Genomic DNA, 53,506 nt, shown 5'->3' with positions numbered 1-53,506 from the left:
GCCGCCTCGGTTGATCCGCAGGCGGCTCTTTTGACGTTCAGCGTTCTAAAGAAGCGAACTGACTTCCTCAAGGCCGCACGCGCTAAACGGGCCCCCTGCCCGGCGTTTCTTGTGCAAGCCCGTCACCGATCCACCGGTGAGGCCGAGGGGATTCGGGTTGGCTTTACCTGTTCGAAAAAGGTCGGCAATGCCGTGGCCCGCAATCGTGCCAAGCGCCGGCTGCGTGAAATCGCACGCTCCGTTTTGCCCCAATATGGACAAAACGGCTATGATTATGTCCTGATTGGTCGCGCCGAAAGAACCGCCAACCACGATATCGTGGCGATGAAGGCCGATTTGATCCGCGCACTGCGAAAGCTCCACACATGACGCCGCTTGCTCATATCGCGGCCCTACCGGTACGCGCCTATCGGCTGTTGTTTTCTCCTTGGGTTGGTCATGGTTGCCGGTATCACCCGACCTGCTCCGCCTATGCGCTGGAAGCACTAGAGAAACATGGCGGTATCAAAGGAACATGGCTGACGATCCGGCGCATTGGTCGGTGTCATCCCTGGGGCGGAAGCGGGATCGACAATGTCCCCCCCCGCAAAGATGCGCCTTAAATCGGGTCTGTTGACGGTCTAAACACTCTTCCCAGATTGACAGAAGAGGTCGTTTCTCGCGCGCGCCGCTGGTTGGATATCACAACGTGTGCTTTTTCTTTGCGTCACAATGGATTGGCGGAACGCTCGGTATTTTCGTCAGAGTGCATAACCATCGGATCAGACCCAGCCCTCAGAACCGCTTAGTCAGCACTAGAAGTATGATCTAGACCGAACGTGATCTGACCCAATACGCCCAAGAAAACTTGCGCAATCGGCCCAAAGCGCTAAACAGCGCTCATGTTTGACAATGCCGATGATATTCACCCGCTTTTCTACGGTGCGCCCAAAACCACCGAGTTCAAAAAACTGCGCAAGCGGATCGTGCAGAACGTGCGCGAGGCGGTTGACCAATATGGCATGATCGAGGACGGGGCCAAATGGCTAGTTTGTCTGTCGGGTGGCAAGGACAGCTATACCTTGCTGGCCGTTCTGCATGAGTTGAAATGGCGTGGATTGCTGCCAGTTGAACTCGTTGCTTGCAATCTGGACCAGGGCCAACCCGGTTTTCCAGCGACGGTCTTGCCGGCCTTTCTTGAAAAGATGGAAGTGCCGCATCACATTGAATACCAAGACACTTATTCAATTGTGATGGACAAAATCCCGCAGGGTCGTACGTTTTGTGCTCTCTGCTCGCGGTTGCGTCGCGGCAACCTGTATCGAATCGCGCGCGAAGAAGGCTGTTCCGCTGTCGTCTTGGGTCACCATCGCGACGACATTCTTGAAACTTTCTTTATGAATCTCTTTCATGGCGGGCGTCTTGCAACAATGCCGCCCAAGCTTCTGAACGAAGAAGGCGACATCTTTGTATATCGACCACTGGCCCACGTGGCCGAAGTCGACTGCGAGCGATTCGCCAAGGCAATGGATTACCCGATTATCCCCTGCGATCTTTGCGGAAGTCAGGACGGATTGCAGCGCCAGCAGGTCAAGCAAATCCTTGATGGCTGGGAAAAAAATAGCCCCGGCCGCCGCAATGTCATGTTCAAAGCGCTGATGAATATCCGCCCGTCGCACATGCTTGACCCCAAGCTTTTTGATTTCGCAGGGTTGATGCGGGATCAAGAAGAAGAGAATTCGATCGATTAGTTGGGTCGGCGTTAAGAGCCGAGTTACAGATTGCGTCTAGTTTCCCAGTGTAAGACTCGGGAAAGGATACGCAATGAAGGCGGCCATCAACGCCCAAATTGGCAAAATACGTTTGTTTTTGCACCGCGGATTGAACGGACCACAGGCCTTGGCCTTTTTACCAGCGCTGGCTTTGGCCGCGTTCTGGTTGGGTGGTGAAACCTTCCTGATCGCGGTTGCGCTTGGCTTGCCTGCGGTGATCCTTTTGACCGGAAACTTTGCGATCCCCAATAATGGGCAAAGCGAGCCTTCGGGTTATTCCGATGTGGTGAACAATCTGACCGCAAACAAAATGGCTGATGCATCTTTATCTCAGTCTCGAGCGGTCAGTATGGCATCCGCCTGCATTCTTGTCGAAGTTGACGGGTTAGAAGAAATTGCACAACGCGGCGGCGACGCCGCTGCAGAAGCCATGCGCGATTTGACACTCAGCCGACTGCGCAACACGCTTCGTCGTGATGATCGCGCGGTAAGGATGAGCGACAGTCGGTTTTTGATTCTCCTAGCGCCGTCTATTCGCCTGGACCTCGAAGCTCTTCTACAGCTTTCGACCCGGCTCCAAACCTCAGTCGAGGAACCTGCATCGCTAGAAAACTCCATGCGTTATTTGTCTGCCTCAATCGGCTTTTGCGGCAGCCCTCGGTTACCTGATGACGCAACCGGAGCACAAATGCTCGAATCTGCTGTGGTGGCACTGAATGAAGCCATTAAAAACGGCCCTTCTGCCATTCGCGCATGGTCCGAAAACATGCGCGCCGCGCACAAAGAACAGCAAAACCTTCGAACCGAAGTCGACCGCGCTTTGGCAAACGGGCAAATTCAACCATGGTTTCAGCCGCAAATCTGCACATCAACAGGCAGTATTAGTGGTGTCGAAGCCTTGGCACGTTGGATTCATCCGGAACGCGGCATTGTACCGCCGGCGCAATTTCTACGTGTTCTCGAAGACGCGGGTCGCATGGAGCGGCTGGGCGAAGTCATCTTGCAGCATAGCCTCACGGCCCTTCGCAGCTGGGATCAAGCCGGTTTGGATATTCCCCGTGTCAGCGTCAACTTTTCAGATTCAGAGTTGCGAGAACCAAACCTCGTCCAGAAAATCCAATGGGAACTGGACCGCTTTGGCCTAACGCCACCGCGCCTTGGAATTGAAGTGTTGGAAACAGTGATCGCCGGTTCACCAGAGGGGAGTGTCGCGAGAAACATTGTCGAACTGGGCGAACTTGGGTGCCATATCGACCTCGATGATTTTGGAACCGGCCACGCTTCCATTACTGCCCTTCGCAAATTCAAAGTTCACCGCCTCAAAATCGACCGCAGCTTTGTTACCCGCGTTGATCGAGATGAGGATCAACACCGCATGCTTGCCGCAGTGTTGGGGATGGCTGACCGCCTTGGTCTGGAAACATTGGCCGAAGGCGTCGAAAGCGTCGGTGAACATGCGCTTCTGTCTCAACTCGGATGTGACCATGTGCAGGGCTTTGGCATAGCCCGACCTATGCCAGTCGATCAAATGGTTGATTGGGCCAAAGAACACGCAAACCGTATCGAAGGTGCACAACGCTTGGGACGTGGGGCAAAATAGCGCGATGCCACCGTTACCTTCCCAGAATCAGCTAGGCTTTGCTCAGTAACCAGCCTTTCTCCCCGAATCCCCTTGACCTTTGGGCCTTGGGGCGGTTGAACGCTCCGGTGACGTAGAACGGATAAGGCAGCGCCCCCTATGGACGAGCAAAACAAGAACCTGTTTCTTGCAACCGCACTAAGCTTTGTTGTGATCCTGGTCTGGTTCCTTCTCTTTCCCCCTCCAGAAGAACCACCAGTTGACCCCAACGCACCAGTTGCCATTGAAGGCGAAGCTCCTGCAGTGAGTGATGTGGCCGCGGCACCAACCGCAGCCCCCGGCAGCGCACCAGCGCAGGCTGCTGAAAGCACCGAAACCGTCGAAGCCCCACGCGTCACTCTGAACACAGATCGCCTCGAAGGCTCGATCTCTTTGGTCGGCGGTCGCATCGATGACCTACGCCTAAAAGATTATCGCGTCACACTTGATGACGACTCTGAAATTGTCCAGATGCTCAATCCTGCGGGAAGCAAAGACTCCGTCGGCAGCGACAATTCCTACTACGCCTTGTACGGCTGGGCCCCGGGCGCCGGTCTCACCTTGGATGACGTTCCAGGAGCCAACACACTTTGGTCCGTAGAAACCGGTGACACGCTGACCTCATCTTCACCAGTCATCCTGCGTTGGGATAGCCCTGCTGGTCTGACATTCCGGCGCAATATTGCCATCGACGCCAATTACATGTTCTCGATCACACAATCGGTCGAAAACACCGGCGGGGTCGCTGTCTCTCTGGCCCCCTACGGTATTTTGGCACGCAAAGGTGAGCCTGCTGATCTCAAAAACTTCTTCGTCCTCCACGAAGGTGTAGTGGCCATGGCCGACGGCACCCTGTCTGAAATCGACTACGGCGATATGCCCGATTTCAACATCGTCCCAAGCGAAGGTGCCCGCGCCGAGGTGACACAGGTCGCTGAAAACGGCTGGATCGGGTTCACTGATCACTACTGGATGGCCACGCTCATCCCGGAGCCAGGTTCGGCTTACAAACAAGTCGCGAAATACGACGAAAGCCGTGACATTTACCAAACCGAAACCGTGCTGCCGACCATTCAATTGGCCCCCGGCGAATCGAAAAATGCGAACACTCAACTGTTTGCCGGTGCCAAAGAATGGGACACCATTCGCGCCTATGAAAAAGGCGGTGTTCAGGGCTTCCTGGATTCGATCGATTGGGGATGGTTCTTCTTCCTGACCAAACCGATCTTTGCGGTGCTCCACTGGCTCAACGCTGCCATCGGCAATATGGGTTGGGCGATCATCGGCTTGACCTTGGGCATCAAGGCCCTGCTCTTCCCGCTGGCCTATAAATCGTATGTCTCCATGGCCAAGATGAAAGAGCTTCAGCCTGAGATGGAGAAGATCAAAGAGCGCACTGGTGACGATCGTGAAAAGCTCCAGAAAGAAATGATGGCGCTTTACAAAAAGGAAAAGGTGAACCCGGCCGCCGGTTGTTTGCCAATCCTGATGCAGATCCCGATCTTCTTCTCGCTCTACAAAGTTATCTTTGTAACGCTCGAACTGCGTCACGCCGCATTCTTTGGCCCGTTCCAAGACCTATCCGCCCCGGACCCAACCTCGCTTTACAACCTGTTTGGGTTGCTACCTTGGGCGTCCCCAGAGCCAGGTTCGATCATGGCACTGATCTTTATTGGTATCTTGCCGCTCCTCTTGGGTATCTCCATGTGGCTGCAGCAGAAACTGAACCCGGCACCCACCGATCCAACTCAGGCCATGATTTTCGCCTGGATGCCTTGGGTCTTCATGTTCATGCTGGGTAGTTTTGCAAGCGGGCTTGTGGTGTACTGGATCGCGAACAACACGATCACATTCACGCAGCAGTACCTGATCATGCGCAGCCAAGGCTTCAAGCCTGACATTCTGGGCAACATCAAGGGCAGCTTCAAAAAGGCCACCAAGCCCGAGGAAAAATGACGCTAACCCTTGCTGAAATCTGGCGGTTCCCGATCAAAAGCCATGGTCGGGAACCGCTTTCGTTTACGGACCTGTCCATTGACAAGGCGCTGCCGTGGGATCGTGCCTGGGCCGTGGCCCATGACGCGACCCAAGCAGACGGGAGCGAATGGGTGCCCTGCGGGCAGTTCTCGCGCGGTGCCAAGGCCCCGGGCCTCAGCGCGATTTCAGCCAAGCTTGATGAGGCTACACAGACCGTCACCCTGTCCCATCCGTATCGCGATGATCTGACCTTCAACCCTGATACCGAAGGCGACAAGCTCATCGCTTGGGCGGGCGATTTCATTCCCGAAAACCGGGCCCAGTCGTCGCGTGTCATCCGCGGGCAAGGGTTTGGTTTTACCGACTGTCCTTTTCAGTCAATCACACTGGGCAATATGTCCTCTCATCGGGCGGTCGAACAACGCGTTGGGCACCCGCTTTCGATCCATCGTTGGCGCTGCAACCTCTGGGTTGATGGCATGGCTCCTTGGGAAGAGTTCGATTGGGTGGGCCATCAGGTCCAAATCGGCGACGCAATTCTAGAGGTGGTAGAGCGGACCGAACGCTGTCTTGCCACCCATAACAATCCTGACACTGGACGCCGGGATGACAACATTCTTGGGGCTTTGGATAGCTGGGGCCATCGCGACTTCACCGTTCAAACCAAGGTTGTTCACCCCGGCCGCATCCAACAGGGCGATAAGGTACAAAGACTGTGACACAACAACTTCCTTTCCCATTGGTCGATGAGCCAGAGGCCGACGTCATCGAAGCGGCCCGCGTTTTGTTCGCCGGCGAAGTCGAGTTTCTCAAAGGCGTGGTTGCGATGGACGGACTGCCACCCGATGACCGGGCCGAAGTGTGCTTTGCCGGGCGTTCCAACGTTGGTAAATCTAGCTTGATCAATGCGTTGACCGGGCGCAAAGGCTTGGCGCGTGCCTCCAACACCCCTGGCCGCACGCAAGAAATCAACTATTTCACCTTGGCAAACGATCATTACCTCGTCGACCTGCCCGGCTATGGCTTTGCCAACGCCCCGGTCGATGTGGTGGCAAAATGGCAGAACCTTCTGAAGAACTACCTTGCCGGTCGCGCCAGCCTGCGCCGCGCCTTTGTGCTGATCGACTTTCGCCATGGCGTCAAAGCCGTCGACGAAGAGATCATGACGCTGCTCGACAAATCCGCCGTGACCTTTCAGGTTGTTTTGACCAAATCGGACAAGGTGAAAGCCAAGGATCACGACAAGGTTTTGGCACAGGTGCGTGGCGCATTGGCCAAACATCCGGCTGCCTATCCTGAAATGGTCCTCACCAGCAGTGAAAAAGGCGACGGTATCGCCACGCTGCGCGCGATCATTGCCGGACTGGCCTAGCATTTCGGGCCAAGACACGGCAAAACCAGTGCCAGCCTAATGCTTTGGGGACCGACGATGAGAAAGCAGAACATGACCAGCAACTGGATTGAAACCGCCCGCACCCTTTCCGAAGCTTTGCCCTATTTGCAGCGCTACACCGGTGCGATTGTGGTGGTGAAATTCGGCGGGAACGCGATGGGCGATGATGCCGCGATGGCGCAATTTGCCCGTGACATCGTTTTGATGCGTCAAGTTGGGGTGAACCCCGTTGTTGTTCATGGCGGTGGGCCGATGATCAATGACCTGCTTGGTCGTCTGAACATCGAATCGCACTTTGTTCGGGGCAAACGGGTGACCGATGCGGCCACCGTCGAAGTGGTGGAAATGGTTCTGACCGGTCAGGTCAACAAACGCATTGTTCAGGCTATTATGGGCGAAGGCGGACGCGCCGTTGGTCTCTCGGGTAAGGACGACAACCTGATGGTGTGCGAACCCGATGATCCGGAATTGGGTTTTGTCGGTCGCCCGGTCGAGATGAACGCACAGGTCCTTCATGACCTGTTCGCCGCTGGAATCATCCCGGTTGTTGCCCCCGTTGGCACCGGGGCCAATGGCCAAGACACCTATAACGTCAACGGTGACACCGCCGCTGGCGCGATTGCCGGGGCGCTCAAGGCCGATCGTTTGCTGCTTTTGACCGATGTCGAAGGTGTCAAAGATGGCTCTGGTGAGGTGGTGACCGAAATGACCCCCGACGATGTGCGCCGCATGACCGGTGATGGCACCATTGCCGGTGGCATGATCCCCAAGACCGAGACCGCCCTGAAAGCCATCGATCAGGGTGTGCGCGGCGTCGTCATTATTGACGGTCGCGCCGAAAACGCCTGTTTGCTTGAGCTCTTTACCGAACATGGGTCGGGCTCGATGATCCGCCCCGCGGACCTCCCCCCCTTGCCGGAATGATAGACGCGGCGGGCATTGACCATGCGGCGCGGGGTCTTGGCCTCGCGCTACGTGGCGTGCTGCACCCCAAACCGGATGCCACGCTTGACCCGGCGACCCAAACTCTTGCCTTGCTCGGGCCTGACGAACCGGACTTTTGGGGCATTTTCACACAATCACCAGAGTATCTAGATGGCGAACCCGATCCCATGGATCGCTGGTCAAAGCGCATCACCATGCCGCTCGCCGAACGCTGGCAGGGACAGGCGCTTTTTCCATCCGATGGCCCACCCTACCCGCCGTTTCTAGGCTGGGCAACAGCGTCGGGGGCGGCATGGTCCTCACCTGTTGGGCTTTTGGTTCACAAAGACGCCGGACTTTTTGTCAGCTATCGCTGCGCCATTGCCCTGCCCTTTCACGTGTCTTTGCCCGCCCCTTCGGTGATCCCTTGCAAAACCTGCGACGCTCCATGCGAGGGTGCCTGCCCGGTTTCCGCGATCGCCAAAGATCACCCCTATGATGTTGCGCGGTGCAAGGCCCATATGCGCAGCTCTGACGGGGTTGAATGCCGCGAAAACGGCTGTTTGGTGCGGCGCGCCTGCCCGGTTGCGACAAATTTCCGCCGTTTGCCTGCACAGTCCGCTTTCCACATGGCCGCATTTCTGAAAAACTGACGCTATGAAACGTCTTATTTTGATGCGCCACGCCAAATCCGATTGGTCGCTCGGCGAAGAAGATCACACCCGTCCACTCAACCCACGCGGCAAAGCCTCGGCTGTTACCTTGGGAAATTGGTTGCGCGATCAAAAGATTGAGCCTGATGAGGTGTTGTGTTCAAGCGCCACGCGGACGCGCCAAACTCTGGACGGGCTCAACCTTGATGCCAAGACCCGCTTTGAACCGTCCCTATACTTGGCCGATCCGTCGGTGATCTTGGATGTTCTAAGCTCTGCCACCGGTGACACGGTGTTGATCCTCGCCCATAATCCGGGGATCGCCATGTTGGCTCAGGGCATGGTCTCGCACCATCACCCGCATCCCCGGTTTGCCGACTATCCGACCGGGGCGACCCTAGTGGTCGATTTTGAGTGTGAGAGCTGGGACAAAGCAGAACCCGGCACAGGCCGGGCTCATAGCTTTGTTATTCCACGAGAATTAGAAGACGCGCGTTAACGGAAAGGCGGGCTATAGAGCAATCCACCATCTGTCCATTGCGCGTTTAACCCGCGCGACAGGCCAATGGGCGTGTTCTCACCGATGTTCTTTTCAAACAACTCGCCATAGTTTCCGCCGGCGCGAATGGCGTTGACCGCCCAGTCCGATGGCAGCCCAAGCATTTCACCCAACAACCCTTCGGTGCCAAGCAGCCGATTGATTTCCGGGTTGTTTGTGCCTTCCAAAAGCTCATCCACATTGGCCGATGTCACGCCCAGCTCTTCGGCCGCGATAAGCGAATTGAGCGTCCAACGCACCACATCCGCCCATTCGTTATCATCGTGACGGACCGCAGGGCCAAGCGGCTCTTTGGAGATGATTTCGGGCAACAGAACGTGGTCACCGGGGGCCTCAAAGGTGGCGCGAATGGCCGCCAATCCGGATGCATCAGTGGAATATACCTCGCATGCGCCTTCCAAATAAAGGGTCTGCGCCTCGGCGGTCGATTCTATCGGAATCTCATCATAGTCGATATTATTGCGCTCAAAGAACTCCGACAAGTTCGGACCTGTGGTCGTATCCGTTTGAACGCACACGGCTTTTCCGTTCAGCTCTTTGGCCGAGGAAATGCCCGACGCCTTAGGGACCATGAACCCCTGACCGTCGTAATAATTGATACCTGCAAATTCCAGTTTCAGGTCGACATCTGCCGACATGCTCCACGTCGTATTGCGCGCCAGCATGTCGATTTCACCAGACAAGAGCGCTGTGAACCGGGACTTATTGGTGGTCGGGACAAATTGTACCGCCGTCGGATCGCCCAAAACAGCAGCGGCCACCGCGCGGCACAGCCCCACGTCAAACCCATGCCATTCTTCGTTGGCGTCTTGCGACGCAAAGCCGACCAGACCGGAATTTACCCCGCATCTGAGCACGCCATGCGCTTTGACGTCATCCAATGTGCCTGCCTCTGCGGCTCCCGCGGCACCCAAAAGCGCGCTAAGGAGTATAAAATTCCGCATATTTCCCTCTTCTCAGGTTTATGCCTCGAAACAACGAGAAGCCCTTGTACGCGGGCCTTAGCTACCAATATTCGGGCGTCCCTTCCCTGCGACTATGAGTTTGGGCGATTTAGCGCTTCAACGTCAAGGCAAGATACCGCCGAATGACCTGTTTTAAGGGCTTCTATACCTATGGTTCACAGGTCTTTGTTCTCTTATGTCGCGCTTGCCAGCCGATAGAACAATTCCGCAAACACCAACTCGCTTTTCTTACGGTTCGCCAATTCGGTCGCCTCTTCGTCCTCGCCCCATTGCTCCTCCTGCCAGGCCTCATCAAGACGTGACAAATCCCACAAGGTTTCCGCGTCGTGTAGACGATAAGTTGCTGCGAATCCAAGGATCAAAGAACCGGTCATCGACACAAGGTCGTGAAACGCGGCCAATTGGAACGGGGTGAATTGATGCACCTTGGCCGTCAGCCCGGCCAGAACTTCGCCGTCTTGGGGGGCGTGCATGATGCCTGTGCGCGGCTCTAGCCGGGCGTCCAAGGTTTCCGCCGCCCAATCCAGAACCGGATCCCATTTTTCGGCTTGGCGTGTCGCCAATTCCGCCGGGCTTTCGGCGCGATAGCACAAAAGATCAGCATCGCCATAAGCGGCCAACATATCCGCCACTTCGCCGAACTGGGTTGCGACCTTGTCCAAGGCCGAATTTGACATGCGGGTAAAGGGCATGGTCGCCGGGTCGATTTTGTCGTCTTGCGCCTGCCACTCCTGTGCAATCGCGTCCGCCAAAGCGCGCGTCGGCACAATCAATGGCGTCTTGGCCGGCGTTCTGACATTGCGGCCATCCAAGGTCACGGAAAACCCGTTTTCAATCTCGATGGTTTCGGCGGCTGTCCAAAACCGCTTGGGTGCCCATTCGCTCATTCGAAACCTCCCAAAAGCTGTTCGATCGCCTGTTCAAGCGCGCCTGCGTCGTGAACCAATGCATCCGCGTGCGCAAGCGCTTTGTCGTTGTGATAGCCCCAGCCAACGCCAATTGCCTTGAACCCGGCGGCATGGGCCATATCCATGTCGAAACTGGTGTCGCCAATCATCACCGCATGCGCCGCCTCGGCCCCGCTTTCGCGCAGGGTTGCCTGCAACATGGATGGGTGGGGTTTGGATGGATGATCGTCGGCGACCTGAGTCGTGATAAACTGCGCCGGCAAATCCAGCCCTTCAAGCAAGGCCGTCAACCCGCGCCGTGATTTCCCCGTGGCAATCCCGAGCAACAGGTTGTCATGCTTGGCCAACCGACCCAACAGGTCGGATATCCCATCGTAAAGTGGCGAATGCCCGCCTTTGCGACGCAAATCTGCATAGCTGTCCTTATAGGCCTCAACCATCTGATCTCGAATGGATTCCCCGACCTCTGGCACAAGCTGCGCCATGGCTTGGGGCAAGGACAGACCGACAATCGACAACACCTGCGCCTTGGGAGGCAAAGCCACATCCACGCTGGCAAAGGCCGCCTGCATTGACGCCAAAATATCACCCTGACTGTCGACGAGGGTGCCATCGACATCAAATACCGCCAGTTTCAACGTCACGTTTACAGACCCTCAAACGGATCATCATCCGCAAAGCTTTCTTCCCAGCCCAGCGTGTCCCAACTTTGCGCCATGTGATCGGGCAGCGGGGCTTTGATTGTCACAACCTTGCGGGTCACCGGGTGCACAAAGCTCATTGAGCGGGCATGAAGATGCAGCTTTTTCGAGATCATGCCGCCAAGCTGAGCCCCCCAACCATCACCAAGGTTTTCCTGACCCGATCCGCCATATTTGCCGTCGCCAATAATCGGATGGCCAATCTCGGCCATGTGGGCGCGCAATTGGTGGGTCCGTCCGGTGATCGGCTCCATCGCCACCCAAGCGGCGCGTGACGCAACCCGGTACAGTGTTGCATAAAGCGTATGGGCGCGTTTCGCCCCGGGCGTGCTATCCATGTCGCGCGGATGCACAGCGATCATTTTCTCGCCACCGCCCGATGGGCCATGCCCCGGCGCTTTGACCAAACCATAGCGGATTTCGCCGAGGTAAGGCACCGGCACACCGCCCACCAAAGCCCAATAAATCTTGCGGGTTTCCTTGTGGCGGATCGCGTCGGTCAACCCTTTGGCCACTTCACGAGACCGGGCCAACAACAACACACCGGATGTGTCCTTGTCTAACCGGTGCACAAGTCGCGGCTTTTCATCGCTGCCGAACTTTAGCGCTTCGGAGAGGCCGTCCACGTGGCGGGTTTGTTTGCTGCCGCCTTGGGTCGCTAAACCGGGTGGTTTGTTCAAGGCAATCACATGATCGTCTTTCCAGAGCACACAGCTTTGGATCATCTGAGCATCGGCGTCCGACACGCGCGGCTGTGGTTTGGGTTCGGATTTGACCTCACTCGCATCCGGAAGTGGCGGGATGCGCACGGTTTGCCCAACTTCTAATCGGGTCGAGGCTTTGACCCGGCCGCCATCCACCCGAAGCTCGCCTTTGCGGCACATCTTTTCGATACGGCCCTGCCCCACATGCGGGAACATCCGTTTTAGCCAGCGGTCAAGGCGCTGATCCCCTTCGCCCGGGGCAATCGTTAGGGTCTGAACACGGCTCATGAGGCAAAGCTCCGGGCTAAAAGGAGGCCGGCAAACAGCGCGGCAATGGAAAAAACAACAGAGGCCAGCACATAGCCTGCCGCAAGGGTGACGTCACCCCTTTCATACAGGGTCGCCGCATCAAGCGAAAACGCCGAAAAGGTGGTGAACCCGCCCAACACTCCGGTCATCAAGAACGGGGCAAATCGCGTCCCCGACAGATGCGCCAGCACAACCACGATCACCCCCATCATAAACGAGCCGACAATATTGACGACCAACGTCCCCCACGGAAACCCCGCTCCAAGCCAGCGCATCGCGCCAACCCCGGTCAGATAGCGCAAAACAGCACCGATTGCGCCACCAAGCGCCACTTGAACAAGGGTGAAAATCATCAACGTCTGTTGCCTGTACGCGGTCTTAGAGTCAAGATGCCTTGAGGGGTATTACCCCTGCGTAGCACCGGTTTTCACCACGTCTTTGAGCGCGCTTAGAAACCCTGTTACCGCCGACTGAAGCGCTCTTTCGTCAAGCCGCAACAAATCGGGTTCGGTCCAAGCCGTTCCGGGGTCCAACCGCGCGATCAAATCTTGACGTTGCCGTTCTTGATCCGCTCCAAGCGGCAACCGACCCGCCACATCGAGCAACTCGTACAACCGATGCACCTCGCGCAGGATGCGAAACGCCTCGATCATCCGTGGTCCAAGGGTTGGGTCCACCCGCCAATCGGCCCCTTTGAACACATCCTGTGACACCCGTTGCCCGGCCCCAAGGCAGTCAAACTTCAAACACCCGGCAAACCCCTTGGCCAATCGATCCGCATGAATTTTGCAGCCAAATTCAGCATTTAAGTGGGTACATCCAGCCCCAGCAGGTTTGGAAATGGCAAAATCCGGGCTTGGTTCAAACTCAAATGCCATACAGCAAAGCGCCGCACAGCGGCTGCAATCGGCCTTTAGGTCAAGCCCGCTCACGCCTCACCTTCGCGCCGGGCGCGCAGCTTGGCGAAATAGGCAACGCGCTTGCCCAATTCGCGTTCGAATCCACGCTCAACCGGGGTGTAATAGCTCTGCCGCCCCATTTCTTCGGGGAAATAATCCTGACCGGAAAACCCGTCTTCGGCATCGTGGTCATAGGCGTATCCGGCCCCATAGCCCTGATCCTTCATCAACCGGGTTGGGGCGTTCAAAATATGCTTGGGCGGGGTAAGCGACCCAGTTTTCTTCGCCGCCTTGCGCGCCGCCTTATAGGCCACGTAAACCCCGTTCGATTTCGGAGCCAGCGCGATGTAAACCAGCGCCTGCGCCAACGCCAACTCGCCCTCGGGCGAGCCGAGCCTTTCGTAGGTTTCCCAACTTTGAAGGCACACCGATTGCGCCTGTGGATCTGCCAATCCGATATCTTCGACCGCCATCCGAGTGATCCGGCGCGCCAAAAACCGCGGGTCCTCGCCCGCGTCTAACATCCGCGCAAACCAATAGAGCGCCGCGTCCGGGTCGGAACCGCGCACCGATTTATGCAGCGCTGAAATGAGGTTATAATGCCCATCACCGGATTTGTCATATTGCGCCGCGCGTTTCATCAACCGTGAGGTCAGCGCATCGGTGTTTAGCGGCGCATCAACCTTCCACGACATCACTTGCTCAATCAAGTTGAGAAGCGCCCGCCCATCTCCATCGGCCATTTCGATCAACGCCGGGCGCGCGCCATCGTCCAAGGGCAGTTCGCGATCCAATTCGCCCTCGGCCCGTTGCGCCAGTAATTCCAGATCGGTTGGGGCCAATCGCTCCAAAACCAACACCTGTGAGCGGCTCAGCAAAGCGGCGTTAAGCTCAAACGATGGGTTTTCCGTCGTCGCCCCCACCAAAAGAATGGTGCCGTCCTCCATATGCGGCAAAAACCCATCCTGCTGGGCTTTGTTAAAGCGATGAATTTCATCGACAAAGAGCAAGGTCCCCTGCCCGGTTTTGCGCCGCAGCTTAGCGGCCTCAAACACCTTGCGCAGCTCTGGAACCCCGGTGAAAATCGCGCTGATCTGGACAAAATGCATGTCCGTCGCATCCGCCAAAAGCCGCGCAATCGTGGTTTTGCCCACGCCGGGCGGCCCCCAAAAGATGATCGAGCCAAGCGTTCCGGCCTCAAGCATCACGCCCAATGGGGCCTCTGGCCCCAAGACCTGCCTCTGTCCAATCACATCCGACAAAACCTTTGGCCTTAAGCGGTCGGCCAAGGGACGCGGAGCCGTATCGGGAACGACATCGGATGTATCAAACAGGTCAGCCAAAGGTCAGATCCGGAATTTTAGGGTCAGGCGACGGTTACCACGCAACGCGTCGATCCGCACCCGCCTACCGGATTTTCGCAGCAAATCTCCGACATCAGAAGGCGAGGTGATTTCGCGGCCATTCACACCCAGAACAACATCACCTTTCTTTAGGCCGATCTTGGCTCCTGATCGTCCTGGGGTCATCACAATGATCCCCTGGCCATCGCCAGAAAGCCCAAGTTCGGCCAAAACCGCCGGGTTGATCCGGGCAAGGGATAACCCTTCTAAAACCTCACGCCGCCCCAAGGTTACTTGATCACGCGCCGGGACTTCCGGGGGGCTGATCATTGCAACAGCGGCTTGTTTTTCGGTGCCGCGCGACACGTAACTCACCTGCGCCTTATCGCCGATGCGACGCACCGACATCCGAAACAGCATTTCCGCCGGGGTGTTCACCTGCAAACCATCGACGCTCAGAACCACGTCGCCGGGCACCAAACCGGCCACGGCAAAGGGGCTTTGGGGATGCAAATCGGCAATCAACACCCCACCAGGCAGGTTCAGACCCAGACTATCCGACAAATCCGCATCCACCGGTTGGCCGGTCATCCCAGCCCAAGGTCGATTGAACTGATTCTGCCCGGCGCGGGCCTGATCAACAAATGACGCCACCAAGGCCGATGGGATCGCAAAGCCAATGCCGTTTGATCCGCCCGACCGCGTCAGGATCGAGGTGTTCACCCCAATCAAATCACCGTTGATATCAATCAACGCCCCACCGGAATTGCCCGGATTGATCGGCGCATCGGTCTGGATGAAATAGCCGCGCGCATTGCCCGTCGCGGTGCCAGAGCGCGCCAAACCAGAGACAATCCCCGACGACACGGTCTGGCCAACACCAAAGGGGTTGCCGATCGCCAAAACCAATTCGCCGACTTCAACCGTATCGCTATCACGCAATGACAGATGCGGCATGTCCGACGCGTCACGCAATTTCAGGATCGCCAAATCGGCCTCTTCGTCACCCAACATCACATCGGCCACAAATTCGCGGCGGTCATTTAGAACAACGCGAATATCGGTCGCCATGCCAACAACATGGTAGTTCGACACGACAATCCCATCATCGGACAAGATCACCCCAGAGCCGAGCGAGTTTTGCACCCGAGGACGGCTCTGAAAATCACGGAACAGGTTGTTGAAAAACGGATCATCCGCAAAGGGGCTGCGTTGCTGCACCACACGCCGAGCATAGATGTTGACCACGGCTGGGGCGGCTTCTTTGACCAAGGGCACAAAGCTTAGGCTAATTTCAGCGTTGGATTGCGGAACACGGGTTTCGGCCCAAGCCGGGGCGGCAAACATGGTCAGGATCAGAAAAACACGCAGCAACATAGGCTCCCTTTCTTCAAATGCCACTTTGATATGCGGCTGCACCGGGATGATTGCAAGCTGTGACTATGGCTTGGTGATCATACAAGAGATAGTAAAGGGTCATGGCGACAGGGAGTGAACCACCATGACCCGTTGCGCGTTACCCCGCCTTGCGGGTAAGCACGCTGCGGCGCTGGCGGACATCGTCCGACAATTCGCGCAGACAGTTTTGGGTTTGCGACCAATCAATACAGCCGTCGGTGATCGACTGACCGTAGACCAGAGGCGCCGCGCCGAGCTTTTGTGCGCCACCTACAAGGTTGCTTTCGATCATAACGCCCATGATCCGGTGATCTCCACGGGCGATTTGCCCGCCAACATTGGCCAGAACTTCGGGCTGGCGTTCGGGGAGTTTGCCGCTATTGGCGTGGCTGGCATCGATCATCACCTGCGGGCGCACACCGTCAAGTTCCGCCTTGTGACACAAGGTGTCGACCGAAGCCTCGTCATAGTTCGTGCCCTCGCCACCGCGCAGAATCACGTGGCAATCCGGGTTGCCATGGGTGCCAACAATCGCAGCTTGTCCGCTTTCGCTGAGACCCATGAAATGATGCGGTTGCGCCGAGGAGCGCACCGCGTCAAGCGCGATTTGGATATTGCCGCGGGTGCCGTTCTTGAACCCAACGGGGCAGCTCAGGCCCGACGCCATTTCGCGGTGAATCTGGCTTTCGGTGGTGCGCGCACCAATCGCCGCCCAGCTCACCAGATCGGCCACGTATTGCGGAACAGCCGTATCAAGGAACTCGGTCCCAACCGGCAGGCCCATCTCGTTGATCTCTAACAATAGTTCACGCGCGGCTTGCAGGCCTTCGTTGATCGCGAATGACCCGTCGAGATGCGGGTCATTGATCAACCCTTTCCAACCGCCAATGGTGCGCGGTTTTTCGAAGTACACCCGCATGACGATTTCCAGCGTGTCGGCGCATTCCACCCGCAGCGCCTGAAGCTTGCGCGCGTAGTCAAGCGCCGCATCAGGGTCATGGATCGAACAGGGTCCGGTGACGGCGATAACGCGATCATCCTCGCCTTTTAGAATGCGCTGAATGGCATTGCGCCCGCCTTGTACGGTCTGCGACGCCGCATCCGACAAAGGGAGTTGCGCGCGCAGGGCGGCGGGGGTGGTGAGTTCTTGCATCTGGGTGACGCGAAGGTTCTGGGTGGCGATGGGCATGGGCTTCTTCCTGAATGGGATGCCCCCGGAGCTGGATACAAAAAAACCGCCCTCGGGGGCGGTCGGTGGTATCTCGTTTTTGCGTTATGTCAGAACGCGCAAACCCCTCCGTCCGCCTTATGGCTCGGATAATAAAAGTACCAAAATGTTGCGTACGATTGGGTCATGCGCCAAACGTTAGCGCCGGATTGTCGGTCTGTCACCCCGAAAAAGACCAAAAACCGAAAAACGCCTAACCACATATTCTGAAACGATAATCTTGACAGATGCGCCAAATATCGACGCCGGAACGAACGACATTTCAAAGGTTGCGCCCCAAATCAGCTCGGAAAGATCGATCCCGATGCGGGCTGTCGAGACCGATAAGGCAAGCGCATATCCACGAATCATAAAAGCCCGATGCCGGGCGATTTGGCGGGATCGCACGGCAACAATTGCCAACCAAAAACAAGCAAACATCGCCGCCACCACCCCAAATGTGCCGAGTTGCGTCAACAGCCCGCCCACAGCCGGAAACACCAAAACCATCCAAAGAACAGCCAAGCCAGACGCCACGCCAAGGGTCACATAGAGACGCCCCAGAAAGAGATGAAGCGCAGGGTGCCGTGACCGAAGGCGCCCGGAAAACTGTAGCGGGCCAATCAGAAAGAACACCAAGCCGGGCAAAAAAGATGCGCAAGTGTCACCAAGGGTGATCCGCATTTCGCTGATTGACCCAATCCAGTGTCGTCCATGACTGCGTCACAAATATCAGCCGCTCAACCGTACCAATGATAACAGGCAGCGAAACCAAATACAGAAACGGAACAAGCAACAGACGTGACATGCCTAAGCGCTAACAGGTTTGTCACAAATAAAAAGGCCCCACCCAAGCGGGTGAGGCCTTTGAAATTCTCAGTCGAGAAAAGCTTACTCGTCGGCGGCTTCTGCTGCTTCGAGACGGGCTTTGTCCGCTGCGCCTTTGGCGTCAACGTCGCGGTCAACCAGTTCGATGATCGCCATAGGCGCCATGTCACCGTAACGGAAGCCAGCTTTCAGAACACGGCAATAGCCGCCCGAACGCTCGGCGTAACGTGGGCCAAGAACGGCGAACAATTTCGCAACGTCTTTGTCTTCTTTCAGCTGAGCAGCTGCCTGACGACGGGCGTGCAGGTCGCCGCGCTTGCCCAGGGTGATCAGCTTGTCGATGACGCGCTTGAGTTCTTTTGCCTTGGGCAAAGTGGTTTTGATTTGCTCATGTTCGATGAGCGAGCCGGCCATGTTCGAGAACAACGCCTTGCGGTGTTCGTGTGTACGATTAAGGCGGCGGTATCCACGCTTGTGACGCATATGTCTAACTCCAGAATGTGCCCTCTACGGGCTGTTTTGCTTTGTCTGGCTGGCGATGCGTGTCACCAGCTCTCCTTGGGGCCTAGGCCCAGAACCGGGCGACACGGGGCCGCCCAGATGTAGGGTGGGGTTTTACCCCACCAAACTTAAAAGTTGTCTTCGAGCTTCTTGGCCAGATCTTCGATGTTGTCTGGTGGCCAGTCTTCGACGTCCATGCCGAGGTGCAAACCCATACCCGACAGCACTTCTTTGATCTCGTTCAAAGATTTGCGGCCAAAGTTTGGTGTGCGCAGCATTTCTGCTTCGGTCTTCTGAATAAGATCGCCAATATACACTATATTGTCGTTCTTCAGGCAGTTTGCAGACCGGACAGACAGTTCCAGCTCGTCCACTTTCTTGAGCAGAAGTGGGTTGAACTCGAGACCATCATCATCGTCTTGACGCTGAGCCGACTCGGGCTCTTCGAAGTTGACGAAGATCGACAGCTGATCCTGAAGGATACGCGCAGCAAAAGCCACCGCATCTTCTGGGGTGATCGAGCCATCGGTTTCGACCTTCATGGTCAGCTTGTCATAGTCCAGAACCTGACCTTCACGGGTCGGCTGAACGTCATAAGCAACCTTTTTGACCGGCGAATAGATCGCATCGATCGGGATCAGGCCAATAGGCGCATCTTCTGGCTTGTTCTTGTCAGCCGAGACATAGCCTTTGCCAGTGTTCACGGTGAATTCCATGTACACTTCGGCACCTTCGTCCACGTGACACAACACGTGTTCGCGGTTCAGGATCTCGATGCCCGCGCTTTCGGTGATGTCACCAGCGGTTACAACACCTGGGCCTTTGGCGCTTACGGACAAACGCTTGGGGCCTTCGGCCTCCATGCGGATCGAAACACCCTTGAGGTTCAGAATGATGTCGGTGACATCTTCGCGAACACCGTCAACAGACGAGAATTCGTGCAATACGTTGTCGATCTGAACGCTTGTGATGGCCGCGCCCTGAAGGCTCGACATCAAAACACGACGCAGCGCGTTGCCCAATGTGAGACCAAAGCCGCGTTCGAGCGGTTCAGCAACAACAGTGGCTTTGCGTGCGGGATCGTTGCCGGGTTTGATTTCAAGCTGTGTTGGCTTGATCAGTTCGGCCCAATTCTTATGGATCATGCAAGTCCCTCCATACCTGTCCGGTCCCCATGTCCAAAGGTCCAGACGCCCGAGGTTTCAAACGACATATTGGGGCCGGACAAATGCCCAGCCCCAATACGTTAGTAAGTGCTTATACGCGGCGGCGCTTTGGTGGGCGGCAGCCGTTGTGCGCGATTGGGGTCACATCACGGATCGAGGTGATGTTGAAACCAACAGCGGCAAGGGCGCGGAGCGCCGATTCACGACCCGAACCGGGGCCCTGAACTTCAACTTCGAGTGTCTTAACACCGTGCTCTTGAGCTTTTTTGCCTGCATCTTCTGCAGCCAGCTGGGCAGCGTAAGGAGTCGATTTACGCGACCCTTTAAAGCCCATGGTGCCAGCAGAGGACCAAGAGATTGCGTTACCCTGAACGTCAGAGATCAGGATTTTGGTGTTGTTAAAGGTCGAGTTCACATGCGCAACGCCAGCTGCGATGTTCTTGGAGACCTTTTTCTTGCCTGCGCGGCGAGTATCACGTGCCATAGGTCAGTGTCTCCCTTACTTCTTCTTGCCAGCAATGGCCTTTGCGGGGCCTTTGCGGGTACGAGCGTTGGTGTGCGTACGTTGACCACGTACAGGGAGGTTACGACGGTGGCGCAGGCCACGGTAGCAGCCGAGGTCCATCAAACGCTTAACGTTCATGGTCACTTCGCGGCGCAGGTCGCCTTCGACGGTGTAGTTTGCATCGATGTGCTCACGGATCGCCAATACTTCAGCGTCAGAAAGCTCATTTACGCGGCGCGTGGCGTCGATGCCTACCGCTTCGATGATGGCAGCAGCCGAAGTGTGGCCAATACCAGTGATATATGTGAGTGCGATGGGCACCCGCTTGTTGGTCGGGATGTTAACGCCGGCAATACGTGCCAATGTGCATCTTCCTTTTTGTTGCGAGTCCGTAGAACCGGGCCCTTTTTTCACAACATGAGGCCCGAGGCAAAAGCCGCCGGGCCGTAGCTGATCAGGTGATCTGCGCCATGGGTGCGACCCACTTTGCATATATGATTCTCATACTGAGATGTGGGTGGGTATGAAGTTTCAGAGGTCCCGTCAAGAGCGTTTTAATTCTGCGTGCTCCGAGACTTCGCACAAAAGCCTTCTCAAACTTACCGGGAAAATGCCAGACTGTATTCAACCCAATATTTCGGGTCACATTTTTTTGGAGTTTTGATGCTCATTCAAGTGCTTTATATTAGCAGGTCAACCTATCCCCGCGGGGATTTGACCGATCTCGAAATTCTCAAAACTGCCAATCGTAAAAACAAACTTGCCAATGTGACCGGTGCCTTGCTGCGTGATAACCGTCGGTTCCTGCAAATCCTCGAAGGCGAAACAGCTGCCGTTCTTCACACGATCGAAGCCATCCAACAAGACCCGCGTCATTTCGACGTGAACATCCTGTTTCAACGGGCCATTGAAACGCGGTTCTTTGGTGATTGGTCCATGGGCTATAGTGAAATCAACAAAGAAACAGTGGCCCAGTTTGAAAGCCTAAGCAAAACCTTCTCCGAAGCTTTGGACGCGGCGCTGGTTGATCTCAAACCCAGCATTCAAACCCCCGCTCTTTGAGCCCCATCCAGCCACAAAAAAACCCGCCACTGGGGCGGGTTTCTTCAAATCAGCGCTAGATCAGACTTAGGCGTCGAGCTTTTCGGCAATCGCCGCCTTGATTTCGTTGATCTCACCAAGGCCATCCACACGGCAATGCTGACGCAAGGCGTAGTAGTAGCCGATCAATGGCGCGGTCTGCTTGTAGTATTCCATCAAACGGGTGCGCAGGCTGTCTTCGTTGTCGTCAGCCCGGCGTTTGAAATCAGACGCGCCACAGTTGGTGCATTTCTCATCTTCTGGGATCGGCTTAGTGATGTCGTTATAGACTTCACCGCAGCTTCCGCAGGTCGAACGTGCCGTGATCCGCTTGACCAAGGCTTCGTCCTGCACACGCAGTTCAACAACCAGGTCAAGTTTCTGACCAACCTCTTCCAGCAGCTCAGCCAAGGCATCCGCCTGTTTGAGCGTGCGTGGAAAGCCATCAAAGATAAAGCCGTTGGCGTCGACCGTTTGCAGCTTTTCACGAATCAGACCGATCACGATCTCATCTGTAACCAACTGGCCCTTGGCCATCACCTCGGCCACTTTCAGGCCCATCTCGGTTCCGCTGTCCTTGGCTTCCCGCAACATGTCGCCCGTTGAGAGCTGCACCATGCCACGTTCTTCTACCAAAAGACGTGCTTGTGTACCTTTACCTGCCCCTGGGGGCCCCAAAAGAATGATATTCATCGACGCGCCGGCCCTTTCCGCTTGCGAGCCTTACCTTTACCGCGAAGCTGCGACTTCTGAATAAGACCTTCGTACTGATGTGCTAGCAGATGGCTCTGTACTTGCTGAATGGTATCCATTGTCACACTTACGACAATAAGCACCGATGTCCCGCCGAAATAGAATGGAATTGCGAACTGAGCCCGCAGAATTTCCGGCAAAAGACACACAGCCGCCAAATAACCCGACCCAACAACCAACAAGCGATTCACCACATATTCCAGATATTCGGCGGTTTTCTTGCCCGGCTTGATGCCCGGAACAAAACCATTCTGGTTTTTGAGGTTATCCGCCACGTCGTCCGGTTTGAACGACACGTTGAAGGTGTAGAAATAAGCAAAGAACACGATCATCGAAGCAAAGAACAGCAGATAGAGCGGCTGTCCGGGGCCAAAGTAGGCCAAGATCGTCGACATGATCGGACCAGCATCAGACCCTGAGAAGGTCGAGATCGTTACCGGCAGCAAAAGCAAAGAACTTGCGAAGATCGCCGGGATAACGCCCGCTGGGTTCACTTTCAGCGGCAGGTGGCTGTTTTGCGCTTCGGTCATCTTCATGCCCACCTGACGGCGGGGGTATTGGATGGCGATCTTGCGCAAGGCGCGTTCCATGAACACCACAAAGGCGATCACGGCCACGACCATCAGCATCACACCAACGATAACCGCAGGGCTGATGGCACCCGAACGACCTGAGGCAAAGAACTGAGCCAAGGCGGCGGGGACTTCGGCGATGATGCCAACAAAGATGATCAGCGAAATACCGTTGCCGATGCCGCGTGCGGTGATTTGCTCACCCAGCCACATCAGGAACATAGTGCCGCCCACAAGGGTGATCACACAAGCGGCACGGAAGTACCAACCGGGATCGGTTGCCAAATCCCCGGCCTCGAGCGACGCGGCCAAACCATAGGCTTGGAAGGTTGCCAAGATCACCGTCCCGAAACGGGTGTATTGGTTGATCTTTTTGCGGCCCTGTTCGCCCTCTTTCTTCAGCTGTTCAAGCTTGGGCACCATGGCCGTCAGCAACTGAATAATAATCGAGGCGGAAATATAGGGCATGATGCCAAGGGCAAAGATGCCCATGCGGCCCAATGCGCCCCCTGTAAACATCGACACAATGCCAGCAATCCCTTGCCCGGCCTGATCGACGAATTCCTGCAACGCGGCGCCGTCAATCCCTGGAACAGGGATGAACGTGCCGAGGCGGTAAACTATCAATAGGCCAAGGGTAAAGAGAATGCGATTGCGCAGGTCGGTTGCTTTGCCCAGTGCCGCCCAACTTGTGTTTGCGGCCATTTGCTCTGCTGCGGATACCATGCGGGTCTCTCTTGTCAGACAAACGCCGCCCTGAGCGTCTTCCTGCTCGGGCGGCGTTGATGGAAAACTAGATAGGTATGTAAGCGGCCAATGCGCCGCTCACAAGGCGTTTATTCCGCCGCTGCCGCGTTCGTGACTGTCAGCGCGCCGCCTTTTGCCTCAACAGCCGCGATTGCGGACTTGGAAGCACCGGTAACGTTGATGGTCAGAGCAGCAGTGATTTCGCCTTTGGCGAGAACACGGATACCGTCCAGCTTACGACGAACCAGACCCGAAGACACCAATGTATCTTCGTTGATTTCGCCAGCTGTGAGTTTGCCTGCGTCTACGAATTTCTGGATCAGGCCGAGGTTTACAACGGCCCATGCCTTGCGGTTCGGCTTGTTAAAGCCACGCTTAGGCAGACGTTGGTACAAAGGCATCTGGCCGCCTTCGTAGCCATTGATGGCGACACCCGAACGCGATTTTTGACCCTTGATACCACGGCCACCGGTTTTACCCATGCCCGAACCAGCACCACGGCCAATACGCTTGCGGCGTTTGGTTGCGCCTTCGTTGTCGCGAAGTTCATTCAGTTTCATGTCGCTTCTCCTTTGCCGGAAGCGCCCCCGAAGCGATCTTTGGGCGAACACGGCGTTTCTTGTTGATTCTCTTGCGGCCCCAAAGGCCACCGGGGGCGTATAGACGCCCACCGCAATCCTTGCAAGCTTTTGCTTGGGCCCGTTCGCTTAACGCTTGGGCTCTTCGTGAAGGTATTCTGTCCACGCTGGGCAAGGGCCGGCTTTCCATGCGGCTTTGGCGCTGGAATAGAATGATGTGAACGGGGTGAAAACCGTTGCAAGGGTGCGTGTTACGATGGCCATGATCTCGGCTCCGAGTATTTGGGTATAAAAAGCAAAACACCCCCGAATATCGGGGGCGTTCCTATAGATCCGTCAGGGTTTAGACCTTGGCGGCGCTTTCCGCAGCAATTGCGTGGAAATCGGCACGGCTGAGGCCCATGTCGTCCAGCTCGCGGTCGTTGAGCGCAGACAGCTCATTGAAAACGCGGGTATAGGTGGCGCGGCGTGCCAAGTAGTCCTGAGTCACTGCAACCATATTGTTGAACCATGCGACTGGGGCGAATGTTGCTGGGGCGGTGTTGGCGATATGTGCCATGATATTTGTCCTTTCGAGGGGCTCGGGCGTATTCCCGACGCGCTGTTAAATTGTCTTCATGTCCTCTTCCTGCCCTTGATATAGAAGGTGCAGGTGGCGCTAACAATTTCCGTTTTGGACTTTCCGCTATGCAATTGCTGCAATGCAGCGAATTTTAGATTTTCTGAACAGGGCCGTCTTTTGGGCCTTCGATCTTGCAGCTCTTTTGAAAAGCTGTGTCAGTCTGGTCAGTCGCCCAGATCTCGAAAATCCGGGCGTGGCAGTCCGGCCTATAGGTCTCGGACAGGTAATTCAGATCAAAGATCACCACCGTTCTTGTTTCCACAAGTATCGGAAGAACAAGCAAGCGAATGTTTAAACCCTCCCTCTTGCTACTCTGGTGTGCCGAAGGGGTCATGGCCCTAATGTCTTCAATGTTTAGGCCAAGGGCCTTTGTGACCTCGGTTTCTTCGGCAGTGTCATAGCCCTCAAAAGGAATGCGCCACCAAGTCACTTCTGAAAGTTCGCGAGCAGGCGGAGACGCAAAGAAACCATCAAACGTTAGTATTGTGTCATTTACTGATATGCTTTCAAAATACACCCACTCGCCTTGGTGGAAACCCAGTTTGGGTTTGATAACCTTGTTTCTCAACGCCCCTAGCGGTTCAAAAAAACACCGCCGCCAGGGAAAACCCAAAGGCGAAAACGATCACCACCAAATAGGCCAACATTGCTTTGGCCAAAACGCGCTACATAGGCAATCCCTTAGAATAAGAGCACCCCCGTTGTCCGAAGGTGCTTTTGCTTTGTCACTGATTTCCAATCAAAACCAAGGTGATTAGCCGTACCAGTTGCCCATTTTCACTACGGCCTTATCGCCGATCAAGTCCGCAAAGGCCTGCGGGTCTTGGGTGCCATCGTCGCGGCCGCGATAATGGTATGGATAGACGTTTTTGGGCGCGAATTCAGCCACTGCATCCGCCGCCGCCGCCACATCCATTGTGAAAGGAAGGTTCATACAGACAAAGGCCAAGTCGATGTTTTCCAAGGCGCGCATTTCGGGGATGTCTTCGGTGTCGCCGGAAATATAAATCCGGGACCCGTCCCAGCTTAGGACATAGCCATTGTCGCGCCCCTGTGGGTGAAACTTCAGACGCTCTTCTGTTAGGTTATAGGCGGGAATGGCTTCGATCTTTGGGCCAAACGTGTCGTTGCTATCGCCGTTTGCCAGAATCGTGGCATTGCCCTGCTGCGCTGGCGTCATCTTGGCATGCGCCCCGGCATTGGTCACGATGGGCGTTGCCTCACCCGAAATTGCCGTCAGGGTTTCCGCATTCAAGTGATCGCCATGCTCATGGGTCACAAGGATCAAATCCGGTTTCGGCATGTCCGCATAGAGCGAGGCCTCGCCAACGGGATCGACATAGATCACCCCGGTTGGTGTTTCCAAAACGATCGAGGCATGAGCCACCGGGTGGACCTTTATGTCGCCAGCGGCGCTTGAAAACATGTCAACGCTATGCCCGTCTGCGCGACCGGCAAATGGAATGACGCTTATGGCACCAACGGCTGTGGACCGGGCAAGGAATTCTCGGCGGTTCATTTTTCTTCCTCCAATGAATTGTTCATGCCTCAAAGCTAGCGCGACTCCCGCCTTGAACAAACGTTTTTTAATCAATATGCAAGTTTTTGTCGATTTTTATGCGATCGTGCAAAAAAAGGCCCCGGCAAATCTGCCGAGGCCTCTTAAACTTTGGGTTATCGCGAGGCGATTAGCCCTTTTCTTCGATGATTTCTACAAGATGCGAGATCTTGTTGACCATGCCACGAACCGAAGGCGTATCTTCGAGTTCACGGGTGCGGTTCATCTTGTTCAGACCCAAGCCGATCAGCGTCTGACGCTGGATGGCGGGGCGACGGATCGGGGAACCGATCTGTTTTACAACGATGGTCTTGGCCATGGATTAAGCCTCCTCGGTTGCAGGCGCTTCGTCACGCTTGGGCAGGATGTCAGCAACCTTTTTGCCACGACGCTGAGCGACGTTGCGAGGAGACTGTTCTTTGCCCAGACCGTTCAGAGTGGCGCGGATCATGTTGTAAGGGTTCTGCGAACCGATCGACTTAGCGACAACGTCCTGAACACCCAACATTTCGAACACAGCACGCATTGGACCACCGGCAATGATACCAGTACCGGTTGGGGCTGTGCGCATCACAACTTTACCAGCGCCGTGACGGCCCTCGATGTCGTGGTGCAATGTGCGGCCTTCTTTCAGAGGTACGCGGACCATCTGACGTTTGGCTTGCTCAGTCGCCTTGCGGATCGCCTCAGGTACTTCTTTCGCTTTACCTTTGCCAAAACCGACGCGGCCTTTTTGGTCGCCAACAACAACAAGCGCAGCAAAACCAAAGCGCTTACCGCCTTTTACTGTTTTCGATACGCGGTTGATCGCGACTAAGCGATCTGCAAATTCCGGTGCTTCGTCACGGTCGCGACGGTTGCCCCGGCGGTTATCACGTTCTGCCATGTGGCATCCCTTTTATTTCTGGCGCGATGGGCGCCTGTTTGTTCAATTGAAGTGAGCCCGCCCAAGTGGAAGGGAGCCCCCCAATCATCGAGGCGGCGAGAAAACCCGCCGCCTGCAAGCAAGACCAAAAGGTCTTAGATCTTCAAACCACCTTCACGCGCAGCGTCGGCCAAGGCCTTCACTTTGCCGTGGAACAAGAAGCCACCGCGATCGAAATAGGCTTCTTCTACGCCAGCGGCTTTCGCACGCTCGGCGATCAAAGCACCCACTTTGGTTGCGGCTTCGACATTGTTCTTGCCGACAAGACCCAGAGTTGGCTCGAGAGTCGATGCAGCTGCCAAAGTGCGGCCTGCCACGTCGTCGATGAGCTGAACTGAGATGTTCTTGTTCGAGCGGTGAACCGAAAGACGAACGCGACCAGCGTTGACCTTGCGGAGTTTGTTCCGGACGCGCATGCGGCGCTTCTGGAACAGTACACGTTTGCTGTTTGCCATTGCTGTGCGTCCTTACTTCTTCTTGCCTTCTTTGCGGAAGATGAATTCGCCTTTGTAGCGAATACCCTTCCCCTTATAGGGCTCTGGGCGGCGCCAATCACGGATGTTTGCCGCAACTTCACCCACCTGCTGTTTGTCGTGACCTTCGATCACAACTTCAGTCGGCTTTGGGCAAACGATTGAGATGCCATCCGGGATCGCAAAGTCGACATCATGCGAATAGCCAAGGTTCAGTTTAAGAACTTTACCCTGAACAGCCGCACGATAACCAACCCCGTGGATCTCGAGCTCTTTTTTGAAGGTGTTCTGCACGCCGTGGACCAGATTGGCCACAACGGTGCGGGACATACCCCACTGCTGACGCGCGCGCTTGGACTTGCCACGCGGCTCAACTTTGACGGCGCTGTCTTCAACGGTGATTGTCACATCGTCGGTGGCAGTGAAGGTCTGGACGCCCTTAGGGCCCTTAACTTCAACAACCTGACCCGAAACGGATGCAGTTACACCGGAGGGCAGCTCAACTGGCTTCTTACCAATACGAGACATAAATAAGCCCTCCTTAGAAGACGGTGCAGAGCACTTCGCCGCCAACATTGGCTGCGCGTGCTTTTGCATCCGACATCACACCCTGTGGGGTGGAGACAATCGAGACACCCAGACCCTGACGGACCTGTGGGATCTCCTTAACGCCCATGTAAACGCGTCGGCCAGGCTTGGACACCCGTGCCAGCTCGCGAATAACAGGTTCGCCATCATAGTATTTCAGGCTGATTTCGAAGGTCGGGTGACCTGCGGAATCCGTGCCACCTTCGTAGCCGCGGATATAGCCTTCGTCTGCCAGAACATCCAGAACGCGTGCGCGCTGCTTGGAGGCCGGGGTCATAACGGTGGATTTACCACGCATCTGCGAGTTGCGGATACGAGTAAGCATATCGCCGATAGGATCGTTCATATTCTACTCTCCCTTACCAGCTCGACTTGACCATACCGGGCAGCATACCGGTCGAACCGAGTTCGCGAAGTGCGATACGGCTGATTTTCAGCTTGCGGTAATAGGCGTGTGGACGACCGGTCAGCTGGCAGCGGTTGTGCAAGCGTGTGGCCGACGAGTTGCGTGGCAATTTCGCCAGTTTCAGACGCGCTTTGAAACGCTCTTCCATCGGCTTGGATTCGTCGTTCGCGATTTCTTTGAGCTCGGCGCGCTTAGCAGCATATTTTGCCACCAGACGCTCGCGCTTCTTCTCGCGTTCGATCATGGATTTTTTCGCCATGTCTCTGCTTCCCCTTACGCGTTGAACGGCATGTTGAAATGCTTCAACAGCGCTTTGGCCTGTGCATCAGCGGTATGTTCGCCGCTTTGTTGCGCAGTGGTGGTGATGATGATGTCCATGCCCCAGACTTCGTCGACTTTGTCGAAATCAATCTCAGGGAAGACGATGTGTTCCTTCAGGCCCATGGCAAAGTTGCCACGACCGTCAAACGAAGGTTTCACACCACGGAAGTCACGAATACGAGGCATCGCAATGGTGGTCAGGCGATCAAGGAATTCGAACATACGGTCGCCACGCAGGGTGACCTTGGTGCCGATGATCATACCTTCACGAAGGCGGAACGGCGCGTGGCTGTGCTTTGCCTTGGTGCCGACGGCCTGTTGACCGGCGATTGTTGTGAGATCTTCGATCGCCGATTTGGCTTTCTTGGAGTCACGAACAGCTTCCGCACCACAACCAATGTTCAGAACGATTTTTTCCAGACCAGGGATCTGCATGTCGTTCTTGTACCCAAACTCTTCTTTCATAGCTGGGCGGATGGTGTCGCGGTACTGCACCTTGAGGCGCGGTGTATAGTTGGCTTGGTCCAGCATTAGATCACGTCTCCCGTGGTCTTGGCGAAACGTACCTTCTTGCCGTCTTCCATGCGGAAGCCAACACGAGACGCTTTGCCGTTTGCATCGACGATGGCCAGGTTAGACAACTGGATCGGCAGAGCCTTAGGAAGGCGGCCGCCCTGAGCTGTCTGGCTCTGACGCTGGTGACGGATCGCAACGTTTACGCCGTCCACGATGGCCTTGCCCGCGGTGGGATTGACCGAGGTGATCTCGCCAGTCTTGCCCTTGTCCTTACCGGCAAGAACGATGACCTTGTCACCTTTTTTCAGCTTAGCAGCCATCTTACAGCACCTCCGGTGCGAGCGAGATGATTTTCATGAAGTTCTTGGCGCGCAGCTCACGAACAACCGGGCCAAAGATACGCGTGCCAACAGGCTCGCCAGCAGTGTTCAAGATAACTGCAGCGTTGCGATCAAAGCGGATTGCTGTGCCGTCTTCACGACGAACTTCTTTTGCGGTGCGTACGACAACGGCCTTACGGACGTCACCCTTTTTAACGCGACCACGTGGAATGGCCTCTTTCACCGATACGACGATGATATCGCCGACCGATGCATAACGACGGTGGGAACCGCCGAGGACCTTGATGCACTGAACTTTCCGGGCACCGGAGTTGTCAGCTACATCCAGATTGGTCTGCATCTGGATCATATAGTTTCTCCCGACCTATGGGGGCTGTTCTCGTTAGCTCCCCCAGGGTTTCGATGAATGCCAAAAGGCTCTGGCTTAGTCAGCCAGAACCTCCCAACGTTTCGTTTTCGACTTAGGTGCACATTCGATGATGCGAACCATATCGCCTACTGCGAACTTTTCCGCCTCATCATGAGCACGGTATTTCTTGTTGCGCTTCACGGTCTTTTGCATGACCGGATGCTTAAAACGACGCTCGACCTGTACGGTGACGGTCTGAGTGTTGGCAGTGGAGGTCACGGTGCCTGTAAGGATACGCTTGGGCATGTGTTACGCCTCCGCTGCGGCGTTGGCCGCTTTTTCGTTCAAAATGGTGTTCACACGCGCAACGTTGCGACGAACCTGACGCATACGGGCGGTGTTTTCGAGCTGGCCAGAGGCCTGCTGGAAGCGCAGGTTAAACGCTTCTTTCTTGAGCTGGACGAGCTCGTCCCGGAGTTGATCCGGTGTCTTGTCCATGAGTTCCTTGGCGTTCATTCGCCTCTTCCTTTTGGTTTTCACCAGAGAGCCCCGATAATTGTGTCCGGGTCACCCTTAACCTGGTGAGGTTTCTGACGAGCAATAAAAAAGGCACGCACAAGGCGCACCGATTCCGTAAATCCGTGCATGAAGGGTGCCTATACGCCTGCGAAAGGATTCTGGCAAGGCCAATATCGGGGCTTTTTCGCCTATTGGGCAAATGGGTCAAGATTCACCGAAAAACCCCGTCAATTATGGGCGATTTGGGCAAATTCACCCTTTGTGGTATAGTCTGTTTTATGCGCTGCGCAGTCATCATATTTGTGCTGTTGATGCCGCTTCCTGTGGTGGCCCAAGATCAGCCCGCAAAACCCTGTTTCTGCATCAACCGCGACGGGGAAAAGGTCGAGCTTGGTCAATTGGCCTGTCTGCGGGTTGGGGGCAAATCCTTTATGGCGCGCTGTTCGATGTCCTTAAATCTGCTGACATGGCGCAAGGTCTCTGACGGCTGCCTCAGCTCTCAGATCAGTTCGCCCCAGCATATGGTATCGCTTTAGCCCAGGGTTTTGGGGCGCTGCCCCGTCCCAAGCGGGCTTGGGGCTCCCCGAGATATTGTTGGAAAGAAGACTCCGAAGCGTTGGCGTATGTAACCAACATCCGCCTAGCCGATGACGCGATCTTGAAACCAGATCAGTGAGGGATAGGCGCAGAGCCAGATCCAGAAAAACCGGTTAAGGCCAAATAAACAGGCATTGGCCAAATGAAACGTCGCCGCGATCAAGAGGCCAAGGGTCAACAGCCATGGGTGAAGCAGGGCCAGCGGGAACAGCACTTCGAACCCCATGACGCACCATGACATCAGCCACAACAGCCGCGGATGGTCCGCCCATCCTCGCAGGCCGTCCGACACCGGATAGGCCGAAAACCGGAACACATCTTGCAAGGCCTCACCCCGCCGCCAATCGGCTTTGATAATCTTGATGTAGCCGGACACGAAATAGGACAGCACCAGTTGCACCGCCAAATAGGCCATCGCCATTTCCTGCCATCGCTCAGATGGGGCAAGGTGATAGGCCGATAAACACGTGACGATCAGCATCGTCATCTTGTCCGAGCCACCGTTATACGGCCCGTCGAACCGGTGCAGCAGAACAATCCCATAGGCAAAGAGCGCCAAGACCGCCCAATCAATATGCCATCCTAAAATCAACATCACACAGGGGATCAAACGCGGCAGGAACAACAGCCGGTCTTTGGGGGAGGCCAGATGTTCCAAGGTCTGCTGCGCCACCGCCAGCCCAAGCATCATGCTCGTCACCTGCACCGTGTCCACAAGGGTCATGGGCCGCCCTCGTGGATGGGCAAGACCGGGCTTTCGTAGTCAACGAATTTGACGATTTGATCGCCCTCACGCTGAAGAAACACCAGCCGAAACTCAAACTCCCCCTCCTGCTCCTGCAATCCGGCCCGCACCAGCCGCCTCAACTCAGAGCGCGCGTGACCGCCGTTGTGTTCCGCAAGGCGTTCCGACAGGCTCACCATATATAACTGCTCATTGCGGCGCGGGTTCCAGACAAGCCGCCGTGCCATGCGGACCACCGACACATGCGCGGGAATAGGCCGTGCCTCGCGCCACGCCCCCTGCCCGACCCGCACTTCGACCCGAGGCGAGGCAGCGACAGTCTTGAAAAACCGCCACGAGGGCAGCAAGACCGGCAACAAAAGGGCGATGGTTTTGGCAATCACATTCGCAATCACTGAGGGCCTCGACGACATGGGAAACCTCACCTCTTTAACCCACGGCGATTACCAAATTGTTTCCTAAACCCCTAGTTGACTCAGCGTATTGTCGCCACTTAACGTCAGCACATTCAAGCCAAAAGGAAGTTGTGATGAGTGCCGCATTGATTGCCTTGCTAGCCATTGGGCTGCTGACCCCGCTTATGTTCGGCTCTGACGATAGCTCTTCTGACGGTGATCCGGCGCAAGACCCTGACGACCCCCAAGGGTTGGACGTCAACACGCTCGACTCCAATCCGTTTGCCGGGACCGATGGCAATGACACGATCGATCTCGATCCGCGCGATGGCGGTTTCAACAGCATGACGCTTGAAACCGGAGCCGGAGATGATCTGCTTGACCTGACCGATGCCGAAGCGTTCGAAGATCGAAGCACGCTCGAAAATGCGGTCTTCCAAAACAGCACGATCCAATCCGGCGAGGGTGATGACACCATCCATGTCGGTGGTGCGAACCTCGAGATAGATGGAGGTGGCGGGAACGATGATATCACCGCACTTGAGGCCGATTTTGCCACCATTGAGGGCGGTGCGGGTGATGATCGGATTCACACGACGACCACCGGGCAGCCAGCCTCGGTCTATGGCGGCGAGGGCAATGACACCTTGTCTGGTGTGGATGCCGCCGACCTGTTTGGCGAGGCAGGGGATGATCTAATCGAATTCAATGGGGACGGCGGAACAGGGGATCGTTTCTATATGGTCGCCGATGGTGGTGAGGGCGATGACACGATTGCCGCTACGGATACCGCGATCACGGATGCGGACCTCGATCGTCCGCATGTCTTAACAGGTGGCGCGGGCAGCGATCTTTTCGAATTGCGGTTTGACGAAGGTTCCCTTCGTACCTACGGCGTGCCTGTTGAGTCCGACGGCACACTGCAGCTTGAGGTTTTCAACATCTCAGATTTCGAACCCGGCACCGACCAGATCGAGATTGAACTTGAGGTGGAAAACGACGGCTATAGCGTTGCTTCTGCCCGCATCGAGGGCACCGATCTGATCATCCGCTACGAACATGCCGACGATGAGCCGATCCGCGATATTGTCATCCCGACCGGGGCAACGGGCCTTACCTTTGATGACATCACCTTTGTCGGCGACCACATCCCAACGGTTCTACAAGAGGATGAACCACAAGTAGTCACCGACCTTACCGCGACCTCCTTTGCCGGAACCGATGGCAACGACACACTAGATCTTAACCTGCGCGATGGCGGTTTTGAAGGCGTCTTGGTAAATGCCGGCGCTGGCGACGATTTTCTTGACCTCTCGGACCGAGAATCGGTGATAGATCCTGCCACCGCAGACGCCGTAACATGGTCCGATAGTACCGTCATCGGCGGCGAAGGCGATGACACAATCCAAATGTCTGGAAACACCAACCTTGTCCAAGGTGGCGTGGGCGCGGACGATATCACGGCCTTGGACGCAGGTTTTTCAACCATTGAGGGCGGCGAAGGAAATGACGTGATCCACATCGCAACCTCCTTGACAGGCCCCGGGTCCGCCTATGGCGGCGAAGGGGACGATACCCTATCGGGTTCCGAAGCCGCTGGCTTATTTGGCGAGGCAGGCAATGATTACATCGAAGTCCATGGCTATGGTGATGGAGGCGCAGGGTATTTTGTCACCGGCAACGGCGGCGAAGGCGACGACACGCTGGCCTTTTCCGACAGCGCCATCACCCGCCCCTTCGACGGCTTCGACCCCAACACCCTTATTGGCGGTACCGGCAGCGATACCTTTGACATCACCCTGTCCGAAGGTTCGGAAGACTATAACGGATCGCTCCTCCGGTCAGGCACTATACGCCTTGGCGCCATCAACATAGGTGATTTCGAACCCGGCGTTGACCAGATCGAGCTTGAACTTGAGGTGGAAAACGATGGCTATAGCGTTGCCTCCGCCCGCATCGAGGGCGAAGATTTGATCATCCGCTACGAACATGCCGACGATGAGCCGATCCGCGATATTGTCATCCCGACCGGGGCAACAGGCCTTACCTTTGATGACATCACCTTTGTGGGTGAGAACCAGCCTCCGGTTCTTGTGCCAGCGGCCTGATTGCAGTGTTTTGAACTAGGTATACCGAAGAGGGTTGGCCCTAACCTTCAGGCCGCGCGGCTGGCGGGCCGCCTCGACCAGTTGGGCGCTAGCTCATTCCCATTTGTAGTTAAAACTCACGCTGATCCGATTGTCTTCTTCCGACATATTCAACGGCACCTCATGGCGCAGCCAGCTTTCCCAAAGCAACACGTCTCCGACCTTTGGGGCCTGATAGACAAACGTCTTCAGGTCCTCACGCGCTGATTTTTTGCGCGGTGGCGCGGCCATCATCATCGGCAAACGCGGGTCTTCCAATTTCAACGCACTCGCCCCTTCGGGCATCTCAACATAAGTGGTTCCGGAAATCACCGAATGCGGATGGATGTGGTTGGAATGGGTCCCGCCGGGGGGCAGGATGTTGATCCAAATATCCTCAAGCACCACGCTCTTGTCGCCAAGATCAAAATCCAGTTCCTCGACAAAGGCCGCGACGTGTTGATCCAACACTTTGACCAGATCGCCAAAGATCGGGAACCGCCACGGCAGGTCGGTCAGCGACGCATAAGACGTGTAGCCCGGATAGCCCTCTTTCTCACACCATTCCTGCCCGGCTTCATCGTCATTGGCGATGGAATAACAGGAATTCTCCAACTCATCGGGATCAATCGCCTCTCCGAATTCGGACAGTCGGGCGCGATACAGGCGGGTGGCGAAAAGCGATTTGATCTCGGACATCTGGGGTTTCCCAACGGTTGGCAAGGGCTGCCATGCCCCTACCCCCAGAACCCCGACACTTCAACCCGACCTTACGCCGCAATCGGCTCAAGAACCGAACGCTCGGCGCCAATCAACGTCACCTGATTCCAGGTGAGCCCCTCCGTCTCGACCCGGATCAACACTTCACGATCGAGCTGATCACCCAAGGTGTTTTCATACCGAACAACGATGCCATCATCCGTCATGCGAACGGACCCAAGTGCATACTCGTCATTCACCGACTCGACCCGCAATTCGATGGTTTCGGTCACGGGGTCAAAATCATCGAACCGCGCGGCCTCAACTTGCCAAGCGGTGCCATCAGTGGTCTCAAGATCATCCCAGCCGGAACCGTCCACCTCAAGCTCCCCCTCATCCAATTGCACAACGAAATGATCCGCTCCGGCACCGCCTTCCACGGTCCAAGCATCCGTCAATGTTAAGCCTTCGCCAAACTCGGTTAACGCCTCAACGCTTAGCGTGTCATCTCCATCTCCACCCGTGACACCGGTGGCGTAACCGGTACCCAAAAACCCGCGTCCAATGCCCAGAATTTCGTCATCTCCGGCTCCACCATCCACAAACACATTCGGCGACAGGTTCACATCAATGGTGTCACTCCCCTCCCCACCGTCGATTGACAAGACTTCGCCGTGGGCCTCCTCGGCATCAATCAGGTCTTCGCCGTCGCCCCCTAGGATAGTCGATCCGATGAACGGCCCGAGCAAGGTGTCGTCCCCGTCGCCCAGATCTATCTCAAATTCCGCAGAAATTGCCACATTGGGCTCACCTTCAGGCGATGTGGTATCTATCAGGTCGTTGCCAGCCCCCAAAGACACGACTTCGGCTGTGACAAAAGCCTCTAGCTCAGACCGAGTCAGGGTGTCATCGCCATCGGTGCCGACCAGATTGCCCTCCAAGTCCAGCAGCAAGGCACGCTCGGCCCCAATCAACGTCACCTGATCCCAAGTCAGACCCTCGGTCTCCAAATCAATCAAAATTTCGCGCGGCAAGAGGTGCTCTTCGTATTCCAGAGGCGTATAGGTCACCACGATCCCATCCTCCTCCATGTGAACCGAACCAACCTCAAATTGGTCTGACACCGGCGTCAGGTTAAGCTGCAACGTCTCGGTCTGGGGATCAAAGTCCGCCAGTGAAAGCGCTGTCACCCGCAATGCCGTACCATCCTCATTTTCCAGTTCATCAAAACCCGCCAAGAAAACGCCCAGATCGTTAGGGTTTTCAGCCGCCTCATCCGTAAGCTCACGCCCCTCGTTCAGCTCAACGATGAAATGATCGGTCCCCTCGCCACCGGTGATATTGGCCCCCATTAACGGGTTCGCAAACTCAAACTCACTTTCGGCAACAACATGCAGAGTGTCATCTCCTGCCTCGCCAAAAGTATTCGTGGTGAACCCTGTTCCATTCACCTGCATGCCGGGCGTATAGATATAATCGTCGCCCTCGCCACCCTGAACAGTTGTCGACGCGGCACCGCGAACATCAATCGTATCATTGCCCGCCCCGCCTTGAATGTCCGCTTCAAAGGCACTCTGAGCAACGATTGAATCGTCCCCGTCTCCGCCCAGAACTTGACCTCCGGTATCAACCCAACCCGGTTGCGTCAAAAGGGTGTCATCCCCCGCGCCAAGATCGACAAGCGTCGGTACGGGCGCTGCTTCTCCAACGGGCACATCGGGGTTTGCCTCAAGCCATTCGCTGGACACCCTGAGATCAACCACATCGTCGCCAGCCCCCATAAGGAGGCTGTCGGGTTGCCCAAATTCAACGTTGTCATCAGCGGTAAACGTGTCCGCCCCCTCTGTGCCGACCAAGTTGCCCTCTTCGTCCAATTCGAATTCAGGTTCGGGCGCGTCGTCCGTGCTGTCATCACTGTCCGATCCCGAGTCAATCAGGGTCGCCAAAAGGCCAATGGAAAGAAGTCCTAATAGGGCTGCGGCTAACATCGCTTTTCCTCACATACTCAAATATGCGGCTGATATTGCGGACCAAAGCGCCCGAGGACAAGCTGCTGTTTTGGAAACAGTCCAGAATTGATTGTTTTAGACGTAAATCAACCCCGACGGGCTAAGAAACACCGCGTCGGCAAGGTCATCCCCCTCGGCAAAAGCCCGCGGCGTGTCCACTCCGGGTTGATTTGGTCGGGTCGCCGGATCGGCCTCAAGGCACAAACGCGCGCCGTTGTCGAATTCAAGCACCAATGAAATCGGCCCCAAATCCGCCCGCGTGATCACCGCCCCTTGCAGACGTTCCAGAAAGGCGCGGTCATCTGCGTCAACGATCCATGGGCGCGGCTCGCCCGTGTCATAGCTCTCATCCTGAACGATGCGCCCATCAAGGTGCAGCCAGCCACCCGCCCCGCGGATAGGCAAGATCAGCCAGCCCTGCGCCATTTCCAGCCCGAAAAACTCGCAACTTCCCATGCCGTAGAACCCAAGGCTGACCGAGGCGTCGGAAACACGCTCGCCGATCAACCGATCGGGATCAACCGGCAAAGGGGTCAACGGAACCGTGGCAAAATCATCTTCATCATCGAGATCACCGCTAGGATCAGGGATGCGAAACGCGCCCGGCACAATCGGGGACACCGCCATCGAGCCGTAAAAACTTCGCAACTCATTTGCGACAAGCTTTTGCGCCAAGGGGTTCCCCCGCTTGGCCGCGTTCGACACCAAAACGCTGATTTTTCCCTTGATGAACTCAAGCATGACCACTCCACAGCCGTAGTAGGTATAATTTACGATACGTTAACCTTTTGTACACTCGCGCTTTTAGGGGAGGTGCCAACGACCAAAAGCCGACTGCGTCAAAACACATGGATGTCTTGAAGGACAAGATATTCAGCCTCAGGCCGACGCAACAATAGAAACCCCGCCGTCAAATCTGACCACTTGCCGTTTAGCGGCAGGTCATACTGAACGACGGCAACATGCCCGTCCTTTTCTACCGGTTCCCCAATCCGGGTCACGTCTTTGTGAAATGGGGTTCCAGTTGCTTGATGCCTTGAAGTCACGGAAAACGGCCCGTCTGGATGTGGATCAGGAAGCCCATAACCAGCAATCACTTCCTGCATCAGCTGGGGTGTCCAACCCTGTTCTGGATGATGGGCTGACAGGCAAAAGGCATCCTCGAACCGATCCTCGGCAATCAGGTCATCCAGTCCTCAACAACCACCAAAACATCGTGATCTGACTCCGCGAGGGGCAAGCGGCGCGCCGTTTCAAAACCAAAGAAGCACATGCGCGCACTGTACAAAGAAAAACCCCCGCCGCAACTCTGCGCCGGGGGTCAATTTTGCGGTAGGGTGGGGTTTTACCCCACCAACTTACCAATCTTCGCGAACAACAACGCGGGTTTTCACCGGCAGTTTCATCGCAGCAAGACGCAGGGCTTCACGTGCGACTTCGTCGGATACACCGTCGATTTCGAACATGACGCGGCCCGGCTTCACTTTGCAGGCCCAACGGTCAACCGAACCTTTACCTTTACCCATACGAACTTCGATAGGCTTGGCTGTGATCGGCGTGTCAGGATAGATGCGGATCCACACCTTACCTTGACGCTTCATATGACGCGTCATGGCACGGCGAGCGGCTTCGATCTGACGTGCGGTAACACGCTCAGGCTCAAGAGCCTTCAGACCATAGGTGCCGAAATCAACACCGGAACCGCCTTTTGCAAGGCCTTTGATCCGGCCTTTGTGCATCTTGCGGAATTTAGTACGCTTTGGCTGAAGCATAGTTACCCCCGATTATCACGACGGCCGCCAGCACCACGAGGGGCCGGACCGTCTTGAACTTCTTGCGACTTGCGATCGCGTGCGGCTGGATCATGCTCCATGATCTCGCCTTTGAAGATCCAAACTTTGATCCCGATGATACCATAGGGAGTCGAAGCTTTGACCTGAGCGTGATCGATGTCTGCACGCAGCGTGTGGAGAGGCACTCGGCCTTCGCGGTACCATTCCGTACGCGCGATTTCTGCACCGCCAAGACGGCCAGCAACGTTCACACGAATGCCAAGGGCACCCATACGCATGGCGTTCTGAACCGAGCGCTTCATGGCGCGACGGAAAGAAACACGACGCTCGAGCTGCTGAGCAATGCTCTCACCAACAAGCTGGGCGTCCAGCTCGGGCTTGCGCACTTCAACGATGTTCAGGTGCACTTCGCTGTCGGTCATTGCCGCCAGTTTCTTGCGCAGAACTTCGATGTCAGCACCTTTTTTACCGATGATCACGCCAGGACGCGCAGTGTGCACAGACACACGGCACTTCTTGTGAGGGCGTTCAATGATCACGCGGGCAATACCGGCCTGCTTGCACTCTTTGTGGATGAAATCGCGGATTGCGATGTCTTCCAACAGCAGATCACCATAGTCTTTGGTGTCAGCGTACCAACGGCTGTCCCAGGTGCGGTTCACCTGCAGACGCATACCGATCGGGTTTGTTTTATTACCCATTAGGCTTGCTCCTCAACCTGACGCACCTTGATGGTGAGTTCCGAGAACGGCTTGTTGATACGACCGAAACGACCACGTGCCCGCGGACGACCGCGCTTCATGATCAGGTTCTTACCAACATAGGCTTCTGCGACGATAAGCTCGTCAACATCAAGACCGTGGTTGTTCTCAGCGTTTGCAATGGCGGACTGCAGGCACTTTTTCACGTCTTCGGCGATCCGCTTCTTAGAGAAGGTCAGATCAGTCAGAGCGCGATCAACTTTCTTGCCACGGATAAGACCGGCAACAAGGTTGAGTTTCTGCGGGCTTGTGCGCAGCATGCGCAGCTTGGCCATCGCTTCGTTGTCCGCCACGCGGCGGGGATTTTTATCCTTGCCCATGGCTTACTTCCTCTTGGCTTTTTTGTCAGCCGCGTGACCGTAGTAGGTCCGCGTTGGCGAATATTCACCGAATTTCTGGCCGATCATGTCCTCGGTCACGTTGACCGGGATATGTTTCTGACCGTTATAAACGGCAAAAGTCAGACCGACGAATTGCGGCAGGATTGTCGAACGACGCGACCAAATTTTGATAACTTCGTTCTTGCCCGAGTCGCGTGCTTTTTCGGCCTTTTTCAGGACGTAAGCATCGACAAAGGGGCCTTTCCAAACAGAGCGAGACATTAATTAGCGTCCCTTCTTCTTGGCGTGGCGCGAGCGGATGATCAGCTTTTGCGACGCTTTGTTTGTATTGCGGGTACGCTTGCCTTTGGTCGGCTTGCCCCAAGGTGTTACCGGATGGCGACCACCCGATGTACGACCTTCACCACCACCGTGTGGGTGATCGATTGGGTTCATGACGACACCACGAACACTTGGGCGGATGCCCTTGTGACGCATACGGCCGGCTTTACCAAAGTTCTGGTTGGAGTTGTCTGGGTTCGACACGGCACCAACGGTGGCCATGCATTCCTGACGTACCAAGCGAAGTTCACCGGAGCTCAGACGGATCTGGGCGTAGCCACCGTCACGGCCAACAAACTGGGCATAGGTGCCCGCGGCGCGTGCGATCTGACCACCTTTACCAGGCTTCAGCTCGATGTTGTGAACGATCGTACCGATTGGCATGCCCGAGAAAGGCATTGCGTTACCGGGCTTGATGTCGGCCTTGGCGCTGGCAACAATACGGTCGCCAATGGCGAGACGCTGAGGTGCCAGGATATAGGCCTGCTCGCCATCGTCATACTGAACGAGTGCGATGAAAGCGGTCCGGTTAGGGTCATATTCGATACGGGCCACGGTGGCCGATACGTCGAATTTGTTCCGCTTGAAATCTACGATACGGTAGAGGCGCTTTGCCCCGCCACCGCGGCGACGTGATGTGATACGTCCGGTGTTGTTACGACCGCCCGACTTTGTCAGACCCTCTGTAAGGGCTTTGACAGGACGACCTTTCCACAGCTCCGAACGGTCGATCAGAACCAGCCCACGCTGGCCTGGCGTCGTCGGCTTATACGACTTTAATGCCATGCTTTCTGACTTCCGTTTAACGACGGGATGACCCGTCTATGGATGGGGCATTGCCCCGGAGTATAGGGCCCCGAAGGTCCCAGATGAAAAAGATCACAAGGCCCCAGAACGAATCTGGAGCCTTGAGACTGCGCGTAGGTAACAGGGAAGGGCTAGGGCGTCTAGGGGGTTTTGCGGATTGCCAAGAAACAAAGGCGCATTGGGCCTCGCCAAACAGCCCGCGCCACCTTTTCCGCGATTGCCCGCAATCCAGTCCCGCCTCACTAGGCCGGGTGCTACCGGACAACACCCTTTGGCAAACACACGCGCTCAAACCTCTCAAACCACTCTCGGCACCGGACGCACCCCCGGTCGCCCCCAATACCAAAGCAAATCGCCCGCCGCCTCTCGATAATCACCCATACGATCAACACGAACACCGCCAAAGGTCGAGTGTCGGCCCAAGGCGGGCTCTCGGGCACCTACCGAGGTTGAAGTGTTGCAAAGGTATTTGTAGTTGATTTTTGGAACGGGAAAAATTGGCTGCAAGCTGAAAACCCATATTGAGAGTATGCTATGTATTTTTGTGAGGGTGAAAAATGGACAACTGTTGTTCGAGAAACTCAGCAGCCGATAATTGAGTTCGATTTCCTAAAGGACTTTTCACAACACTGCCGGAACAAGTTTCATGAGCCAACAAAGGAGATAACTTACCGGTGCGTACCCACCTCAAAAATTGTCGCATGCCACGCCCAAAGGATTAGTTCTATCCGTTGCGGGTATGACATGCCAATCGCAATAGCTCCGGATTTGGCTACCTCAGTTCGATACATCGCCCTGGTTTTTCAGGATCCGTTAAGGGGGGCGACAGCTCCAAATACTTTAACTGCCGGAGTGCCATTCGCCTTGGGCGACCAACACATGCGCAACAAAAAACGCTATGGCTTTGTCTGGAAGCTTGTTGAAAGAATAGTTGAGGCTGGTTTTGGTGTCTGGGTAACAGATGCAAACAAACTCTGGCTCAACCCTGGAGAAGCCGACATCTTTTCGAATAGTGAGCGACAAGAGTTGGACTATTTGCAGTCAAAGGTTCTACTTAACGAACTAACGCAACTGCGACCTCGGCTAACTATTGCCTTCGGCCGTTCTGCACAGATTTCGTTGAAAAAAAATGGGATTCTCAGTTCGGAACATCCGCACCCTGGTGTGTACGGAGGGAAGCCACTCATTGAAAGCTACGGGTTGGAAAAGGGAAAATTTGGTTATGACGCACGGCTGACTGCAGCCTGGGAAAGAATTGAAAAGGACTTGACCATTGGGCGTCATGACTAGCTACTGAACCTTAGCAACCAGATCGGTTTTGGCTGGGAGACGACATGTCAGTTGGTACGGTGTCCGCTCCCAGCCCAAATTGACTAATCTTCAACGATTGAAATTTCTTCTGCCTCGATCGCAAACAGATTAACTCGACTTCTCCATTGTGGACCTTCATGTTACAAAAACGTTCTCTAGCTACCGCTAGCAAGTTCAGGCTTAAGAATCAGCAGTTCTGTCAGGAGTAGAGTATGGCGCTAAAGAAATTAGGCGGTTTTCTTTGCGCTCTACTATTGTTGTTTTGGAACGCACCAGCATTGTCTGCAGATAGCTTCAAATCAACAGTTGTTTTACTACAAAATGAAAAGTTGGACGCAACAGCAAGAGCACTAATCGAAGTTTACTTCGTGCATCTCACAGCTCAGGAGAAAGTGGTGGATAGCGATAGGGGCACACGCCCAGACTCCCTTCACTTTGCTAGTGGGTTAGGCTTTATTAAGAACCAAATAGTTCAAGATGATGCACTCGTGGGTTTCGATGAAACTGCACGCAAAGACATCCAAAAGTGGCCGACAAATTCAGATAGTTGTTATGTGCAAAATGTTCGAACAGCTCAGAGCGAGAGGATCACAATAGTCGTCGGCAACTTCCCTGATGATTATCCAGAAGACTCTTTGGCCTGCTTGGTTGCAGGATTATGGTGGCACAAAACAGGTTCGCTAGATGGGTTTGATGGGTTTGATTGGTCGGGTTCGTTTGGCAGGTTACTCTTAAGGTAGAATTCGTAGAAATTCAGCCCGGTCACCTTAAGTTGCCGCAAGTCCGGTTTGAGCCCAGACCTCTTCTGCTGTGTAGTGCAAGAAGCAACTAACTGAAGCGATTGGATTTGAATTGGAGGGCATAACTACTATGTTTTCCGGATGAAGTGGTTTCTGATTATTGCCGGACTTATACTCATCTTCTCTGGGCCAGCACTTGGGGGGGCTTTGCAGTGTTATTGGATGGTTTATCAGTCTGTTAAGGGTGGATGGTCGTCAATTATCTGTGAAAGCCCAGCATGGGTAGAGCTTAGATTTGTCGCGCCATTTGAGATTGCAGGTGTCTTACTTTGCATGCTGGGTCTTTGGTTTGCGAAAGCACCACGGAGCATCAACTCGACGAACAAGTAAAGGCAACTTCGTCCGCATGGCCGTCATCTAGCCCAGTTTTTTTCTGCAAGGGTCACCAATGACCGGTCTTCTTGCGGCGTTGCAGCGTGTTTATGCTGAAATGGCTGGGTGGGGTCTGACTTTGCAAACTCCGCTTTCTGCGCTTCTCTGACATTCGCGTGCTTCGGTGGCGCGCCGGACCGTTCACACACATGTGGAGCGTCCGGTATCAGCCCAAAGCCGTCATAGGTTTTGAGCGCAGCTTAAGACCGCCGTGAGCCCTTTCCCACCGATGCTGCGCAAATTACGAAGGTCCGCTCTCACGAATCCATCACACATCGATCATGGAAGAACCCGCCGCTTGAACCATTATCCGGGAATATCGCAAGCAATACGACGGTATCGGCTCCTTGCTCAGGAGAGAACCTTACAACGCTTCTGCCAATCCTAGTCCAAAATCTGCCACCCGTTCGTTTTCAATTGCGTCCAAAGGCCCGCGCTTCCAGGAGATTGTATCGACATTTCGAGTCAGGGTATGACTTTGAAACAAAATATGTTAGGCTATTCATAAGCGTTAAATCGGAGGCGGGAGACGAATGTGAATGCCGAATGACGATGCTCCGTATACCAAGCCAGGGTCATTTTACACCTCTGCTCTGGAGGCATTTGACGAACCGAGCTATCTGATGGAGTTGATGGCGAAGCGATTTTCTGCGCATTCGGCCGTTTTTTGGAAACGTCATCGCCATACCCAAGGCGAGTTTGAAGCCGAGGGCATCTATAATCGGCCTAAGCTTCAGGACATGAAGGCGGAGGATCTGGCGTTCTTCGTACTGAGTGAAGAAAATGTCATTTTCCGCGAAGACACAAAAGGCTGCCCTGTAATCGCGGGTCCCACCGGCAAGAAGCCATTTGATAAGTCTTGGCTTTCAAAACACTACACTCGTGACTTGGTTGATCTCAAGATCGTTGCGGTGGCGACGTGCCCCATCGCGACAGAAGACGGCGTGCCTTTTGGAGCTGTATCACTTTACTTCAATGAGGAAATTGATTTCAGCACCACGTTCCGCCATGAATTCGCGGAAACTTGTGCATTTCTCTATGCAATGTTCACCCGTTTGGGTGGCAAAGAGCATCGTTTAATAACTGATCAATCCAAGCTCATCCACGAAATCATGTCACAGGCTGAAAGCCTTGGGGACTCCCTCAAAAAGATTCATAGGGCCGCTCCCCACCTAAGTGGCGTGACACCCGATGGTCTAGATTTGCTTGGCGACGCAGCAAAAGCAATCAATCTCATTCGAGGTTTGGCAATTGCGCGCAAGTTTCAGATTGCATTGGCTAATGGCAAACAGAACGCTACTTTCACAGATATCAGAGATGCCTTCAATGCCATCATGCAACCCAGAATTCGGCACGTGCCAAGGCGCATCGCGATCTTACAAAAAACAAGGTCGAACACCGAGGATTTTATCTTTGTGCGACTTGCACCGTCGCATCTCACTAATCTCCTCGCAAACCTCTCAGACAATGCGATAAAGTACTGCCTGCCCGGTGGCACAATCTCGCCATCGTTTATTCTTAAGCAATCGGGCGCGTTGCGCTTTTCTATAAGCAACACTAGCAAGGGAATACCTAAAGAGGAGCGGGAACTGATTTGGGCGTCGAACTACCGTGGAAGAGCAGCCCGTACATCTGAAACGGATGGCCAAGGTCTTGGGCTGGATATCATCGCTGATATTTGCAGGCTCTACAGAGCGAGCTATGGTTACTCTGAACGTGCTGCTGGCGACTCAGAGCTGATCGTTTCTACGTTTTGGGTTGAGTTTCCGCCAAGCATCGTGAGACTAGAAAATTCAGATAAACGCTAAGGTTTATATGGCACAAACACTTTTTGCTTCCACGGCCCCGACGGCTCTATTTTATGACAATGTACCGGGAGAAATCGCAGATCATGTCGAGGTCGCAAAGCGGCGCGGATACGACACAATTGTTGTAGAAGATCTCAAAGCGTTGAGGCGAGAGCTTACGCTGCTTTCTGTCGGCAGTCGGGTTTACCTTGACCAACACAACCCAAGTGTGACGAACCTAGCGGAAATTGAGTTACCTGAAGTTGAAACGGATAATGGATCTAACGTAGGACTTGCGTTGGCGCGTGGTGCTCTGCCAGACCTTTTGCCAAAAGGGGTTGATGTAGAAGTTCACTTGTTAAGTCTGGTTGATTTCGAGCCTGGGACAAATGATGATATCGAGACCGCTCTTCGTCGTCGCTATGTGCGAAGCTATCTCTCAAAAAGAGAGCTCGATGATTTCGCACAAACGCTCCCGCCTTATGTAGCTGACGCAGATGCGCACGGACTGTTCCCCGCTGAGATCGAGGTTGTGATCGATGAACAGGAACATGAGAAATACGTCCGCGAAGTCAGAAGCGCTGTCTTGATACTCTCTGAATGGATGGGTGAAGACCGCTCCAAAATGATGGCGTGCTTGGGTTGGCCTGACCGTGACGCGGCCGATTGGGACCATGTCCACGCGGATCTGCTCGAAAATGTGAACTACGACATGTTGCGCAGGGCCCGTGCGATCCGAACGATCAAGAGAGCTTTGCTGACGATCTACAAAGGGCGAGTGTCGATTGAAAACGATGTCAGTTGGCTGAAGGCACCTGAAGAGCATCTCCGAAATCGCTCGCCTTGGAACATGATACTATCTAGCGATTTGGGCCAATTGTCCGATGTCGCAGCGATCGCAGCAAAGGCCCTCTGAACATGCTCAAAACACCTGGACGAAAGGTCTTTCGCGTCAGCGGGCGGCCAGACCCTGACGAACTGGCGAAATATGACCTAGATGACGATTTCGCCAATCCGGGCGACATCGATGATCCTCTGGAAATCGAGGCATGGAGCAACCTAGACTACGTCTTTAGCCACGGGTCAAAGACACGGTATTCCAGAGGAAATGTAGGTGTAGCCTATACGTCCACACAGGTCGAAACAGCGGTCTTTGAAAAAGGGTACTGGGTCAACCAGCTCTACTTCAAAAAACCAAATCCGCCTGCAAGCGTCGACGTGTTGGAGTTCGAGTTTCATGTAGATGGAAAGAACAGGGACTATACTTCGGCTCCGCTGTACCACCCTGAACTTACAAATCCGGATCCTGAGCAATATGAGCATTGCCACAAAGTATCCGACGAGTGCCTTGCGGATGAGCTCGAGTACATTTCGGCCCCTTCTGCTCGGCGAAATCAAGGTGTGAACATACCGATATTTCGCGACACCGCTTTGCCCACACGGGCACCAGCTGTCGTCATCGCGTATGAAGGTTTGTTTCTAAAGCAAAACACAGGCCTGCTTTACACATCATCAGCGACCCAAGTGGGCGTTGCATTTCGGCCCGTCTATCCGAATTGGCATCCTTAAGGGGTCGTAGCGGGAAAGTGTGGAATTTTTTGCTAAGTGGTGTTCGGTTCGCTGCAGTCTGCTATTTGGGGGTGGGTCGGACGTTTTTCGGAACAGTCGATGATGAAAATGCTAGGATTTTTTGAAGACCTCGATTCGATAAACCAGTCATTTATTCAGAACCTTTGAACGGAGGCAGAGTCCCGCATCGTGGACAATGAGTCACAGACTTTGCAAAGCTCACTACCTGCGCATTACTGCCATTGCGGTCAACTTGACCGCGTGGAGGCTTGGGCCAACCTGCTCCAGCTAGCCGCCTACCATCCGCAGCCCGCTCTTCCTAGACATTCGTTTTGGACGCCATGCCAGCTTCGCCACAAGCACAAAGCACCTAGGCCGCATGCTCTTTCTTGCCGCCCCGCTCAAAAGAATGGTTGCGTAGGTACCAAAGCTGATGCACGAGCATTCAAGATCGTCCCTTATTTGTGAAAGTTCATATCCTCCATGGCTGCTCCTTGCATGAAAATGGTATTGGTAACCCCTGAAATTCCTTACAATACAGGTGCCATTGGGCGCACATGTGTCGCTTTGAACTTGGAATTGATACTCATAAAACCGTATGGGTTTTCCATAGATGAAAAGGCAGTTCGGCGGGCTGGAACCGATTATTGGCAATACATAAACCTGACCGAATACGACAACTGGGAGAGCTTTTTGGCAGAACGTAAACCTGCCCAAGACAACATGTTTTTCTTTGAAGAACACGGCTCTCAGACCGTCTATGATCCGACCTACCCAAAGGACGCCTACTTGATCTTTGGCTGTGAATCAAAAGGCTTGCCAGAGGCGATACTGAATGGGATGGAAGATCGAACCTACAGTTTACCCATGCTCGATACACGTGTGAGGTCGCTCAATTTGGCGAATGTCGCGACTGCGGTTGTTTATCAGGCCATGCGTGATCAGCTGTCGCTTTGAAACGACATTTTTGATGACCTTCCGGTCAGGTTGATTGGCCGGTACCGGGAATGCTTCTTCGACGGGCCGCAGTAACTTGTTTCATCGTCTCTGAGACGTAGGGCCGGCTGTGTAACTATACAAAGCCCGCAACCTGCGCTCAGCGGACACCTTTCCGTTTCATCCCCAAATTGCGGCATTCCGCCTCAGCTCACGCCAACGTGATCTGGAAAATCATCGCGTTTCCTCTCCTCCTCATCACCGACACCCAATCTCCCCAAAACGCGCCGCGAATCCTACTGATTGGACAAAATCCTTGATCTGGGGCCCCGGATCAGGCCTCCCCTGTCTCCCCCAAACGTGCATCGTTTTGCACCGATTGGCGGTTAACAAGCGCTTAAATCCCCATGGTTAACAAGGCGCACGCCGTCAAAGTACCAAATTGAGCACCCTGCCCCTATAGCCCCAATACGCACGTTTTGCCTTCCCCTAGCGAAGCGGGTATCACCGCATCTGCGGGCGACAGACTGTGTCTCACCCCGCATCACGCCTAGGCAAAGGGATGACATGGAATACTGGATTGTGGCCGGGCTGGCGGCGTTCTTGATGGGGCTCTCCAAAGGCGGCGTCCCAATGATCGCGATGCTCTCCGTGCCGCTTATGTCGCTCTTTATGGATCCAGCCCAAGCTGCGGGCCTTTTGTTGCCGATCTATATCGTCGCGGACCTCTATGCTATCTACCTGTTTCGCAAAGCATTTTCCGTTCGAAACTTGAAAATCCTTTTGCCCGCATCGGTCGTTGGTATTGTAATTGGTTTCACCTCTGTCTCCTATGTCTCCGGAGATGCGGTTAAACTTTTGGTCGCCCTTATCGGCTTGTTTTATCTCGCAAAATCTCTGCGTGGGCGTTTGTCCAAACAGGATATCCCCGCCAAGCCCGCCGACATTCCGCGCGGTGTTTTTTGGGGCACGCTTGCCGGTCTCACCAGCTATATTTCCCACGCGGGCGGCCCGCCTTATCAAGCCTACGTTCTACCGCAACGCCTTGATAAGATGGTGTATCTTGGCACCACAACGATCCTGTTTACCGCCATCAACCTAATGAAAGTCCCGCCCTTTATCCTTGCCGGACAAATTACCTGGGACAGCTCCGTTCAAGCACTCTGGCTCGCTCCATTTGCGCTTGCTGGCGCGGGCAGTGGGGCGTTTGTCTCACGGCTCCTTCCCGAGAAAATCTTCTTTCTTATCATTGAGATCGCCCTCGCCGTCGTCTCACTGAAACTGCTCTACGAAGTATTTGTCAGCTGACAGTGCAACCAAAAAGGCCCTCGGTTTACACCAAGGGCCTCAGCTCTCATATCACCTATCAAGGCGACACGTCAGTCTTCGCCCGACAGCAGCCCGCTGCGAAACAAAAGCCCCGCTGCAATCGCCCCTAAGATCGGTGCGACAATGAACAGCCAGAGCTGTGAAATCGCCCCTGCACCCACAAACAAAGCCGGACCGATGGAGCGGGCCGGATTGACCGAAACCCCGGTCACGTTGATGCCCACCAAGTGAATGGCAACAAGGGACAGGCCAATGGCCAGACCGGCCAATTGCGTCGGCGCACCCGCGCCGGTTGAACCCAGAATAACAATCAAAAACAGGAACGTAGCGACCGCTTCAAAAACGAAAGCAGCGGTGACGCTGTATTCCCCAAGATAGCCAGCACCCCAGCCATTTTGACCTAGGCCGTTGGCCGCGACCGAATAGTCCGCCTTGCCGGACGCGATTACCAACAACACGGCAGCACCGGCAATCCCCCCTGCGATCTGTGCAACGATGTAGCCCGCCGCCTCGCCCATGGTCATCCGCCCTGCCGCCACCATTCCGAGCGACACCGCCGGGTTGATATGGCACCCAGACACCGCGCCAATACCATAGGCCATGCTGATCAAAGCCAAGCCGAAGGCAAAGCTAATGCCGGTTAAACCTATGTCCGCCCCGGCAATCACAGCCGCACCGCAGCCGATCAAAACCAGTGTAAACGTCCCCAAAAATTCTGCGACTAACTTGTTCATCTGTCCCTCACCACAAAAGATACTGACCGGAAACATCTTATCTAAAGGGAGAAAACATAAGGGGAATTGCCCAAGTGATCACTCACCCGGCGCCCCCAATGCAAAAAGGCCCCCGGTTTTCACCGAGGGCCTTTTCAATAGAACTGTCAAACCAGCTTAGAGACCTGTGGTCACGTCGATGGTGTTGCCCTCTTCGAGGGTGACATAGGCTTTCTTAACGTCTTTGCGGCGACCGGTGGTGCCTTTGAAACGCTTGACCTTACCTTTGGTGATGGTGGTGTTAACCGCCTTCACCTTCACACCAAAGAGAGCTTCAACAGCTTCTTTGATCTGTGGCTTGTTGCTGTCGATAGCGACTTCGAAAACCACCGCACCGTTCTCGGATGCCATTGTGGTTTTTTCGGTTACGATCGGCTTGCGAACGATGTCGTAGTGTTGTGCTTTCGCGCTCATTTCAGGCGAGCCTCCAGTGCTTCGACACCTGCTTTGGTGAGCACGAGAGTGTCACGCTTGAGGATGTCATAAACGTTGGCACCGATGGTTGGCAGAATGTCCAGACCTTCGATGTTGCGAGCGGCCTTCAGGAAGTCTTCGTTAACCGAAGCCCCATCGATGACCAGCGCACGCTTCCAGCCCAAGGCTTTGACCTGATTGGCCAATGTCTTGGTTTTGCCGTCTGTGGCGGCGTCCTCGATCACAACCAGCGAACCGTTTGCGGCCTTAGCGGACAGTGCCATTTTCAGGCCCAAAGCGCGGACTTTCTTCTGCAGGTCGTGACCGTGCGAACGCGGTGTTGGACCCTTGTAGATACCACCTTTGCGGAAGATCGGCGCGTTACGGGACCCGTGACGTGCGCCACCGGTGCCTTTTTGGCGATAGATCTTCTTCTTGGAGTAGCTCACTTCGCTGCGGGTCTTGACCTTGTGGGTCCCGGCCTGAGCGTTGTTACGCTGCCAGCGCACGACGCGGTGCAGGATGTCAGCACGAGGCTCAACACCAAACAGTGCTTCGTCCAGATCAACAGAACCAGCTGTTGCGCCGTCGAGTTTGATCACATCAAGTTTCATGCGTCACCTCCTTCGGCAGGAGCTTCTACTGCCGGAGCTTCGGTTGCGCGAATAGCGGCCGGAGTTGGCACGTCATTCGGCAGCGGCTTTTTCACGGCGTCTTTCAGAGTGACCCAGCCACCTTTGGAGCCAGGAACAGCGCCTTTGATCATGATGATGCCGCGATCCGCGTCAGTCTTCACAACCTGAAGGTTCTGAGTGGTTACACGGGCAGCACCCATGTGACCGGCCATTTTCTTGCCTTTGAAAACCTTACCGGGGTTCTGACACTGACCAGTGGAACCGTGCGAACGGTGGCTGATCGAGACACCGTGTGTCGCGCGCAGACCGCCAAAGTTCCAACGCTTCATGCCGCCAGCAAAACCTTTACCGATCGAGATACCGGATACGTCAACGTACTGGCCCTCGTTGTAGTGTTCTGCGGTGATTTCCGCACCCACTTCGATCAGGTTCTCAGGAGCAACGCGGAATTCCGCAACCTTGCGCTTGGGTTCAACATTCGCCTTGGCGAAGTGACCACGCATGGCTTTGGAGGTGCGTTTTGCTTTGGCTGCACCGGCACCCAGCTGAACAGCTGTGTAGCCATGCTCCTCAGCGGTACGCTGAGCAACAACTTGCAGGTTTTCGAGTTGCAGAACAGTCACTGGGATCTGCTTGCCATCTTCCATGAAGACGCGAGTCATCCCGACTTTCTTTGCGATAATACCAGAGCGCATGATAACCCCTTATACTTTGATCTCGACGTCAACGCCGGCGGCGAGGTCGAGTTTCATCAGGGCATCAACGGTCTGAGGAGTCGGGTCGACGATGTCGAGCATACGCTTGTGCGTACGGATCTCGAACTGGTCACGCGACTTCTTGTTTACGTGTGGACCACGCAGAACGGTGAATTTTTCGATTTTGTTCGGCAGCGGGATAGGACCGCGGACCGTGGCACCGGTACGTTTGGCGGTGTTGACGATTTCCTGTGTGGAAGCATCAAGAACGCGATAATCAAACGCCTTCAGCCGGATACGGATGTTCTGGTTCATTGAACAGCCTTTTATTGGCATTGGAGTTGAGAGGAGGACAAGCGACCATCGCAAACCCTCATCGAACCCAAACGGCGGGAATCACCCCGCCGCGCTATTCCACTAGGGAACTCGCGCGAAATACAGGGGTATCACCCTTGTGGCAAGAGGAAATAGCGCATTTCGTACACACCGAAGGCCAGCCCGAAAACAGGCAGGTCACAGCCGGTCTGCAACCAACATCCGTTCGAAAATTGAACATCACGCAAAAAGTGCCATATAACAGTTTCAGAACCCTTGAAACAGGAGGCCGCCCGATGCATTTTGCCAAGCTTTTAGTGTCTACTGCCCTTTTGGCCGCCGCGGTCAGCGCGACCACTGCGAGCGCAGACATTGAGAATGACATCCGACATTTCGTCCCGTCCGAGGATCTGTCAAACCTGACCACCAACGACAAATCCCGCATTCACATGATTTATTACGGCCCCAAAAGCGAAGGCGATAAACGCAACGCCATCCGTAATATCGTGCGTAAGTCCAACTTGGGGCGTCCGCCGACTGTTGATCTGTCCTTTTAAATAAAGCGGGCCGCGTTAGTCAGACCAGCCCCCCTTTAGCCCCACCAAACCGCCCTTTGCTTGAGGGCGGTTTTGTTTTTGTTGGGGGGTGGCATAGAAAAAGGGCGCTCCGATTGGAACGCCCTTCTTGGTCTCTAGGGGTTTCGGGACGGTCAGGCCGAAGGCCTGAAACCCTGTCACCCGGCAACAGCAGAGCTGTTACTCGACGATTTTGGAAACAACACCCGAACCAACGGTGCGGCCGCCTTCGCGGATCGCGAAGCGCAGGCCATCTTCCATGGCGATTGGGGCGATCAGCTCAACGCCGAACTTCAGGTTGTCGCCTGGCATGACCATTTCTGTGCCTTCAGGCAGAGTTACGGTGCCGGTCACGTCCGTTGTACGGAAGTAGAACTGTGGACGGTAGTTCGCGAAGAATGGCGTGTGACGGCCACCTTCTTCTTTGGTCAGGATGTAGACCTCAGCTTCGAACTTGGTGTGCGGGTTCACGGAACCTGGCGCGCACAGAACCTGACCACGCTCAACCGCTTCACGGTCGATACCACGCAGCAATGCGCCGATGTTGTCGCCAGCCTCACCGCGATCAAGCAGCTTGCGGAACATTTCAACACCGGTACAGGTGGTGGTGGTGGTGTCTTTAATGCCAACGATTTCAATGGTGTCGCCAACATTGATCACGCCACGTTCAACACGGCCGGTCACAACAGTACCACGACCCGAGATCGAGAACACGTCTTCGATCGGCATCAGGAACGGCTGGTC

The 53,506-nt window shown here is 55.1% G+C and carries 71 protein-coding genes (1 of these 71 cut by a window edge); 21 read left to right on the top strand and 50 right to left on the bottom strand.

From position 1 onward, the window contains the following. From rnpA to Q1A43_RS00310, 10 genes are all read left to right on the top strand, one after another. Positions 1 to 369, top strand: partial view of a ribonuclease P protein component gene (rnpA, locus tag Q1A43_RS00355; RefSeq protein ID WP_299925196.1) — the 3' portion only. Its footprint begins 30 nt before the window's first position; only the last 369 of its 399 coding nucleotides appear in the window; its start codon lies beyond the left edge, outside the window; the stop codon is at positions 367 to 369. Then, complete coding sequence (yidD, locus tag Q1A43_RS00350) at positions 366 to 602, top strand: membrane protein insertion efficiency factor YidD (protein ID WP_299925194.1); 237 nt, start codon at positions 366 to 368, stop codon at positions 600 to 602. Before rnpA ends, yidD begins: the two co-directional genes overlap by 4 nt. Before the next feature lie 279 nt (positions 603 to 881). Then, entirely contained in the window at positions 882 to 1,730 is an 849-nt protein-coding gene (gene ttcA, locus Q1A43_RS00345) for a tRNA 2-thiocytidine(32) synthetase TtcA (RefSeq protein ID WP_299931637.1), read from the top strand. A 73-nt stretch (positions 1,731 to 1,803) separates the two neighbouring features. Then, on the top strand, positions 1,804 to 3,351 hold the full coding sequence (locus Q1A43_RS00340; RefSeq protein WP_299925191.1) for a bifunctional diguanylate cyclase/phosphodiesterase: 1,548 nt from the start codon (positions 1,804 to 1,806) through the stop codon (positions 3,349 to 3,351). A 138-nt stretch (positions 3,352 to 3,489) separates the two neighbouring features. Then, entirely contained in the window at positions 3,490 to 5,325 is a 1,836-nt protein-coding gene (gene yidC / locus Q1A43_RS00335) for a membrane protein insertase YidC (protein ID WP_299925189.1), read from the top strand. Then, entirely contained in the window at positions 5,322 to 6,065 is a 744-nt protein-coding gene (locus Q1A43_RS00330) for an MOSC N-terminal beta barrel domain-containing protein (RefSeq protein WP_299925187.1), read from the top strand. Before yidC ends, Q1A43_RS00330 begins: the two co-directional genes overlap by 4 nt. Beyond that, positions 6,062 to 6,718, top strand: coding sequence for a ribosome biogenesis GTP-binding protein YihA/YsxC (yihA, locus tag Q1A43_RS00325; RefSeq protein ID WP_299931635.1), 657 nt, complete (start codon positions 6,062 to 6,064; stop codon positions 6,716 to 6,718). The genes Q1A43_RS00330 and yihA overlap by 4 nt, the downstream gene beginning before the upstream one ends. A gap of 57 nt (positions 6,719 to 6,775) precedes the next feature. Next, positions 6,776 to 7,663, top strand: coding sequence for an acetylglutamate kinase (argB, locus tag Q1A43_RS00320; protein WP_299925183.1), 888 nt, complete (start codon positions 6,776 to 6,778; stop codon positions 7,661 to 7,663). Next, positions 7,660 to 8,316: a ferredoxin gene (locus Q1A43_RS00315; RefSeq protein WP_299931634.1), complete on the top strand. Its 657-nt coding sequence runs from the start codon at positions 7,660 to 7,662 to the stop codon at positions 8,314 to 8,316. Before argB ends, Q1A43_RS00315 begins: the two co-directional genes overlap by 4 nt. Before the next feature lie 4 nt (positions 8,317 to 8,320). After that, a complete protein-coding gene (locus tag Q1A43_RS00310; RefSeq protein ID WP_299925179.1) occupies positions 8,321 to 8,815 on the top strand; it encodes a histidine phosphatase family protein in 495 nt (164 codons plus the stop codon). Here Q1A43_RS00310 and Q1A43_RS00305 read toward each other — a convergent pair. The 15 genes from Q1A43_RS00305 to rpsM all read right to left on the bottom strand — a co-directional run bounded on the left by Q1A43_RS00305 (position 8,812) and on the right by rpsM (position 20,672). Beyond that, positions 8,812 to 9,819: an amino acid ABC transporter substrate-binding protein gene (locus Q1A43_RS00305; protein ID WP_299925177.1), complete on the bottom strand. Its 1,008-nt coding sequence runs from the start codon at positions 9,817 to 9,819 to the stop codon at positions 8,812 to 8,814. The two genes, Q1A43_RS00310 and Q1A43_RS00305, sit on opposite strands and share 4 nt — an antisense overlap. 194 nt (positions 9,820 to 10,013) lie before the next feature. Continuing rightward, positions 10,014 to 10,727, bottom strand: a complete 714-nt coding sequence (locus Q1A43_RS00300; protein WP_299931632.1) for an ATP12 family chaperone protein — start codon at positions 10,725 to 10,727, stop codon at positions 10,014 to 10,016. Further along, positions 10,724 to 11,392: an HAD-IA family hydrolase gene (locus Q1A43_RS00295; RefSeq protein WP_299931631.1), complete on the bottom strand. Its 669-nt coding sequence runs from the start codon at positions 11,390 to 11,392 to the stop codon at positions 10,724 to 10,726. The genes Q1A43_RS00300 and Q1A43_RS00295 overlap by 4 nt, the downstream gene beginning before the upstream one ends. A gap of 2 nt (positions 11,393 to 11,394) precedes the next feature. Next, positions 11,395 to 12,441, bottom strand: a complete 1,047-nt coding sequence (locus Q1A43_RS00290) for an RluA family pseudouridine synthase (RefSeq protein WP_299925169.1) — start codon at positions 12,439 to 12,441, stop codon at positions 11,395 to 11,397. Continuing rightward, positions 12,438 to 12,815 carry a fluoride efflux transporter CrcB gene (crcB, locus tag Q1A43_RS00285; protein ID WP_299925166.1) on the bottom strand — a complete coding sequence of 126 codons (378 nt, stop codon included), beginning with the start codon at positions 12,813 to 12,815 and terminating at the stop codon, positions 12,438 to 12,440. Before crcB ends, Q1A43_RS00290 begins: the two co-directional genes overlap by 4 nt. A 51-nt stretch (positions 12,816 to 12,866) precedes the next feature. Further along, entirely contained in the window at positions 12,867 to 13,394 is a 528-nt protein-coding gene (locus Q1A43_RS00280) for a hypothetical protein (protein WP_299931630.1), read from the bottom strand. Continuing rightward, positions 13,391 to 14,704: a replication-associated recombination protein A gene (locus tag Q1A43_RS00275; protein ID WP_299931628.1), complete on the bottom strand. Its 1,314-nt coding sequence runs from the start codon at positions 14,702 to 14,704 to the stop codon at positions 13,391 to 13,393. The genes Q1A43_RS00280 and Q1A43_RS00275 overlap by 4 nt, the downstream gene beginning before the upstream one ends. A gap of 3 nt (positions 14,705 to 14,707) precedes the next feature. Beyond that, a complete protein-coding gene (locus Q1A43_RS00270; RefSeq protein ID WP_299931626.1) occupies positions 14,708 to 16,081 on the bottom strand; it encodes a trypsin-like peptidase domain-containing protein in 1,374 nt (457 codons plus the stop codon). A 139-nt stretch (positions 16,082 to 16,220) separates the two neighbouring features. Beyond that, entirely contained in the window at positions 16,221 to 17,291 is a 1,071-nt protein-coding gene (locus tag Q1A43_RS00265; protein WP_299931624.1) for a 3-deoxy-7-phosphoheptulonate synthase, read from the bottom strand. Between the two features lie 177 nt (positions 17,292 to 17,468). Then, positions 17,469 to 17,993 carry a DUF2306 domain-containing protein gene (locus Q1A43_RS00260; RefSeq protein WP_299931622.1) on the bottom strand — a complete coding sequence of 175 codons (525 nt, stop codon included), beginning with the start codon at positions 17,991 to 17,993 and terminating at the stop codon, positions 17,469 to 17,471. After that, on the bottom strand, positions 17,974 to 18,117 hold the full coding sequence (locus Q1A43_RS00255) for a hypothetical protein (protein WP_299931620.1): 144 nt from the start codon (positions 18,115 to 18,117) through the stop codon (positions 17,974 to 17,976). Before Q1A43_RS00255 ends, Q1A43_RS00260 begins: the two co-directional genes overlap by 20 nt. Positions 18,118 to 18,200: 83 nt before the next feature. Then, entirely contained in the window at positions 18,201 to 18,620 is a 420-nt protein-coding gene (gene rplQ / locus Q1A43_RS00250; protein ID WP_299925149.1) for a 50S ribosomal protein L17, read from the bottom strand. Between the two features lie 146 nt (positions 18,621 to 18,766). Further along, entirely contained in the window at positions 18,767 to 19,783 is a 1,017-nt protein-coding gene (locus tag Q1A43_RS00245) for a DNA-directed RNA polymerase subunit alpha (protein WP_299925146.1), read from the bottom strand. A gap of 112 nt (positions 19,784 to 19,895) precedes the next feature. Further along, complete coding sequence (gene rpsK, locus Q1A43_RS00240) at positions 19,896 to 20,288, bottom strand: 30S ribosomal protein S11 (protein ID WP_299925144.1); 393 nt, start codon at positions 20,286 to 20,288, stop codon at positions 19,896 to 19,898. A 15-nt stretch (positions 20,289 to 20,303) separates the two neighbouring features. Next, positions 20,304 to 20,672: a 30S ribosomal protein S13 gene (gene rpsM, locus Q1A43_RS00235; protein ID WP_099248478.1), complete on the bottom strand. Its 369-nt coding sequence runs from the start codon at positions 20,670 to 20,672 to the stop codon at positions 20,304 to 20,306. A 300-nt stretch (positions 20,673 to 20,972) separates the two neighbouring features. Between rpsM and Q1A43_RS00230 the strand changes: the two genes are divergently transcribed. Next, the gene (locus Q1A43_RS00230) at positions 20,973 to 21,371 is read left to right on the top strand and encodes a BLUF domain-containing protein (protein WP_299925138.1); all 399 of its coding nucleotides are present in this window, start codon (positions 20,973 to 20,975) and stop codon (positions 21,369 to 21,371) included. A 66-nt stretch (positions 21,372 to 21,437) separates the two neighbouring features. On the opposite strand, the gene Q1A43_RS00225 is transcribed toward Q1A43_RS00230, so the two are convergent. The 18 genes from Q1A43_RS00225 to rpmC all read right to left on the bottom strand — a co-directional run bounded on the left by Q1A43_RS00225 (position 21,438) and on the right by rpmC (position 30,654). Next, positions 21,438 to 22,082 (bottom strand): adenylate kinase, encoded by a 645-nt coding sequence (locus Q1A43_RS00225; protein WP_299925136.1) that lies wholly within the window; start codon positions 22,080 to 22,082, stop codon positions 21,438 to 21,440. Continuing rightward, positions 22,079 to 23,440 (bottom strand): preprotein translocase subunit SecY, encoded by a 1,362-nt coding sequence (gene secY, locus Q1A43_RS00220; RefSeq protein ID WP_299925134.1) that lies wholly within the window; start codon positions 23,438 to 23,440, stop codon positions 22,079 to 22,081. Before secY ends, Q1A43_RS00225 begins: the two co-directional genes overlap by 4 nt. A gap of 110 nt (positions 23,441 to 23,550) precedes the next feature. After that, positions 23,551 to 24,021, bottom strand: coding sequence for a 50S ribosomal protein L15 (rplO, locus tag Q1A43_RS00215; RefSeq protein ID WP_299925132.1), 471 nt, complete (start codon positions 24,019 to 24,021; stop codon positions 23,551 to 23,553). Between the two features lie 147 nt (positions 24,022 to 24,168). After that, complete coding sequence (locus Q1A43_RS00210) at positions 24,169 to 24,303, bottom strand: hypothetical protein (protein ID WP_299931618.1); 135 nt, start codon at positions 24,301 to 24,303, stop codon at positions 24,169 to 24,171. Positions 24,304 to 24,382: 79 nt separating this feature from the next. Beyond that, a complete protein-coding gene (locus tag Q1A43_RS00205) occupies positions 24,383 to 24,598 on the bottom strand; it encodes a DUF1127 domain-containing protein (RefSeq protein WP_299925128.1) in 216 nt (71 codons plus the stop codon). A gap of 154 nt (positions 24,599 to 24,752) precedes the next feature. Further along, entirely contained in the window at positions 24,753 to 25,178 is a 426-nt protein-coding gene (locus Q1A43_RS00200; RefSeq protein ID WP_299931616.1) for a hypothetical protein, read from the bottom strand. 237 nt (positions 25,179 to 25,415) lie between these two features. Further along, positions 25,416 to 26,180, bottom strand: a complete 765-nt coding sequence (locus Q1A43_RS00195; protein WP_299931614.1) for an MBL fold metallo-hydrolase — start codon at positions 26,178 to 26,180, stop codon at positions 25,416 to 25,418. Positions 26,181 to 26,349: 169 nt separating this feature from the next. Further along, the gene (rpmD, locus tag Q1A43_RS00190) at positions 26,350 to 26,538 is read right to left on the bottom strand and encodes a 50S ribosomal protein L30 (protein ID WP_299925119.1); all 189 of its coding nucleotides are present in this window, start codon (positions 26,536 to 26,538) and stop codon (positions 26,350 to 26,352) included. 3 nt (positions 26,539 to 26,541) lie between these two features. Further along, positions 26,542 to 27,105, bottom strand: a complete 564-nt coding sequence (gene rpsE / locus Q1A43_RS00185; protein WP_299925117.1) for a 30S ribosomal protein S5 — start codon at positions 27,103 to 27,105, stop codon at positions 26,542 to 26,544. A 134-nt stretch (positions 27,106 to 27,239) separates the two neighbouring features. Next, complete coding sequence (rplR, locus tag Q1A43_RS00180) at positions 27,240 to 27,599, bottom strand: 50S ribosomal protein L18 (RefSeq protein WP_097803757.1); 360 nt, start codon at positions 27,597 to 27,599, stop codon at positions 27,240 to 27,242. 12 nt (positions 27,600 to 27,611) lie between these two features. Next, positions 27,612 to 28,145 (bottom strand): 50S ribosomal protein L6, encoded by a 534-nt coding sequence (gene rplF / locus Q1A43_RS00175; RefSeq protein ID WP_299925112.1) that lies wholly within the window; start codon positions 28,143 to 28,145, stop codon positions 27,612 to 27,614. Between the two features lie 13 nt (positions 28,146 to 28,158). Further along, positions 28,159 to 28,551, bottom strand: coding sequence for a 30S ribosomal protein S8 (rpsH, locus tag Q1A43_RS00170; protein WP_299925109.1), 393 nt, complete (start codon positions 28,549 to 28,551; stop codon positions 28,159 to 28,161). Between the two features lie 13 nt (positions 28,552 to 28,564). Then, positions 28,565 to 28,870, bottom strand: coding sequence for a 30S ribosomal protein S14 (gene rpsN, locus Q1A43_RS00165; RefSeq protein ID WP_299925107.1), 306 nt, complete (start codon positions 28,868 to 28,870; stop codon positions 28,565 to 28,567). Between the two features lie 14 nt (positions 28,871 to 28,884). Beyond that, positions 28,885 to 29,463 carry a 50S ribosomal protein L5 gene (gene rplE / locus Q1A43_RS00160; RefSeq protein WP_299925104.1) on the bottom strand — a complete coding sequence of 193 codons (579 nt, stop codon included), beginning with the start codon at positions 29,461 to 29,463 and terminating at the stop codon, positions 28,885 to 28,887. Then, a complete protein-coding gene (gene rplX, locus Q1A43_RS00155) occupies positions 29,463 to 29,768 on the bottom strand; it encodes a 50S ribosomal protein L24 (RefSeq protein ID WP_299925101.1) in 306 nt (101 codons plus the stop codon). Before rplX ends, rplE begins: the two co-directional genes overlap by 1 nt. Before the next feature lies 1 nt (position 29,769). Beyond that, positions 29,770 to 30,138, bottom strand: coding sequence for a 50S ribosomal protein L14 (gene rplN / locus Q1A43_RS00150; RefSeq protein ID WP_299925099.1), 369 nt, complete (start codon positions 30,136 to 30,138; stop codon positions 29,770 to 29,772). A gap of 75 nt (positions 30,139 to 30,213) precedes the next feature. Continuing rightward, on the bottom strand, positions 30,214 to 30,444 hold the full coding sequence (gene rpsQ, locus Q1A43_RS00145) for a 30S ribosomal protein S17 (RefSeq protein ID WP_299925096.1): 231 nt from the start codon (positions 30,442 to 30,444) through the stop codon (positions 30,214 to 30,216). 3 nt (positions 30,445 to 30,447) lie between these two features. After that, positions 30,448 to 30,654 (bottom strand): 50S ribosomal protein L29, encoded by a 207-nt coding sequence (gene rpmC, locus Q1A43_RS00140; protein WP_299925093.1) that lies wholly within the window; start codon positions 30,652 to 30,654, stop codon positions 30,448 to 30,450. A gap of 281 nt (positions 30,655 to 30,935) precedes the next feature. Here rpmC and Q1A43_RS00135 point away from each other — a divergent pair, with 281 nt between their 5' ends. Continuing rightward, positions 30,936 to 31,193 (top strand): hypothetical protein, encoded by a 258-nt coding sequence (locus tag Q1A43_RS00135; RefSeq protein WP_299925089.1) that lies wholly within the window; start codon positions 30,936 to 30,938, stop codon positions 31,191 to 31,193. 104 nt (positions 31,194 to 31,297) lie between these two features. Here the strand turns inward: Q1A43_RS00135 and Q1A43_RS00130 are convergent, their stop codons facing one another. Then, positions 31,298 to 31,978 carry an HTTM domain-containing protein gene (locus Q1A43_RS00130; protein WP_299931608.1) on the bottom strand — a complete coding sequence of 227 codons (681 nt, stop codon included), beginning with the start codon at positions 31,976 to 31,978 and terminating at the stop codon, positions 31,298 to 31,300. Then, positions 31,975 to 32,412, bottom strand: a complete 438-nt coding sequence (locus Q1A43_RS00125) for a hypothetical protein (protein ID WP_299931606.1) — start codon at positions 32,410 to 32,412, stop codon at positions 31,975 to 31,977. The genes Q1A43_RS00130 and Q1A43_RS00125 overlap by 4 nt, the downstream gene beginning before the upstream one ends. Positions 32,413 to 32,528: 116 nt before the next feature. On the opposite strand from Q1A43_RS00125, the gene Q1A43_RS00120 reads away from it, so the two are divergent. After that, the gene (locus Q1A43_RS00120) at positions 32,529 to 34,502 is read left to right on the top strand and encodes a hypothetical protein (protein WP_299931605.1); all 1,974 of its coding nucleotides are present in this window, start codon (positions 32,529 to 32,531) and stop codon (positions 34,500 to 34,502) included. Between the two features lie 93 nt (positions 34,503 to 34,595). Here Q1A43_RS00120 and Q1A43_RS00115 read toward each other — a convergent pair whose 3' ends face one another. The 9 genes from Q1A43_RS00115 to rplB form a co-directional block, all read right to left on the bottom strand. Then, entirely contained in the window at positions 34,596 to 35,219 is a 624-nt protein-coding gene (locus Q1A43_RS00115; RefSeq protein ID WP_299925077.1) for a 2OG-Fe(II) oxygenase family protein, read from the bottom strand. A gap of 71 nt (positions 35,220 to 35,290) precedes the next feature. Next, the gene (locus Q1A43_RS00110; protein WP_299931603.1) at positions 35,291 to 37,207 is read right to left on the bottom strand and encodes a hypothetical protein; all 1,917 of its coding nucleotides are present in this window, start codon (positions 37,205 to 37,207) and stop codon (positions 35,291 to 35,293) included. A gap of 96 nt (positions 37,208 to 37,303) precedes the next feature. Continuing rightward, a complete protein-coding gene (locus Q1A43_RS00105; RefSeq protein WP_299931601.1) occupies positions 37,304 to 37,969 on the bottom strand; it encodes a hypothetical protein in 666 nt (221 codons plus the stop codon). 98 nt (positions 37,970 to 38,067) lie between these two features. Further along, complete coding sequence (locus Q1A43_RS00100) at positions 38,068 to 38,334, bottom strand: hypothetical protein (RefSeq protein WP_299931599.1); 267 nt, start codon at positions 38,332 to 38,334, stop codon at positions 38,068 to 38,070. Between the two features lie 252 nt (positions 38,335 to 38,586). Continuing rightward, positions 38,587 to 39,000 (bottom strand): 50S ribosomal protein L16, encoded by a 414-nt coding sequence (gene rplP / locus Q1A43_RS00095; protein WP_299925067.1) that lies wholly within the window; start codon positions 38,998 to 39,000, stop codon positions 38,587 to 38,589. 2 nt (positions 39,001 to 39,002) lie between these two features. Further along, complete coding sequence (gene rpsC / locus Q1A43_RS00090) at positions 39,003 to 39,722, bottom strand: 30S ribosomal protein S3 (RefSeq protein ID WP_299925064.1); 720 nt, start codon at positions 39,720 to 39,722, stop codon at positions 39,003 to 39,005. After that, positions 39,722 to 40,102: a 50S ribosomal protein L22 gene (gene rplV, locus Q1A43_RS00085; RefSeq protein WP_299925061.1), complete on the bottom strand. Its 381-nt coding sequence runs from the start codon at positions 40,100 to 40,102 to the stop codon at positions 39,722 to 39,724. The genes rpsC and rplV overlap by 1 nt, the downstream gene beginning before the upstream one ends. A 3-nt stretch (positions 40,103 to 40,105) precedes the next feature. Then, a complete protein-coding gene (gene rpsS, locus Q1A43_RS00080) occupies positions 40,106 to 40,384 on the bottom strand; it encodes a 30S ribosomal protein S19 (protein WP_299925058.1) in 279 nt (92 codons plus the stop codon). A gap of 3 nt (positions 40,385 to 40,387) precedes the next feature. Next, complete coding sequence (gene rplB / locus Q1A43_RS00075; protein ID WP_299925055.1) at positions 40,388 to 41,230, bottom strand: 50S ribosomal protein L2; 843 nt, start codon at positions 41,228 to 41,230, stop codon at positions 40,388 to 40,390. A gap of 555 nt (positions 41,231 to 41,785) precedes the next feature. On the opposite strand from rplB, the gene Q1A43_RS00070 reads away from it, so the two are divergent. The 7 genes from Q1A43_RS00070 to Q1A43_RS00040 all read left to right on the top strand — a co-directional run bounded on the left by Q1A43_RS00070 (position 41,786) and on the right by Q1A43_RS00040 (position 49,334). Continuing rightward, the gene (locus tag Q1A43_RS00070; protein WP_299931597.1) at positions 41,786 to 42,541 is read left to right on the top strand and encodes a hypothetical protein; all 756 of its coding nucleotides are present in this window, start codon (positions 41,786 to 41,788) and stop codon (positions 42,539 to 42,541) included. 233 nt (positions 42,542 to 42,774) lie between these two features. Further along, positions 42,775 to 43,302: a hypothetical protein gene (locus Q1A43_RS00065; RefSeq protein ID WP_299931595.1), complete on the top strand. Its 528-nt coding sequence runs from the start codon at positions 42,775 to 42,777 to the stop codon at positions 43,300 to 43,302. A gap of 971 nt (positions 43,303 to 44,273) precedes the next feature. Next, positions 44,274 to 45,542: an ATP-binding protein gene (locus Q1A43_RS00060; RefSeq protein WP_299931593.1), complete on the top strand. Its 1,269-nt coding sequence runs from the start codon at positions 44,274 to 44,276 to the stop codon at positions 45,540 to 45,542. A gap of 7 nt (positions 45,543 to 45,549) precedes the next feature. Next, entirely contained in the window at positions 45,550 to 46,437 is an 888-nt protein-coding gene (locus Q1A43_RS00055; protein ID WP_299931591.1) for a hypothetical protein, read from the top strand. Positions 46,438 to 46,439: 2 nt separating this feature from the next. Further along, positions 46,440 to 47,090, top strand: a complete 651-nt coding sequence (locus Q1A43_RS00050; protein WP_299931589.1) for an RES family NAD+ phosphorylase — start codon at positions 46,440 to 46,442, stop codon at positions 47,088 to 47,090. A gap of 498 nt (positions 47,091 to 47,588) precedes the next feature. Then, complete coding sequence (locus Q1A43_RS00045; RefSeq protein ID WP_299931587.1) at positions 47,589 to 48,047, top strand: tRNA (cytidine(34)-2'-O)-methyltransferase; 459 nt, start codon at positions 47,589 to 47,591, stop codon at positions 48,045 to 48,047. 546 nt (positions 48,048 to 48,593) lie between these two features. After that, positions 48,594 to 49,334: a sulfite exporter TauE/SafE family protein gene (locus Q1A43_RS00040; RefSeq protein ID WP_299931585.1), complete on the top strand. Its 741-nt coding sequence runs from the start codon at positions 48,594 to 48,596 to the stop codon at positions 49,332 to 49,334. 71 nt (positions 49,335 to 49,405) lie between these two features. Here the strand turns inward: Q1A43_RS00040 and Q1A43_RS00035 are convergent, their stop codons facing one another. The 5 genes from Q1A43_RS00035 to rpsJ all read right to left on the bottom strand — a co-directional run bounded on the left by Q1A43_RS00035 (position 49,406) and on the right by rpsJ (position 52,187). Continuing rightward, the gene (locus tag Q1A43_RS00035; protein ID WP_299931583.1) at positions 49,406 to 50,089 is read right to left on the bottom strand and encodes an aquaporin; all 684 of its coding nucleotides are present in this window, start codon (positions 50,087 to 50,089) and stop codon (positions 49,406 to 49,408) included. 156 nt (positions 50,090 to 50,245) lie between these two features. After that, positions 50,246 to 50,542: a 50S ribosomal protein L23 gene (locus Q1A43_RS00030; RefSeq protein ID WP_299930652.1), complete on the bottom strand. Its 297-nt coding sequence runs from the start codon at positions 50,540 to 50,542 to the stop codon at positions 50,246 to 50,248. Continuing rightward, positions 50,539 to 51,156 (bottom strand): 50S ribosomal protein L4, encoded by a 618-nt coding sequence (gene rplD, locus Q1A43_RS00025; protein ID WP_299930654.1) that lies wholly within the window; start codon positions 51,154 to 51,156, stop codon positions 50,539 to 50,541. Before rplD ends, Q1A43_RS00030 begins: the two co-directional genes overlap by 4 nt. Further along, positions 51,153 to 51,872 (bottom strand): 50S ribosomal protein L3, encoded by a 720-nt coding sequence (gene rplC / locus Q1A43_RS00020; RefSeq protein WP_299930656.1) that lies wholly within the window; start codon positions 51,870 to 51,872, stop codon positions 51,153 to 51,155. The genes rplD and rplC overlap by 4 nt, the downstream gene beginning before the upstream one ends. Positions 51,873 to 51,881: 9 nt before the next feature. Then, on the bottom strand, positions 51,882 to 52,187 hold the full coding sequence (rpsJ, locus tag Q1A43_RS00015) for a 30S ribosomal protein S10 (protein WP_121631216.1): 306 nt from the start codon (positions 52,185 to 52,187) through the stop codon (positions 51,882 to 51,884). Positions 52,188 to 52,483: 296 nt separating this feature from the next. Between rpsJ and Q1A43_RS00010 the strand changes: the two genes are divergently transcribed. Continuing rightward, positions 52,484 to 52,744 (top strand): hypothetical protein, encoded by a 261-nt coding sequence (locus tag Q1A43_RS00010; protein ID WP_299931581.1) that lies wholly within the window; start codon positions 52,484 to 52,486, stop codon positions 52,742 to 52,744. Between the two features lie 198 nt (positions 52,745 to 52,942). On the opposite strand, the gene Q1A43_RS00005 is transcribed toward Q1A43_RS00010, so the two are convergent. Beyond that, the coding region (locus Q1A43_RS00005) for an EF-Tu/IF-2/RF-3 family GTPase (RefSeq protein WP_299931579.1) at positions 52,943 to 53,506 on the bottom strand (564 nt) is incomplete at its 5' end.

Origin of the sequence: uncultured Pelagimonas sp. (assembly GCF_947498515.1) — a bacterium.
In the GTDB taxonomy this organism is placed as follows: domain Bacteria; phylum Pseudomonadota; class Alphaproteobacteria; order Rhodobacterales; family Rhodobacteraceae; genus Pelagimonas.
This window is presented reverse-complemented; position numbering and strand designations above follow the sequence as displayed.

Coding starts and splice junctions, on each gene's coding strand:
- rplQ (WP_299925149.1), bottom strand. CDS start 18,620: ATGCGTCACAAGCGTGGATACCGCCGCCTTAATCGTACACACGAACAC.
- rplD (WP_299930654.1), bottom strand. CDS start 51,156: ATGAAACTTGATGTGATCAAACTCGACGGCGCAACAGCTGGTTCTGTT.
- Q1A43_RS00100 (WP_299931599.1), bottom strand. CDS start 38,334: ATGCAGGAAGTGATTGCTGGTTATGGGCTTCCTGATCCACATCCAGAC.
- Q1A43_RS00060 (WP_299931593.1), top strand. CDS start 44,274: ATGCCGAATGACGATGCTCCGTATACCAAGCCAGGGTCATTTTACACC.
- Q1A43_RS00110 (WP_299931603.1), bottom strand. CDS start 37,207: ATGTTAGCCGCAGCCCTATTAGGACTTCTTTCCATTGGCCTTTTGGCG.
- Q1A43_RS00130 (WP_299931608.1), bottom strand. CDS start 31,978: ATGACCCTTGTGGACACGGTGCAGGTGACGAGCATGATGCTTGGGCTG.
- Q1A43_RS00290 (WP_299925169.1), bottom strand. CDS start 12,441: ATGAGCCGTGTTCAGACCCTAACGATTGCCCCGGGCGAAGGGGATCAG.
- Q1A43_RS00245 (WP_299925146.1), bottom strand. CDS start 19,783: ATGATCCATAAGAATTGGGCCGAACTGATCAAGCCAACACAGCTTGAA.
- crcB (WP_299925166.1), bottom strand. CDS start 12,815: ATGATTTTCACCCTTGTTCAAGTGGCGCTTGGTGGCGCAATCGGTGCT.
- rpmC (WP_299925093.1), bottom strand. CDS start 30,654: ATGAACGCCAAGGAACTCATGGACAAGACACCGGATCAACTCCGGGAC.
- rplR (WP_097803757.1), bottom strand. CDS start 27,599: ATGGCAAACAGCAAACGTGTACTGTTCCAGAAGCGCCGCATGCGCGTC.
- rpsE (WP_299925117.1), bottom strand. CDS start 27,105: ATGGCAGAACGTGATAACCGCCGGGGCAACCGTCGCGACCGTGACGAA.
- Q1A43_RS00270 (WP_299931626.1), bottom strand. CDS start 16,081: ATGTTGCTGCGTGTTTTTCTGATCCTGACCATGTTTGCCGCCCCGGCT.
- rplN (WP_299925099.1), bottom strand. CDS start 30,138: ATGATCCAGATGCAGACCAATCTGGATGTAGCTGACAACTCCGGTGCC.
- rplX (WP_299925101.1), bottom strand. CDS start 29,768: ATGGCTGCTAAGCTGAAAAAAGGTGACAAGGTCATCGTTCTTGCCGGT.
- Q1A43_RS00310 (WP_299925179.1), top strand. CDS start 8,321: ATGAAACGTCTTATTTTGATGCGCCACGCCAAATCCGATTGGTCGCTC.
- Q1A43_RS00035 (WP_299931583.1), bottom strand. CDS start 50,089: ATGAACAAGTTAGTCGCAGAATTTTTGGGGACGTTTACACTGGTTTTG.
- Q1A43_RS00065 (WP_299931595.1), top strand. CDS start 42,775: ATGGCGCTAAAGAAATTAGGCGGTTTTCTTTGCGCTCTACTATTGTTG.
- Q1A43_RS00195 (WP_299931614.1), bottom strand. CDS start 26,180: ATGAACCGCCGAGAATTCCTTGCCCGGTCCACAGCCGTTGGTGCCATA.
- Q1A43_RS00210 (WP_299931618.1), bottom strand. CDS start 24,303: ATGGCCATCGTAACACGCACCCTTGCAACGGTTTTCACCCCGTTCACA.
- yidD (WP_299925194.1), top strand. CDS start 366: ATGACGCCGCTTGCTCATATCGCGGCCCTACCGGTACGCGCCTATCGG.
- Q1A43_RS00045 (WP_299931587.1), top strand. CDS start 47,589: ATGAAAATGGTATTGGTAACCCCTGAAATTCCTTACAATACAGGTGCC.
- rpsQ (WP_299925096.1), bottom strand. CDS start 30,444: ATGCCCAAGCGTATCCTTACAGGCACCGTGACCTCCACTGCCAACACT.
- rplO (WP_299925132.1), bottom strand. CDS start 24,021: ATGAAACTGAATGAACTTCGCGACAACGAAGGCGCAACCAAACGCCGC.
- Q1A43_RS00135 (WP_299925089.1), top strand. CDS start 30,936: ATGCGCTGCGCAGTCATCATATTTGTGCTGTTGATGCCGCTTCCTGTG.
- rplV (WP_299925061.1), bottom strand. CDS start 40,102: ATGGGCAAGGATAAAAATCCCCGCCGCGTGGCGGACAACGAAGCGATG.
- Q1A43_RS00105 (WP_299931601.1), bottom strand. CDS start 37,969: ATGCTTGAGTTCATCAAGGGAAAAATCAGCGTTTTGGTGTCGAACGCG.
- Q1A43_RS00230 (WP_299925138.1), top strand. CDS start 20,973: ATGCTCATTCAAGTGCTTTATATTAGCAGGTCAACCTATCCCCGCGGG.
- rpsN (WP_299925107.1), bottom strand. CDS start 28,870: ATGGCGAAAAAATCCATGATCGAACGCGAGAAGAAGCGCGAGCGTCTG.
- Q1A43_RS00340 (WP_299925191.1), top strand. CDS start 1,804: ATGAAGGCGGCCATCAACGCCCAAATTGGCAAAATACGTTTGTTTTTG.
- rplE (WP_299925104.1), bottom strand. CDS start 29,463: ATGCTGGACCAAGCCAACTATACACCGCGCCTCAAGGTGCAGTACCGC.
- Q1A43_RS00205 (WP_299925128.1), bottom strand. CDS start 24,598: ATGGCACATATCGCCAACACCGCCCCAGCAACATTCGCCCCAGTCGCA.
- rplB (WP_299925055.1), bottom strand. CDS start 41,230: ATGGCATTAAAGTCGTATAAGCCGACGACGCCAGGCCAGCGTGGGCTG.
- Q1A43_RS00055 (WP_299931591.1), top strand. CDS start 45,550: ATGGCACAAACACTTTTTGCTTCCACGGCCCCGACGGCTCTATTTTAT.
- rplC (WP_299930656.1), bottom strand. CDS start 51,872: ATGCGCTCTGGTATTATCGCAAAGAAAGTCGGGATGACTCGCGTCTTC.
- rplP (WP_299925067.1), bottom strand. CDS start 39,000: ATGCTTCAGCCAAAGCGTACTAAATTCCGCAAGATGCACAAAGGCCGG.
- rpsS (WP_299925058.1), bottom strand. CDS start 40,384: ATGTCTCGCTCTGTTTGGAAAGGCCCCTTTGTCGATGCTTACGTCCTG.
- ttcA (WP_299931637.1), top strand. CDS start 882: ATGTTTGACAATGCCGATGATATTCACCCGCTTTTCTACGGTGCGCCC.
- Q1A43_RS00070 (WP_299931597.1), top strand. CDS start 41,786: ATGTATTTTTGTGAGGGTGAAAAATGGACAACTGTTGTTCGAGAAACT.
- Q1A43_RS00305 (WP_299925177.1), bottom strand. CDS start 9,819: ATGCGGAATTTTATACTCCTTAGCGCGCTTTTGGGTGCCGCGGGAGCC.
- Q1A43_RS00120 (WP_299931605.1), top strand. CDS start 32,529: ATGAGTGCCGCATTGATTGCCTTGCTAGCCATTGGGCTGCTGACCCCG.
- Q1A43_RS00260 (WP_299931622.1), bottom strand. CDS start 17,993: ATGCGGATCACCCTTGGTGACACTTGCGCATCTTTTTTGCCCGGCTTG.
- Q1A43_RS00300 (WP_299931632.1), bottom strand. CDS start 10,727: ATGAGCGAATGGGCACCCAAGCGGTTTTGGACAGCCGCCGAAACCATC.
- Q1A43_RS00030 (WP_299930652.1), bottom strand. CDS start 50,542: ATGAGCGCGAAAGCACAACACTACGACATCGTTCGCAAGCCGATCGTA.
- argB (WP_299925183.1), top strand. CDS start 6,776: ATGAGAAAGCAGAACATGACCAGCAACTGGATTGAAACCGCCCGCACC.
- Q1A43_RS00255 (WP_299931620.1), bottom strand. CDS start 18,117: ATGTCACGTCTGTTGCTTGTTCCGTTTCTGTATTTGGTTTCGCTGCCT.
- Q1A43_RS00315 (WP_299931634.1), top strand. CDS start 7,660: ATGATAGACGCGGCGGGCATTGACCATGCGGCGCGGGGTCTTGGCCTC.
- Q1A43_RS00125 (WP_299931606.1), bottom strand. CDS start 32,412: ATGTCGTCGAGGCCCTCAGTGATTGCGAATGTGATTGCCAAAACCATC.
- secY (WP_299925134.1), bottom strand. CDS start 23,440: ATGGTATCCGCAGCAGAGCAAATGGCCGCAAACACAAGTTGGGCGGCA.
- rplF (WP_299925112.1), bottom strand. CDS start 28,145: ATGTCTCGTATTGGTAAGAAGCCAGTTGAGCTGCCCTCCGGTGTAACT.
- yidC (WP_299925189.1), top strand. CDS start 3,490: ATGGACGAGCAAAACAAGAACCTGTTTCTTGCAACCGCACTAAGCTTT.
- Q1A43_RS00040 (WP_299931585.1), top strand. CDS start 48,594: ATGGAATACTGGATTGTGGCCGGGCTGGCGGCGTTCTTGATGGGGCTC.
- Q1A43_RS00050 (WP_299931589.1), top strand. CDS start 46,440: ATGCTCAAAACACCTGGACGAAAGGTCTTTCGCGTCAGCGGGCGGCCA.
- rpmD (WP_299925119.1), bottom strand. CDS start 26,538: ATGGCCAAGACCATCGTTGTAAAACAGATCGGTTCCCCGATCCGTCGC.
- rpsJ (WP_121631216.1), bottom strand. CDS start 52,187: ATGAACCAGAACATCCGTATCCGGCTGAAGGCGTTTGATTATCGCGTT.
- rpsC (WP_299925064.1), bottom strand. CDS start 39,722: ATGGGTAATAAAACAAACCCGATCGGTATGCGTCTGCAGGTGAACCGC.
- Q1A43_RS00115 (WP_299925077.1), bottom strand. CDS start 35,219: ATGTCCGAGATCAAATCGCTTTTCGCCACCCGCCTGTATCGCGCCCGA.
- Q1A43_RS00330 (WP_299925187.1), top strand. CDS start 5,322: ATGACGCTAACCCTTGCTGAAATCTGGCGGTTCCCGATCAAAAGCCAT.
- Q1A43_RS00225 (WP_299925136.1), bottom strand. CDS start 22,082: ATGAATATCATTCTTTTGGGGCCCCCAGGGGCAGGTAAAGGTACACAA.
- rpsH (WP_299925109.1), bottom strand. CDS start 28,551: ATGAACGATCCTATCGGCGATATGCTTACTCGTATCCGCAACTCGCAG.
- Q1A43_RS00010 (WP_299931581.1), top strand. CDS start 52,484: ATGCATTTTGCCAAGCTTTTAGTGTCTACTGCCCTTTTGGCCGCCGCG.
- Q1A43_RS00265 (WP_299931624.1), bottom strand. CDS start 17,291: ATGCCCATCGCCACCCAGAACCTTCGCGTCACCCAGATGCAAGAACTC.
- rpsK (WP_299925144.1), bottom strand. CDS start 20,288: ATGGCACGTGATACTCGCCGCGCAGGCAAGAAAAAGGTCTCCAAGAAC.